A 40,640-nucleotide genomic window follows, 5' to 3' on the forward strand; every position below is an offset into this window, starting at 1 on the left:
GGTTATGCCTTGTATGCCGGCATCATGTTGATGGCCCGAATTCTCAAAGTACCGGGAGGTCCGATCCATTGGTTCCGATTGGCCAAACAGGTTCTGCGATAGCAAAGGCTTACTTAATTTAACGGTACCAGCCGTGCAGGCGGGCCTACATACTTCAAAGGGATATGGGCAAGCTAACATCTGTGGCTCAGAGCTTAATATCAACACACTAGGAGGAATCAACATGGCAGAGCATCCGATTCAAGGCTTAATGCAGACTGCGATGGAAAACATCAAAGGCATGGTTGATGTCAACACAATCGTAGGCGACCCTGTAGAAACTCCTGACGGCAGCGTCATCCTTCCGATCAGTAAGGTGGGCTTTGGCTTTGCTGCAGGGGGAAGTGATTTTAACGCGGATGATATCAGTAAAAGCGTGAGCGCGGCTCCCGGACATGAATCAAAGTCCTTGCCGTTTGGCGGGGGCAGCGGCGGCGGAGTTTCGATTCGTCCGATCGCATTTCTCGTTGTCGGCAAAGCAGGCGTGAATATCGTTCCGCTCGATAATCAAACGCATTTATTCGAGAAATTAATTGATTCCGCACCGTCCATGGTGGATAAAATCACGTCGATGTTCCAAACGAATACGCAAACGGGTGCTGGTGCAGTCAATCCAGCCCAAACGACGACTTCGGAGATCAATCCTTCATTGTTTTAAGCCTGTGCCAATCCCTTCCGTCAGCCGGGAGGGATTTTTTGTGAAGAAACGATTTCTGAAAAAGGGCATCGATTTTTTCTGGTTTACACGTTTGGCATACCTGAGTTAGGCCAAGCATATACTTGTACAAGATTTTCCGAACCGAAAGGAAAGATAACATGTGGATCAAGCATAAACGAATATGGAGCTGGATTGCGGTCATCACGCTCATCGCCAGCGGCTTTGCCGGTACAAGCCGGGCATCGGCCGCGAAAAATTTACCCGCTCTCGGTACCCACGCTCAGGCCGCAGCCTTGATCGATGTCACTTCAGGCAGGCTGCTGTATTCCAGCCACGGGGACGATGAGCTCCGGATCGCCAGCCTGACGAAAATCATGACCGCCATCGTAGCGATTGAGCATGGCAAGCTGGACAGCGAAGTGAAGGTCAGCAAAAACGCCTTTGGCAAAGAAGGGTCTTCCATTTATCTCAAGCTGGGGGAAGAAATGACCCTGGAAAATATGCTGTACGGGCTGATGCTGCGTTCAGGCAATGACGCGGCCACGGCGATTGCCGAGCACGTCGGCGGTTCTGTGGAGGGGTTTGTATATTTGATGAACGAGAAAGCCCGTATGCTGGGCCTTTCCCATTCGCATTTTATGAATCCGCACGGACTGGACGAGGAAGGCCATTATTCATCGGCCAACGATTTGGCCAAGCTGACGGCATATGCCCTGCATAATCCGGTTTTTAAGGAAATCGTGAAGACGCCGACGAAGAAGGTTCCGAATCCGAATGAATCCTGGGACTACAAATGGGATAACAAAAATAAAATGCTCCGCCTTTATGAAGGAGCGGACGGAGTCAAGACCGGCTATACCAAAAAGGCGTTCCGCTGCCTGGTCAGCTCGGCAACCCGCAACGGCCAGCAGCTGGTCGCCGTGACACTGAATGACGGGGACGACTGGAACGACCACGGCAGAATGCTGGATTACGGGTTTGAATACTACCCGCTGAAACAGCTGACCGAAAAAGGGGAGCCGGTACAGGGACAGGACCTGGTCGTCAGCCAAACGTTCCAGTACCCTTTTGCCGATGGTGAGGAAGCTCAGGTCAACAAGAAGCTGGTGCTCTATCCTGAAGCGGAGGAAGGATCGCCGGATTTGAGATTCGGGCTGAGAGGGAAAATCGAGGTGTCGCTGAAAGGGGAAAAGATCGGAGAAATTCCGGTCTACAGAAAAGGAAGCGTGCTGCCGGAACGAACGGCGTCCGGAACAGCTGCTGAGCAGACGATGGCACCCGTTCACCAAAGTAATTGGGGACAATGGTTTAGCGTGGTACTGAAGCGTCTGCTTCAGCCTGGTGCCTGATGTTAACGTAACAACCTGGGGAGAGGGGATACGAAATGATCAATGCGATTTGGCTGGGGCTTATTCTGATTGGATTCGGTTTTGCAGCAGCCCAGGGGAAAATTGAACTGGTCACTTCTGCGGCCTTCGACGGGGCTAAGACCGGGGTGACAGTATGTTTCGGGTTAATTAGCGTGCTGGTCTTCTGGCTCGGTATGATGCGCCTTGCGGAAGATTCGGGCCTGCTGAAAAAAATAGCCCGGCTGCTGAGCCCGATCGTCACCTTTTTATTTCCTGATGTGCCGAAAAACCATCCTGCGATGGGTTACATATTGTCCAATATGAGCGCGAATCTGCTCGGTCTAGGCAACGCAGCTACGCCAATGGGCATCAAGGCGATGCAGGAGCTGCAGACGCTGAATCCCGATAAGACGGCCGCCAGTCCGGCGATGTGCACGCTGCTGGCGCTTAATACGGCCAGCATCACCTTGATTCCGACTACGCTGATCGCGATCCGGATGAACTATCAGTCCGCCAATCCGACCGATATCGTCGGCACCACGCTGATGGCGACCGCCGTGGCAACGTTGGCCGCCATCGTGTTGGACCGCTGGTACCGGCGCAAATTTATGCGCAGCAGGCCGAAGAAGCCGCCGGTGCATGCGGGTCCCGTTTCTTCCTCCCAATCCGAGCTGAAAGGGTGAGCAGGGCGTATGGTGGCGTTCATCAATATGATATCGGCCTGGGCGATCCCGGTACTGATCGCGTTTATTCCCCTTTATGCTTTTACCAAGAAGGTGCCGGTGTACGAGTCCTTCGTCGACGGAGCCAAAGAGGGATTTCAAACGGCCATTCAAATCATTCCTAACCTGGTCGGGATGATGGTAGGGATCAGCATTTTCCGGGCCTCAGGGGCCCTTGATTTTTTTGTGGGCTGGACAGGTCCCTTCCTTCAGCATTTGGGCGTTCCGAGCGAAATATTGCCCCTGGGTCTGCTGCGGCCGCTGACAGGAACAGGGTCCCTCGCATTCGCCACCGATCTGATCTCGGTGTACGGCCCCGATTCCATGATCGGACGGATGGCTTCAACGATTCAAGGGAGTACGGATACGACGCTGTACGTGCTCACTGTTTATTTGGGTGCGGTCGGGATCCGCAACGGGAGGTATGCGCTTAAGGTCGGTCTCTTATCGGATGCGGTAGGATTTGCAGCGGCCATTGCCGTCTGCCTGCTGTTCTTCGGATAACCGGCCAGCCGTGTGGAACGGTTTCATGGACACCTCATATACTGTAACAAGCTCAGGCTAGTTTAAATGAGGTGATCCGCATGACATTCGAAGGCTTTATCATTCATCATTCCGTATGCCCTTCCATCAACGGGAAAGGGTATGACTTTTGGATCGGGGAGGATGCCTCGGTCGTTTCTTCCCCTTACGTCACCGATCCGTCCCATATCCATATTTGCCTCCAGGGTGATTTTAACCGCGAATACACCCTGTTTCGCGCTGCCGAAAAACAGCAGCTGTTCGTGGCCAGCAAACTTATTATGGAGCTGGCACGCCGCTACAACATTTCCCCCCTCTATTTGTATCCTCACTCCGACACCTGCCCAGGAGCGGATTTTCCATGGAACGAACTTGTGATTTATCCTGTTGATGGTTATCATTAGGGTTGAGGTGACCTATTGAACATGGAGAGATTACAGAAAGTGTTAGCGCAGGCCGGTATCGCTTCGCGCCGTAAGTGCGAAGAATTGATTCTGGCCGGCAAAGTGGAAGTTAACGGGGAAACCGTAACCACGCTGGGGACCAAGGCGGACCCGAATCAAGNTATCATCAAGGTGAACGGCAAACCGATCAAGCACGAACAGAAGATTTACATCGTTTTCAACAAGCCAAAAGGGGTAATTACCAGCGCGTCCGACCCGGAAGGACGAAAAATCGTAAACCGATTATACTAGGCGGGTATATCCGGTCGGCCGTCTGGACTACGATACCGAAGGTCTGCTGCTGCTGACCAATGACGGCGAATTTGCCAATCTGCTGACTCACCCGCGGCATCATGTACCCAAAACGTATCTGGCGACGGTGGAGGGGATCCCGCATGGCAGCGATCTGGACAAGCTCAAAGCCGGTATTCAGCTGGAGGATGGTATGACAGCCCCTGCCGAAGTCGAATATAAAGATATCGACACGGGGAAGAACGAAGCCGTAATCAGCATCACGATTCATGAAGGCCGCAACCGGCAGGTCAGACGCATGTTTGATGCGATCAAGCATCCGGTGATCCGGCTGAAACGCATAGCGTTCGGCGACCTGCTGCTGCACAATTTGAAGCGCGGTTTGTACCGCCACCTGACAAAGGATGAAGTACAAAGTTTATTAAATATGGCTAAATCGGGAAATTTAAACAAAAGATAGAACGGAAGGACACATAATTTTCAAATACTCCCGGAGCACCTGTGACATTATTTCGCTATAATTGTTCATAGGTTGTTCAAACTCTGCGCTTAAAATATGTGATTTGTCATGGAAAGGGAGCTTTTGGCATGGGTAAATCTAGAAAAAAGGTTCAAATCATTATCCTGCTGTTGATTGTCATTTTGGGCGGTTACGCCATTACGACACAGGTTTCGGGCTCTAATGGCAAACCGACGGAAGGCAGTAAGGCGCCGAACTTTGACTTGCTCGGGCTGGACGGCAAGGTTCATACGCTTGATGAATATAAAGGCAAGGCGCTTGTTGTCAATTTCTGGGGAACCTGGTGCGAACCATGCGTGAAGGAAATGCCCGCTCTGCAGGCCCAGTATGATAAGTGGAAGGATAAGGATGTCGTCATCGTTGGCATCAACGCCGGCGAGGACAAGATGGCCGTAGAAAATTTTGTGAAGCAGGTCCATGTCAGCTTCCCGGTAATGCTGGATCCTGAGAAGGACGCCATTCAATCCTACGGAATATCCCCGCTGCCTACGACGTTTTTTGTCTCGCCTAACGGGAAGATCAATAAGATCCATCTGGGACAGCTGGATTTGCAAACTCTTGATCAGCAAATTGAAGAGTTGGTGAATTCCTGATGATGAAGGAAGTTATTGCATTCAAGAACACCAAATGCGAGTGCGGGCACCAAAACCCCGTGGGAACGGTGCTCTGCGAGGCTTGCGGAAGGCCATTGGAAGAACAAGACCGCGAGTCCAACGAAGTTCTGGAGATGCGCTATGACGGGATGGCACGACGCTCTCAGCGTGCCAACCCGAATTTCATAGACCGGATCTGGAACTTCTTTTCGTCTGTAAAGATCGCTGTATACATGATTATCCTGACCCTGCTCGGATCGATGCTCGGGACGATTTTCCCCCAGGAAAACACATTTCTGAACATCGATCCCTCAACGTACTACAAGGAAACTTACGGCACGGCCGGATGGATTTATTACAAGCTGGGCCTATCGCATACGTACGAATCCTGGTGGTTTATCCTCCTGCTCGTCATGATCGGCGCGTCGCTGGTCATCTGCAGCCTGGACCGGGTGCTGCCATTGTACAAAGCGCTTACCAAGCAAAGAATTTTGAAGCATAAGCAGTTCCTGACCCGTCAGCGCGTGGTGTATCAGGGACCGGTAGAGCTGGAGTCCAAGGAATGGGTGGAGCAGGCATCCGTCCACATCAAGAAAAGAGGCTACCGTGTACATACCTTGGATAACGCTTTACTCGCAGAAAAGTACCGCTTCAGCCGCTGGGGACCTTATGTCATCCATATCGGGCTGATCATTTTCCTGCTGGCCGTGCTGGCACGCGGCTTGCCCGGTCTGCACATGGATCAGCATGTCGCTTTTCCAGAAGGCGAAATCAAGCACATTCCGAATACGTCGTATTATTTGAAGAACGAGAAGTTTACGGTTGAATATTACTCGGAACAAGATTTGCCAAAGGAGTTTCAGGGCAAAAACAAGGTGCTTCCAAAACTGTTCAAGACGCAGGCGACCCTGTACGAATGTACGGCCAACTGCAATGATCCGTCCAAACAGCCTACGCTGAAGGCCGTTGATCATCACAATATCGAGGTTAACGACCCGATGGATTACAAAGGCCTGAAGGCCTATCAGTTTGACTACGATTTGACACCGGTCCTCCGTTCGGTCAAGCCTTCCCTGGTGGACAAGAAGACCGGCAAAGATTACGGAACGTTCCAGCTGAGGATCAAGGATCCTGAGCGGAACTACAAGGTGGGGCCATATTCGCTTGAGTTGAAGGAGAAGTACAACGATTTTGGGCTGGACGAGAACGGTCAGCCTGTCACGAAAACTCCGAATCCAAACGCGCCGGCTTTTCTCTTCCTGATTAAAGGGCCGAATTTGCCAGCCGTAGGCGTACATTATTTCTATTTCCCGAAACAAATCGACAAGGAGCGCTTCCAGCAGGATGCCATCAACGCCAAAATGAACGGCGGCAGCGTTCCGCTTGAGCTGGATGTCAAAGGAATGGGAAATGTGGACTTATCGATGTCGACCACCTATTTGAACATCCGGGTGGACAAAGCGATGCCTTTTGTCTGGGTAGGCGCAGCCATCGTCATGCTTGGACTTGTACTCGGCTTCTATTGGCAGCACCGCCGGATCTGGCTGCGGATTGACGACGGGAACCTGACCCTCGGTGCGCATACCAGCAAGAACTGGTTCGGCATCCGCCGGGAGATTGCGGCAATACTTCGCAAAATGAATCTGGAAGTGGACGAGAAGTCCTTGGATAACGGAGGGAATCACTCATGAGTGGATTGTTAAATTTCAGCAGCAACATGTTCGTCGTCGCATTCTTCCTGTACTGCGCGGCGTTCATCCTGTTCGCGGTCGCCATTATGGGCCGCCGGTGGAGCAACAGGGATCCGGAGTCGCACCGCAGGAAGTGGGGGAATATCGCGTTCGGGGTATCCTCCCTCGGCCTGGTGCTGGAGCTAACGTACTTCTTTACCCGGTGGGCGGGCGGCGGACATATTCCCGTCAGCAACATGTACGAATTCATGTCATTCCTTTCGATGATGGTCATGGTGGCGTTTACGGTGGTATATCTCATTTACCGCAAAACGATACTCGGCTTGTTCGCCGTTCCGATCACGATCATCATCATGGCATACGCCGCGGTATTTCCGCAGGAGGTGCAGCCGCTGATTCCGTCGCTGCAGTCCTATTGGCTGAAAATCCACGTCACGATGGCGGCGGCCGGAGAGTCGTTCTTCGCGATCGCATTTGCAGCAGGCTTTATGTACCTGCTTCGTACGGTGAATTTCAGCAGCACGGATAAAAAGGACAGACGCCAGCAGCGCTGGGTCGAAATCGTATTTTTCTCGATCATTCTGGTTATCTCATTTATCATTACGGTATTTGCCTTCCGTGCAGCCGGTTATGAATCCGTGTTCACCCAGACGAAGGCTTCCGGAACGGCCGGGCAAACGACGAGCGTTACGCAGACCGTCGAATACAAGCTGCCGCCGATTGTTGCGCCGTACCACAGCAAGATCGAAAGCTATCAGCCGTTCCTCGGCATGACGAAGCCGCTGTTCAGCGCTCCATCCTGGATGAACGGGATCAACGCGGGACGCAAGTTCAACACGATTATTTGGACGGTGATCTCCGGCATTATCCTGTACGGAATCCTCCGGTTGATCGCGCGCAAGCCGCTTGGACGTGCAGCCTCTCCGTTTCTGGACGGGATCGACCCTGATGATTTGGATGAGATCAGCTACCGTGCGATCGCCATCGGGTTTCCGATCTTTACGCTCGGCGCCTTGATCTTTGCAATGATTTGGGCTCAGGTGGCCTGGGGACGTTTCTGGGGATGGGATCCGAAAGAAGTGTGGGCGCTCATCTGCTGGCTGTTCTACAGTGCCTACCTGCATCTCAGATTGTCCCGCGGCTGGCAGGGGCGCCAGTCGTCATGGCTGTCGGTTCTCGGCTTCCTGGTGGTTATGTTTACCCTCGTCGGCGTGAACCTGGTCATTGCGGGACTTCACTCCTATGCGGGTACAAACTGATTCGAATATGACAATTTATATGGATTGAACTAGAGCACATTCTTACTTTAGTTCAATCCATTTAGCACTGAATAATCCGTTTCACATTGCTCGCTTGGATGTTGAAACGGATTTTTGTTAAGATTAGCATGGAGTTATGACAAGTTCTTCACAGAAACATAGAAGGGGTTGAGGTTGTCTTATGTCAGAACATACAAACCGGATCCTGGTGGTGGACGACGAGGAACGGATCCGCCGCTTGCTGAAAATGTATTTGGAGAAGGAAGGCTATGAAGTCGAGGAGGCCGAGGACGGCGAAACCGCGCTCCGTAAAGCTTCCAATCAGGATTATGGCCTTATCATGCTGGACTTGATGCTGCCCGGCATGGACGGCATCGAGGTGTGCAACCGGCTGCGCCAGCTCAAATCGACGCCGGTGCTGATGCTGACCGCCAAAGGCGAGGAGATCAACCGGGTTCAAGGCTTTGAAGTCGGCGCGGACGATTATGTCGTGAAGCCATTCAGCCCGAGGGAAGTCATTTACCGGGTAAAAGCGATTTTGCGGCGCTCTTCGGCAACGGCGTATCTGTCGAAGGAAACGAATTCGAGCAACAACATCGTGTTTCCGCATCTTGTGATTGAGCACGATGCCCATCGGGTGACTGCGAACGGACAAGAGGTCAGCTTGACGCCTAAGGAATACGAGCTGCTGCATTACCTGGCGGTCTCGCCGGACAAGGTTTTTTCCCGGGAAGAATTGCTGAAGGATGTATGGAACTATGAATTTTTCGGTGACCTGCGGACGGTCGACACGCACGTGAAGCGCCTGCGGGAGAAGCTGAACAAGGTCTCACCTGAGTCGGCGGCGATGATCACCACCGTCTGGGGCGTAGGCTACAAGCTCGAGGTACCGAAATAACATGAATTTCTGGACCTCTCTTGTCGGGAAGCTCTGGGCGACCATCATCTGCCTGGTAGCATGCATCCTGATTATTCTCGGATTATTTCTGCTTCCATACATCGATATGAATTATTCGAACTCCGGGGACATCAAGCGGCTGTTTACGTACACGGCGATCATCGGGTTTTCGATGACGACTTTCTTTGCGCTGTTTCTGCTGACGAAGATTACGCAGCCGATGCAGCAGATGATTCAGGCTACCGAAGCGATCCGTAAAGGCGAGTACAACACGCGCCTGTCGATCAATACGAGCGACGAGATCGGGAAGCTGGCGAACACGTTCAATCATATGGCGGCTGAACTGGAAGACAACATCCGCAACTTGAACCAGGAAAAGGAGCATTTGGCGAGCGTCCTTCGAAGTATGAGCGACGGCGTTATTACGTTCGATACTTCAGGCAAGGTGATCTTGACGAATCCACCGGGACAGAAGCTGATCACCCAATGGAAGGATATCCACTGGAACTTGGACCAGGAGGACGCCGAAGGGGAGGAAGAACAGCAGGTACCCGAGCCTTTGCTGGACCTGTTCGACAATATGCTGGAGGGCAGCGGCGACACGAGCACGAATCTTCACGTCAAGCAGGGCGTCTGGTCGGTTCATATGGCGCCACTGTATTCGGATAACGATATCCGCGGGGCGGTTGCGGTGCTCCGCAACGTTACCGAGGAAGTGCAGCTGGAGAAAATGCGCCAGGACTTCGTTGCCAACGTGTCGCATGAGATCCGTACACCGCTGTCCATGATGCAGGGATATAGCGAAGCGCTGCTGGATGGCATGGCGGCGTCGCCGGAGGAGAGCCAGGAACTGATTCAGGTCATTCATGACGAATCCCTTCGCATGGGGCGACTGGTTAAGGATCTGCTTGACATGGCGCGGATGGAAGCGGGGCATGTCGACATGGCCAAAAAGCAGCTTGACCTCAACGAGCTGCTCGAGCGCGTATACCGCAAGTTTACGGTACGGGCCAAGGAGCGGAATATCGAGCTCCTTTATGACCGCAAGACGGAGGATATGGTGCTTGAGGAGGCCGACGAAGACCGTTTGGAGCAGGTGATGACCAACCTGCTGGACAATGCGTTCAGGCACACACCTGAAGAGAAGAAGATCAGCATCCTTGCCGACCGTGTCCTGTCGGACAACAAGCCGATGATCCGAATCGTGGTGAAGGACGAGGGCGTAGGCATTCCGCCGGAGGATTTGCCGTTCGTGTTTGAACGGTTTTACAAGGCGGACAAGGCGCGGGTACGCGGGGAATCGGTAGGAACGGGTCTTGGGCTAGCCATTGTTAAGAACATCGTAGAATCGCACCAGGGCAGCATTCAGGTGGACAGCATCCTGGGCGAAGGAACGGCCTTTACGATGCTGCTGCCTGTCGAAAGCCGTAAATAATGGAAAAAGAACAGGAAACACCTCTGACGGGGTGTTTTTTTGTTGAAGAAAAAAGATTAATCTTGTTCAACGTGGAACATCAGCTTGTTTACCCACCAACAAAAAACAGCGTAAGCCAGGCTCACTTGAACCTGCTTACGCTGTTCTTAATAAAGTATGGACCGACTAGGAAAGGACGATTTCGACGGCACTGTTGAGTTCCGGAATCGTCGTCAGCTCATTCAGCACTTCTTTCTGCACGCCTTTGTCGACGGTCAAAATCATGATGGCTTCGCCGCCGATAATTTTCCGGCCGACCTGCATCGAAGCGATGTTAACGTCGTTCTTGCCGAGCAGCGTTCCGACTTGGCCGATAATACCCGGTTTGTCGTTATGGGAAATCAGGATTTGATGACCCTCCGGAGCGATATCGACTGGGAACTTGTTCAGCTGCACGATCCGCTCGCCATAGCCGTTAAGCAGGGTGCCCGCTACCAGACGCTCTTCGTTTTCGGAGGTTTTGAGGGTAACGGTAAGCAGGTTCGTAAAGCCTTTGGATTTAGGAGCCGTGGATACGGCCACGTTGACTTCACGGTTTTTGGCGAGATGCATGCAGTTGACGATATTGACTTCGCTGCCAAGGTGGTGGGCAAGCACGCCTTTGACAATATAGCGAGTCAGCGGAAGGGTGTCGATGTCGGACAAATCTCCCGCATAGTCCACATGAATTTCATGGATCGCCTGGTTTTTCGTAATTTGGGCGGCAAAGCTGCCCAGTTTTTCCCCGAGCGAGAAGTAAGGCTGCAGACGGCTCATGATGCTCGGTGCCACCGGCGGCATGTTGACGGCGTTCTTGAACGGCTCGTCGCGCAGAATATGCAGCACTTCTTCGGAAACGTCAATGGCTACGTTCTCCTGGGCTTCGATGGTGGAAGCGCCGAGGTGAGGCGTAACGATAATCTTCGGATGGTTCAGGAACGGATGGTCCTGCTGCGGCGGCTCCGATTCAAACACGTCGAATGCGGCGCCGGCAACGATGCCTTCGTCGATCGCTTCAACCAGGGCCATCTCGTCAATGACGCCACCGCGGGCGCAGTTGATGATGCGCATACCCTTTTTCATCACTTCAAATTGCGGACGGGAAATCATATGGCGGGTCTCCGGCGTAAGCGGTGTGTGCACTGTCATAAAATCGGCGTTCCGGATAATATCGTCCACCGTTGCCAGCTTCACTTCGAGCTTCTCGGCGCGTTCCTGGGTCAGGAACGGGTCGAATGCCAGAATGTTCATGCCGAACGCTTTGGCACGTTTGGCCACCTCGCTGCCGATCCGTCCCATACCTAGTACGCCGAGCGTTTTGTTGCGAAGCTCGACGCCGAGGAACGATTTGCGGTCCCAGGTTCCGCCGATCGTTTTGGCATAAGCTTGTGGGATGTGACGGGCCAGTGCCATCATCATCGCAAAGGTATGCTCGCAGGTGGTTATCGTATTGCCGTCAGGGGCATTAATAACGATGATGCCGCGTTGGGTTGCCGCTTCGAGGTCGATGTTGTCCACGCCGACGCCGGCGCGGCCGACGACTTTCAGGCGGGTTCCCGCGGCCATAATTTTTTCGGTAACACGCGTTTGGCTGCGAACGAGAAGGGCGTCATAATCCCCGATGATCGCCGCAAGCTCGTCTTCGGAGAGCCCTGTATTTTTCTCTACCGTGACATCAGGTGCATCGACTAACTGCTGGATTCCGAGATCGCTGATCGGATCCGATACTAACACTTTAAACATTGGTTTCCATCCTCCTTAAATATCTAGAACGCTTATATATAAGGACATGTCCGATAGGAACATATCCGTGAAGCCGAAAGTGGAGCCGCTGAGCCTATGGGAGGCAATCAGGCGGACGCCTAAGTTCATTCCGTAAAGCAACGCGGTACTGTGCCAAAGGATGAACGTGCAGCTGACCGCATTTTTTCTCATTATTCTTTAGTTGAACAACAAAAAAACTCCCGATCCGCATACTACTTCCGTAGTAAGGGACGAGAGTTATCGTGGTGCCACCCTAATTCACCGCCGTCATCGCGAACGGCAGCCTCAAGGTCTTCCGATTGAAGACCTGATTGATAACGGAATCATCCGACTGCACCTACTGAGTAGTTCAATGCAATTGCTCTGGAACGCTAAAGATGACTTCTCTGTCACCGGTTTGCACCAACCACCGGCTCTCTGGAGACGATAAAGCCTCTTCTTTCCTTCATCGTGTTTCGCTCAATTAATTTTTCCATAATGTATCACGGGCCTATCAGGCGTGTCAATAGGTAAAAGTGCTTCCCTTGAATGTTCTGCTCTTAATCTGCTATGATTCTAATGCTGGGAGGACTTTTTTAACAAAGTTAAATCGTATATTTCGGGGGTCCCGCAGAACACAAACAGATGTTGGAGTATAACCTTCACGTTGTGGGATGTTTGCAACCACTCTAGTAACAGAAACTTAATAGACAGGCAGGCCTCATCATGAAAAAAAGGAAATGGAAATTACCCAAAATTCAGCAGGCTAAGCCTGAACAGCTGAATGACCGTCTACTTCTGATCAATCTGTATATCACCCAGGGCCTAACCTTATTGATCGGTCTCGTATGGATTCTGCTGCAGCGAAGAAATCCGCTTGCCTTGTTTCAGCTTCAGCATCCCGGACAAGTTGCAGCATGGGGGCTTGGGCTGGCCGCCGTTATGTTTGCCGTCGATTTCCTCGTCTCCCGGATTACACCGGAGGAAGTGATGGATGACGGCGGAATCAACAACATGCTGTTCCAGCGCCGTCCCGTATGGCATATTATAGTCATCTCCGCGGTCGTGGCGGTATGCGAGGAGCTGCTGTTCCGTGGAGCCGTACAGCATGCGTTCGGTCCGTATTGGACCAGTATATTATTTGCGGTCATTCACGTCCGGTATTTGAAGCACTGGATTCCAACCGGCTGGGTTTTTTTGAGCAGTTACGGCCTCGGATATATCTACATACATTCCGGAACACTGCTTGCCCCGGTCTTATGCCATTTTATGATTGATTGTGTATCCGGGCTAGTGATTCGATTTCGGAGGGAAGCATGAACAGCGAATTGAGCAGAGTTGAAACGTACAGAAAAAATCGGAAGAAGACACCGGTAAAAAAGGCGCCTTCAGCCGGTGCCGGTAAACGGACTCCGCCCAAGTCCAAGGCAGCAGAGACGTCTTCAACACGGGCGGCCGGAACGCTGAGACGCGGAAAAACGGCAGGAAATGCAGGGAAGCGGCCGGCGGCCGCCAGAACTGCTGCAGTCGCTTCCGGCTCGGCGGCAGCCCCGCAGTCCCGTCGGAGTAACCGGACTGCCGGAAAAAGAGAGACGGAAGGCGAATCCGCCGTTCCGGCAAGAGCGGACACTTACGGTTCTCGACGCATCAAGATCAGTAAATATTTTACGAACTCTTTAATCTTTTTATTTATCGGTTTAACGGCATTTCTTGTTTATTGGGGAATTAAAGGCGCCCCCCCGCTGGAGGATCTATGGTAGCCCCCTGGCTCGTCTGGGCGGGGGCAGGCGTCGTGGCTGCGGCTGCAGCGCTTTACGCCAGGATGTCGTATGAGGCGAGGCTGGAGCTGGTTCAGCAGGCCGACGTGAGGCTGGAGAGGCTGCCAAAACCCTTTGACGGCTGCAAGCTCCTGTTCATATCGGATCTGCATAGCAGAAGGCTGACGGGGAAGACGATTCGGCAGCTGGCTGGAACGGTTGATTGGGTGATCCTTGGTGGGGATATTATGGAACGGAATGTACCGCTGAGCCAGGTAGAGCACAACTTAAGGCTGCTCGCCGAAATCGCCCCGGTGTATGCCGTATACGGCAACCATGATTATAAGGCCGATCCCGAAGGTTTGGAAAAGCTGATGAACGCATGCGGAGTCACTTTGCTGCGGGATGAAAACGTTCCTCTGCTGCGAAACGGCGCGCGCATCTGGTTAACCGGTGTTGATTATCCGCGGTACAAACGAAACGATTATCCTCCGGTTCCACAGCTGCCTGTCCGTGATGCCGGTGCGGAATGCCGCATCCTAGCCGTTCATGACCCGGCCTGGCTGCAGAAGCAGAAGACGATCCAGGCGGACCTTGTGCTTGCCGGCCATACCCATGGCGGACAAATTACGCTGCCTTGGCTCGGACCGGTCCGGCTGAATCAATTTTACCGCAAGTATGCTTCGGGATGGTTTGAATGGGAGCAGCCGGAAGCGGAGGTCCGCCGGCCGCGCATGCTGATCAGCCGCGGTTTCGGCACAAGACGCGTTCCGCTCCGCCTGTGCTGCCCTGCAGAAATGCATGTCCTTACGCTAAGGACAGAACCCATAGAAAAACACAGATAAACGAGTAAAAGCAGCCGAAATGCCGGCTGCTTTTTTGTGCATTGCATGATTCCTTACTTGATTTGAGTATCGATGCTTTCGGGATCTACAAAGGTGTAGCCTTTGCTTTCCAGTTTGGTAAGGAGCGTATCCAGCGCTTCGACGGTCCACGGAAGCTCATGCATTAAAATGTTGCTGCCGCTGTGCAGCTGGTCCAGCACGTTCGAGACAACCTTGTCGGCATTGCTGCTGCTTTTGGAGCTCATCGTCCAATCGAGCGAGCCGTTGGACCAGGTCATGTACAGGAGACCGTTCTCCTTGGCGATTTTCTTGCCGGTATCACCGCCAGCCCCATTGGGGGGACGGAAAAATACAGGCGCTTTGCCAACGGTTGCCTTGACAATCTGCTGCGTATCCTCGATTTGCCTGCGTACTTCCGCTTCGGGCTTATTTTTGAGGATGATGTGATCCCAGCTGTGGTTGCCGATGGTCTGCCCGCGTTCCGCTATTAATTTCAACAGCTCGGGATGCTGCTTGACGCGGTATCCATTGACGAAAAATATCGCCTTGGCGTGATGCTTGTCCAGCGTATCGATCAACCCGTTGATCATTTCTGCCTTTTTAGGGCCGTCGTCGAAGGTTAGCAGTACGACTTTTTTCGGAATCCCTTCAACACTCGGAACGATATCGTAGGCTTTATTCATGCGATACTGCACCGTTACCGCTTTTGTAGAGGGCTGCTGATCCTTGGAATCCGGCTTGGATGCGCTGCCTTGATTCGTTTGATCGTTATTCGTTTGATACTTGTTCGTTTCCGGAGAATTTTCCGATCCCGATCCGTCGGTTTGAGTGCCGGTCGTCCCGTTTGTTGTGGTACCGCTTGAATTATTTTTATGTACTTCGCTTGTTTGAGCCGGAGGGACCGCCTTTTGGTCTTTTTGTCCCTCGTTTCCGCAGGCGCTAAGGATGAGCAGTGAGCATAGAGCCAGCGCCGCCGTAATTTTAACCATGATTTCATCTCGCTTTCCTTAATTTATGCCGCATGAGCAGGACCGTATTCGCTCAAAATATATTCGACTTCATCCCATAAGGAGGTTGTACCTAAATGAACACTTCTGCTTTTATTGGCGGTATTTTGATTGGTGCTGCTGCAACGACGCTGTTGTCCAGAAACCGGGGACGCATGATTACGTCCGTCATGGGCGGCAATGCCAAGGACAAAATGATGGACATGGCGAACATCGGCATGGGCTCGTCCCATCGTCACGATGCTCATGGTTCTCACAACGATTCGTATTCCAAGGGATCGAGTGTCACCCAGATTAAAGATTTTATCCGCACCAATCCGGATGTCAAGCGGGAAGTGGACATGATTCTGAAAGAGACAAATACGGTGATACCTGGATTGTAAACGCGTCAAACCCATTAGAATCATTTAAAGGGCGGTTATCCGCTCCAAATGATTCTTTTTTTGTCCATTTTACAGCGTGCATTTATGGTTATATAATGATAACATACTTACATAGAACTATTTTCAGCACATATTATGGGAGACATCATAATTTGTTATAACAATGCTTACAAGGAGGATCCTGTCATGAAAATAGAACGCTTAAGCTCAGATAAGATACGGATTTTCCTTACGTTTGACGACCTGAGTGAACGGGGCATCCAGAAGGAGGACATGTGGCAAGAAATCCCGAAGGTGCACGAGCTGTTTACCGAAATGATGGATCAGGCCTATAACGAACTGGGCTTTGATGCAACGGGACCGCTCGCCGTGGAAGTGTTTGCCCTTCCTGCTCAAGGAATGGTCGTCATCGTGACCCGGGGGAAATACGATCATCATCAGTACAGTCAACTGGGTGAAGATGAACTCCCTGAAGAAGTTTACGAAATGGAAGTCACGCTTGAACAAAGCGACTCCATCGTGTATGCTTTTAACGACTTCGAAGTGCTGATCGAAGCTGCACACGTACTTCAACGACATATCACCGAAGCCGGGCGGCTTTATCATTATAGAGATAAATGGGTTCTGTACATGGACCCAGAAGAAATCGACGCTAATCAGCTTCCTTCGCTGATCGCGGTTCTTGCCGAGTTCGGAGAAGCTGCATCCTATACGGAAGCCGTACTTGAGGAATACGGCAAAGTCGTCATTGCCGAGAACGCGGTTGACGTCATTTGCACACATTTCAAGCGCCAGGATTAACACCGTTATCCTGATTGAGACATCCCATGAGGATTCATCTTCATGGGATGAACTTTGCTTTGAAGCTGGAGTTACATTCGACAGGGCCGCTAAGGTCACTGCCAGGAAGTGGAGGGATTAAGAACGGTGCTTTTGTTTTCGGTTATTGCGTCGGCATTGGCGCCGGGTCTTGCCCTACTGACCTATTTTTATTTAAAGGACAGATACGATCAGGAACCGCTGCTTATGGTGATCAAGGTGTTTCTGCTTGGTTTATGATCGTGGTTCCGGTCATGATCATCCAGCGGGGCCTTACAACGGGGCTCGGCGGCAATCCGTATCTGGATTCTTTTGTCATATCGGCGTTTGTTGAGGAATTTTTGAAATGGTTCGTGCTGTTTCACATGATATACAACCATACGGAGTTTGACGAGCCGTACGACGGGATCGTGTATGCCGTAGCGATTTCGCTTGGTTTCGCGACTGTGGAGAATGTGATGTATGCCTGGTACAGCCACGCATCCTTCGGGGCGATGTTCCTGCGGGCGCTGCTTCCGGTATCGGGGCATGCCATGTTCGGGGTAATGATGGGTTATTACCTCGGCAGAGCGAGGTTTTCGACCGGAGCCAAGGCCAAGCGTTTTCTGGTCTATTCGATGATCATCCCGTGGTTCTGGCACGGGGTCTACGACTTTATTCTAAGCACGATGACGCATTATTGGATCTGGTTTATCGTCCCGCTGATGGCTTTTCTATGGTACGGAGGCATGGGCAAGGTATACCGGGCCAACAACCGCTCCCCGTTCCGTTTCCTGAAGCGGGAGGAAGAGGTTAATACGTAATTAAATTGGGCACACTTTATCCTAAGAAGTTACAATCCGCATTCGGATACAATCTTTTTAGGATGGAGGTGTCCTTTTTTGCGTGTCAAGTAAAAATCGTCTGCAGGCAATGCGGGGAACGCTACGTGCTGCGCGGCAAAAAGAACGCGGGAAGATCGAAACCGGCTTCAAGCAGTGCCTGTGCAACAACCAAAGCCAGTTCGATATCGAAGAAGACCCGTTTTGAACCGATACCTGGGAAACGATGCATAAGACTCCTTTCTTCTAGTCAAACTAACACCAGCTTTAAGTTGATGAAAGGAGACTTCACATGTACAAGCGATTAAGCGCTGTTTTATTTCCCATAGTCACCCTGTTTATGATCGGAGCGTTTGTGTGGGGGTACCAAGAGAACCAGGAGAAGAACGCCGTGCTGATCAAGGCGGAAAACCAGTATCAGCGGGCTTTTCATGACCTGTCCTATCATATGGACCGCCTGCACAGCGAGCTTGGCAATACGCTGGCCGTAAGCTCGGCTTCCAATGCGATGCACCGGAAAGGGCTGGTCAACGTGTGGCGGCTGACAAGCGAAGCGCAGAACGAAATCAACCAGCTGCCGCTCACCATGCTGCCGTTTAACAAAACCGAAGAGTTTCTGTCCAAAATATCGAAGTTTTCCTACCAGACCTCCATGCGGAATTTGGAGAAAGAGCCGCTGTCAAATGAGGAGATCAAAAACCTGAAGGCGCTCTATGCCAACTCCGGACAAATCACCAAGGATCTCCAGGACGTGCAGTCCAAGGTGATCAGCAACCGGCTGCGCTGGATGGACGTGGAAAGCGCGATGGCCACGGAAGACAAGAAGCTGGACAACACCATTATCGACGGCTTCAAAACGGTAGACAAAAGGGTCGGCGAATACCCGGAATTGAACTGGGGTCCGTCGGTATCCAGCATCTATGACAAGCGGTCGGTGAAAAAGCTGTCGGCACAGCCGGTATCTCCCGACGATATTAAGCGCAAAGCAGCCGAGTTTGCCGGCGCGAGAGGTAGCCAGTCCAACGTTCAAGTAACCGAAAACGGCAAAGGAACCGAATGGGCGTCGTACACCGCCACCGTCAGCTCCAACAACCGGCCTGCTCCGCTGTCGCTGAACTTCACCCGTCAAGGCGGCCACTTGATTTCCTTTTCCGATAACCGGGAGGTCGGACCGAAGGCGGTTACGATGGAAGAAGCCCGCAAGAAGGCCGATCAGTTTCTGCAAAGTAAAGGCTATAAGGATATGACGGCCGTTACAGCAGACCAGTATGATAATATGGGCAACTTCACATATGTGCGCAAGCAGGACGGCGTACTGGTGTACCCGGAAAAAATGACGGTTCGGGTCGGGCTCGATAACGGCGAGGTGACCGGGTTCCAGGCCAGCGATCTCGTTTACGAGCAATCCCAGGCGCGTAAAATTCCAAAACCGAAGCTTACCTTGAGCCAGGCGCGGAAAAAGCTGAATCCCGAGTTTAAGGAAAACTACAACCGGCTGGCGCTGATCAAGGACGATTCAGGCCAGGAAGCTCTCTGCTACGAATTCGGAGGCAACATTAACGGCTCCAGATACCGGATATACTTGGATGCCAATGATGGCTCTGAACGGGTCGTAGAGGAGCTCAAGGATTCGGATAAAAAAGCGGTGAAATAGGCAAAAAGTTGCAAGGATCAAGTGATGAGCAAAGCCTCTCGGATCAGCCGAGGGGCTTTTTTTATTGCGCAAAAACACTGCTTACCTATGAACAAAGACATGGTATAATCAGGATAGAATGCTATTTTACAGGCTGGCGGTGAGTTTGTTGTTTCCTAAAATCAGCGATCAATTGTTTATCTCCGTGGATTCCGGAGACCAGAAAGAAGCGGGGATGGAGTACAAGTCCCGCATCACGGATTTGGATGACGAGTCCATTCTGATGGAGGTGCCCATCCAGGAAAAGACCGGGCAGCTGAAGCGGCTGCACATGGGTGACGAGCTTTCGGTGTATTTTTTGACCGACGGCGGCGTTAAAAATTTTTTCAATACTTACGTGCTGGGCTTCAAGGAAGACGTCGTCCGCATGGTGCGGATCCGCAGGCCTGAGCCCGAGTCGATCGGCAAAGTCCAGCGACGAAGTTTTTTGCGCGTCAATGCCGGATTGGAGGTGGCGGTTCAGACCGAACACAATATCCGCTTCGTCACGCGTACAGAAGATGTCGGCGGGGGCGGCATTTCTTTTTATAGCGACGCCGACAAGGCGATCCGTGAAGGGGACATGCTGTCCTGCTGGGTGCTCGTACCGTATAAGAACGGAAACCTGGAGCACGTTCCGTTTAAGGGCAGCGTCGTTCGGATCCAGCAGCTCGAAAACGGTCGGAAAATCGTGATGCTGAAGTTTGAAGCGATTACGGATATGGAACGGCAAAAGCTGATCCGGTACTGCTTCGAGCGCCAGTTTGATTTTCGGAACCGCTGAGAGATCGGGTGAGGGAATATTTTGTTTTGCCAAGGATACACTAGTAGGAAAATTCAGGGAGTGTATCTGATGGATGAACAGGATCGCGTTCGGCAGTATCTCCGGCTGTTCGGGGAATGCTTTGACGTTTTGTCCAAATGGGTGAAAAGGGCTTTGATTGTGCTAGTCGTTATGCTGATCCTCATACAGGGGGCGCTTCATATCAAGCCGGTCAGACCTTACTTGTCCCCGGTGTACAAGCTTGACGGTATCCCTGTCAAAGAGCGGGATGTCAGGGATTGGAAAGAGTAAAATGGGTGGACGTTTTTGCATCGGAATAGGTTGTGTGGTATAATTTTCTCGACGCAGGCAATGCCTGCTTTTTTCTTGAGGCTTATGTTTGAGGAGGAATGCCCCTTTGGTTAGGCAGGGGACAGAGGATAACTTGAAAATCAACATTGCGATCGATGGACCTGCCGGAGCCGGCAAAAGCACGATTGCCCGCCTGGTGGCGAGAGCCCTCTCGTACATATACGTGGACACCGGAGCCATGTATCGGGCCGTAACGTGGTTTATGATGGAGCAAGGAATTGGACCGGAATTTCCTGAAAAAGTGCTTCAACTCACCCAAAAGATGGTGATTGAATTAATACCCGGGGAAGACGGGCAGAAAGTTCTGGTCAACGGCGAAGATGTGACCCCTTACATCCGTTCTTTGCAGGTGAACGGGATGGTATCCCAATACTCGCGAATTGAAGGAGTAAGACGCCACCTCGTTGCGCTGCAGCAGCAGATGGCTCTGCACAAAGGCATAGTGATGGATGGACGAGATATCGGAACGACCGTGCTTCCCGATGCCGAAGTGAAGATTTTCATGACGGCAAGCGTCAAAGAGCGTGCTCTCCGCCGGTACAAGGAAATGAACGATGCGGAAGGATTGACACTTGAACAGCTTGAGAAGGATATCGAAAGACGTGACCGTCTGGACGCAGAGCGCGAAATTTCGCCGCTTCGCTGCGCCGATGACGCCATTGTCCTGGATACGACTCACATGGATATACCTCAGGTTGTCGACACCATCGTTGATTACTGCAAAACGTACAGGGGTGGGGAGAAGAATTGAAGATTTACGTTTTTTGCCGGGATATCCTTAGGGCAATATTCACCTTGTTGTACCGCTTTGAAGCGGTCGGCACGGAGAATATCCCCAAAGAAGGCGGGGTGCTGCTCTGCTCCAATCACAAAAGTCTGCTCGATCCGATATCCGTAGGGATCAAGGTGAAGCGGCAGGTCAAGTTCATGGCCAAGGAAGAATTGTTCAAAGTTCCCGTACTGGGATGGCTGATCACCCAGTTTGGAGCGTTTCCCGTCAAGCGGGGGGGAGTCAGCAAAGAGTCCTTCAAGACCTCCATCTCCATTTTGCGCGGCGGTGAAATCATGGGCATCTTTCCGGTAGGCACGCGCTTCTCCGATACTGGCGCCGCCAAGAAAGGGGCTGCCATGTTTGCGCTTCGCGGCAATGCCGCCGTCGTGCCGGCCGCGATTATCGGCGATTACAAGATTTTCAGAAAAAATGAAAATCGTGTAGTGGACAACCTATCGTCCTGGATGACCTGAAAAGCGGCGAGGTGGATGGCGATCCGCTCGAGCTGGTGACAGAACGCATCATGGACCGGATCCATGAAATGGAGAAGACCGGAAGACCTTCGGGGAATTAGCCGGGCGTGCATGAACACAAGCACTTATTGGAAACATATGATTCGTACTGCTTTATGATGTTTTGAACTCTGCGTCAGCAGGTTTGAATAAATGGGTTTTTTTGAATTGAGGAGGGTATTGACATGTCGGAAGAAACGAAAAATCAAGAAACTGCAGAAGCGGTAAACCAAGAGGAATTGGATCAATTCGTATCCTTGAAAAAAGGGGACACCGTGAAAGGCACGATCGTCAAACTGGAGGACAACCAAGCTTATGTAAGCATTGGATATAAATATGACGGCGTCATTCCGGTCCGCGAACTGTCTTCCGTACACCTTGACAACGCATCCGAAGCGGTGCAGGTTGGTCAGGAAGTGGAATGCAAGGTTGTCAGCATCGACGACGAGAAGGAAAGACTCGTTCTTTCCAAGCGCGCGATCGACAGCGAAAATGCTTGGGATGAGCTTGAGAAGCATTTCGAAGCTCAGGACGCTTTCGAAGTTACCGTAGCTGACGTGGTGAAAGGCGGTCTCGTCGCAGACGTAGGCGCACGCGGATTTATCCCGGCTTCCATGGTAGAGCGTCATTTCGTTGAAGACTTCAGCGACTATAAAGGCCGCACGCTACGCGTGAAGGTAAAAGAGCTTGACCGTGAGAACAACAAAGTGATCCTGTCGCAAAAAGACGTTCTCGAAGAAGAGTTCGAAGCCAACAAGCTAAAAGTGATGGGTGAACTCCAAGAAGGACAAGAAATCGAAGGTACAGTGCAGCGTCTGACTCAATTCGGCGCCTTTGTTGACGTGGGCGGCGTTGACGGACTGGTTCACGTGTCCGAAATGGCTTGGCATCATGTTGACAAACCTTCCGATGTCGTGTCCGAAGGCGACCAAGTGAAGGTAAAAGTGCTCAAAGTTGATCCGGAAAAAGGCAAAATCAGCCTGAGCATCAAGGCTGCCCAGCCAGGACCATGGGAATCCGCAGCCGACAAGTTCCATACCGGCGATGTAGTTACAGGCGAAGTGAAGCGTCTTGTCACTTTCGGTGCTTTCGTTGAGCTGGCGCCAGGTGTCGAAGGACTTGTTCATATTTCGCAAATTTCCCATAAGCACATCGGCACACCGCATGAAGTGCTCAAAGAAGGCCAAGAAGTTCAAGTCAAAATCTTGGACATCAACACGGCTGAAAAGCGCGTAAGCCTGAGCATCAAGGAAACCGAGGAAGCTCCTGCGGCAGCTCCAAGACCGGAAAGAGCACCGAAGAGCAGCGCGCACAAGGATGATCTGAAAGACAACCCGAACGTATCGCTCAGCAACCAAGGCCTCAGCATTACACTCGGTGAACGTTTTGGAGACAAACTCAGCAAATTTAAATGATTTGGGCCTCCAAAATTGAAATCGGTGAACCCTTACACGGGTTTACCGATTTTTTTTTAGATCAGCAAGTATGCTGACTTGGGCCAAATTGGTTCAAAATGTTCGATCTTTAAAGCCAAAGAATCGGCCATGCATGGTTCTGTGTATGCTTAGGAAAAATACAATTAACATTCGGCTATTCCTATGAAAGGTTAGCCAAAAGAAACGTTTTTTGCTATGATGATTATCGTAAGAATTGACAGGAGGAGTGACTATGGCAAGACCCGTAGTGGCAATCGTGGGCAGGCCTAATGTGGGGAAATCCACCATTTTTAACCGTTTGGTCGGGGACAGGCTGGCCATTGTAGAAGATAAGCCGGGCGTGACGCGTGACCGGATTTACAGCGTTGCCGAATGGAACGGCAAACCTTTCAGTGTCATTGACACGGGAGGTATTGAAATTGACGGTGACGATGTAATATTGAAATCGATCCGTATGCAGGCTGAGCTTGCTATCGAAGAAGCCGACGTCATCGTCTTTATGTGCGATGCCAAGAGCGGCGTAACCCAATCTGATGAAGAAGTAGCCCAGATGCTTTTCCGGTCCGGAAAACCGATCGTGCTGGCCGTAAACAAAGTGGACAATTTGCAGCGCAATGACGACATTTACGAGTTTTACAGCCTCGGTTTTGGGGACCCGATCGCGATATCCGGCAGTCACGGAACCGGGATCGGCGATCTTCTGGACGCTATTGTAGATATTTTGCCAGACCTGACGGATGACGAGTACGATGAGGACGTGATTCGGGTTGCACTGATCGGACGGCCGAATGTCGGCAAATCGTCGCTCGTTAATGCGATCCTTGGCGAAGAACGCGTCATTGTCAGCGATATTGCGGGAACGACCCGGGATGCCATTGACACTCCGTTTGAGCGGGACGGGCAGCGTTACGTGCTGATCGATACCGCCGGTATGCGCAAACGCGGAAAAGTATACGAAACGACCGAGAAGTACAGCGTTATGCGGGCGATGCGCGCTATCGAAAGAGCGGATGTGGTGCTTGTCGTCATTAACGGCGAAGAAGGGATCATCGACCAGGATAAGCATATTGCTGGTTACGCTTACGAGGCCGGCAAAGCTTCTCTTTTTGTCGTCAATAAATGGGACGCCGTCGAGAAGGATGACAAGACGATGCACCAGTTTGAGAAAAAGATCCGCGATCACTTCCTGTTTATGACCTATGCGCCAGTTCTGTTTCTGTCCGCCAAAACGAAGCAGCGGCTCCACAAGCTTCTGCCGGTCGTTCAGCACGTCGCCGAGCAGCATTCGCTGCGGGTGCAGACGCATCTCTTGAATGACGTCGTATCCGACGCCGTGGCGATTAATCCGCCTCCGACGGACAAGGGGCGCCGCCTGCGTATCAACTATGCGACGCAGGTTGCGGTCAAGCCGCCGACGATGGTCATTTTCGTGAACGATCCGGAACTGATGCACTTCTCTTACGAGCGTTATTTGGAGAACAAGATCCGGTCTGCTTTTGATTTTGAAGGAACGCCTATACGCATCTTTACTCGGCGCAAATCGGATGAAAGTTAGGGGAGAATAGCTTGGTTCTACAGATCATCGCCATTATACTGAGTTACTTGCTCGGCTCCATCAGCTTCAGCGTTGTCCTTGCCAAGCTGCTGAAAGGGATCGACATCCGCCAGCACGGCAGCGGTAATGCGGGAGCGACGAATACGCTGCGCATACTGGGGAAGGGACCGGCCGTTCTAGTTCTGGCGCTCGACGTTCTCAAAGGAATCGCGGCGGTCTGGATCGGCGTGTGGTTGGGCGGAGGCGAGGCATGGGTTCCCGCATTATGCGGCATCGGTGCGATCGTCGGGCATAACTGGCCGGTGTATTTTCATTTCCGTGGGGGTAAAGGCATTGCGACGACTATTGGCGTCATGGCGACACTGAGCTTTCTGCCAGCACTGTATGCCGGCATTATCGCCATTCTGCTGATCGTGGTTACACGGTACGTGTCGCTGGGATCGCTGGTGTTCGTGGCGCTTACGCCTGTATTTTTGCTCATTTTGGGTTATGCCTGGCCGATTTTTTGGACCAGTCTCATTATTTGTTTATTTGCCTTCTGGAGACATCGGAGCAATATTGTGAAAATTCTTCAGGGCCGGGAAAACAAAATCGGATCCGGAGGGCCCAAAGGGGGTAAAGGGATTGTCAAATAAAGTGGCTGTATTGGTCGCAGGCAGCTGGGGAACGGCTTTGGCCAGCGTGCTGGCTGCAAACCATCCGGAGGTGGTGCTGTGGAGCCGAAATCCGGATCAGGTCAAGGAAATCAATGAGCAGCATACCAACAACCGCTATCTGCCGGACGCTCAGCTGCCGGTCAATCTGAAAGCGACAAGCGACATGGGGGAAGCGGTGTCGGGGGCGAAGGCCGTAGTTATCGTTGCCCCATCCAAAGCGATGCGGCAGGTGGCGCGGGACTTAAGCGCTCATTGGCAGAAGGAAATGCTCGTGATCCATGCGACGAAAGGTTTTGAGACCGAAACGTTGAAGCGGATGTCTACGGTCATCGCTGAAGAGCTGGGCTGCGAAGAGGGAAGAATCGTAGTCATGTCCGGTCCAAGCCATGCGGAGGAAGTCGTCAAGCGGTGCCCGACCACCGTTGTGGTCGCTTCACTGACCGAGAGCGAGGCGGTCGCCGCGCAGGACTTGTTTATGAATTCCGACTTCCGCGTATACACCAACCGGGATATGGTCGGGGTCGAGCTCGCGGGAGCGCTGAAGAATATCATTGCCCTCGGCGCGGGCATGTCGGATGGACTTGGCTTCGGGGACAACGCAAAAGCGGCGCTGCTGACGCGAGGTTTGGCTGAAATCACCCGGATCGGCGTCGAAATGGGAGCGAACCCGCTCACGTTCTCCGGCCTCGCGGGCGTAGGGGACCTGGTGGCCACGGCAACGAGCAGGCACAGCCGGAACTGGCGCGCAGGCTCCATGCTCGGTCAAGGCAAAAACCTCGATGAGGTGCTGGATTCGATGGGCATGGTGGTGGAAGGTGTCCGGACGACCCAAGCGGCGCATGACATCTCAAAAAAATACGGCGTACAGATGCCGATAGCCGATCAGCTGTACCATGTGCTCTTTTTGAACCGGAATCCGCGCATTGCCGTCGAGGCGCTCATGGGCCGGGACCCGAAGACCGAAATGGAGACGATGAAGCTGGAAACGTGGGAGCAGTGGCACCGTTAATGCTTATTCACCTTTTTCCGCACTTCCTCATATATTAGGGTTGAGGAATGCCGGAGGAGGGGAGAAGACATTGAGCAAAAACATTTCTAGGGATGCGCTGAAGGCGATCAATAAGAAAACGGGTAAAAACATCTCTGAAAGTGCCGTCAAAAAACTGGCCAGCACGGTTAAGCCGTCGACCATGCAAAACGAGGCCCAGCTCCGTCAGCTGATTAAACAAGTATCCGCGATGGCTAACGTTCCCGTCAGCGAGGAAACCATCAAGGATATCATCAGCGCCGTGAAGAAAAGCGGGATGAATCCTGAAAACATGGAAGCGTTGATGAAAATGATGATGAAGAAATAATCATATAGGTCAGACGAAAAAAGAGCATGAAGTCTTTGGAGCCGGAGGCTGCAGGGCTTTTCGCTCTTTTTTTATATGTGTCAAATCGTCTGTGCCGTTCCGATGAGAGGAAGAAGTACGGGGACTGCTGACCGAGCCTTACTTTGTGGGCGCATTTTGCGAAATTGGACAAGTTTCGTGTTATAATACGGTTAATGATGGAACAGATTGGAGAGTTTTAGCGTATGGATCCAATGACAAAAATGTGGGTATCCCTGATCGCCATCTTGATTATGGGGCTATCCGTCTTTCTCATTACCTTCGCCCGAACCAAAACAAAGGGGGTTCTTCGGGGAGCCCTCTCTTTGGTCGCATTTGTCATTATGGTGGTCGGATTTTTGGGCGGAATGGCAGCATTAATGTAGCAAAGGAACGGTGGATAACGAACATGGAAGCAGCATTACAGCTAATTGGAAGAACAATCGAGAAAACCGTCGTGCCTGAACCGGGCAAAAGCATCCTTCAGCATGCGAAGGACAACAAAGTGGACTGGCAGCACCTCTGCACCCGCGGTACCTGTGCCCGCTGCCGCTGTCTGATTTCCGAGGGGGCAGAGCACCTGGAGGAACCGACGAAAGCGGAACATCTTCGCCTCGACCCGGAAGAGTTTGACGAGGGCTATCGTCTAGGGTGCCAAGCCGTGGTCAAGACGGCGGGTAAAATCGTTGCCCGAAACAAAACGTATTTTTAAATGGACCGGAAGATTGGAGTGTGTGCCGTGCAGATCCCAGCCGAATTACAGCAAGCGCTGCATGACGCCTCTCATGCGCTGTCGCAAACCTCATCCTGCTGGTTAATTGGCGGAAGCTGCGGGCTTTTGCTGCAGGACGTGCATTTGGATAAACCGCCACGCGATATTGACATCTACGCCGATTCGGCCTCCGTATCGGAGCTTCATCATGCCCTCGCAGGGCGGGCGGTGGATCAGCCGGTCCTGAGCGTTACGGATCAATACAGGTCCGTGTTAAGCCATTATAAGTTGAGCCGGTACACGCTGGAACTGGTGGGAGGGTTCGAAGTTCAGGCGGAGGGTTCGCATTATAAGGTTGAAATTAACCGGAGGCTGGCCCCTGCGGGCGTCCATGCGAAACTAAACACAATACGGATTCCGCTGATGCCGCTCAGCCATGAGCTGCTGTTTAATGTGCTTCGGAAGCGGGAGGACCGGTACACGGCGATTGCCGCTGCCATGCGGGCAGATTTGCAGGCCCATTTACCGCTTCTTGAAGATCTACTCATGGATAATGCGTTCCAATCCGAGCACATTCAGATCATTTCCCAACTGCTCCATACCGAGTCGTTAGTACGATTTGCGGTAAACGGGCGGGATTTAGGCCATGCCGGGCGGGAACGCCAATGAACCATAAAGTTACGTTCCAGCCGTCAGGCAAAAGCGTTCTCGTCCGTGAAGGCATATCGCTGCTCCATGCGGCCAGGGATGCAGGTGTATACATACCCACACGATGCGGGGGCAAAATGGGTTGTTTGATGTGCAAAGTTCAGGTTGACGCCGCCAGCGCCGGACAGCTTACCCCTCCCGCCGAGGCGGAGAAGCGCAAGCTCGGCTCCCTGATCCGCAGCGGCACCAGGCTCTCTTGTCAAGCCAGAGTGCGCGGGGCTGTGACTGTGACAGTCCCGGAAGACAAACTGAAGGCGGCGGTCCGCAAGCAGCTGGAAGCAGCAAGGAACCGTGACAGGGAGGAAGACCTGTGGTAGCGGCGGGCAGGACAAACACGTTACAGGCTGCTTGATGTATCAATCGGCTTTACTATATGCAAAGGGTGATATTTGTTGATGACATCGGCTTTGACCAACAAGATGATGAAGGGAGCCCGGAAGGCGGCGACGGCTGTCATGGTGCTGCTGTTGATCATGACCGCCACAGCCTGCATGTATCCGGATCAGAAGAGCGGTGAGACGAGGGTATCCTACCGTGAAAGCGTGAAGCGCATCCAGTCCGCGATGGACGATTTTCAAAAGGATCAGGGGATCCTGCCGATCATCAATGCGGATGAAACGACGCCGCGCTTTGAGAAGTTCCGCATCGACCTGGACCAGCTCCAAAAACGGGGCTACTTGGACGATATCCCGACGACCGCCTTTGAGAAAGGCGGAAGCGCATACTTCCTGGTACAGAACGAAGAGACCGACCCGACCGTTAAGGTCATGGATCTCGTCACGGTGCAAAAGGTCAACGACGTGCAGCGGGCTGTCGATTTGTATAAGTCCAAGCATGATGGGCAGCTGCCGGCCGGCGAAGAAATTTATCCCGGGATCCATACTGTTGACCCGGATCTGGCCGGCACAAACAATGTTGAGCTGAAGAGCGTATATTCGGGTCAGGACATGAGCTTTATCATGGATGCCCAGGGCGTGGTTTATGCGGATTATGCGTTTGATATTATGCAGCTGATTGACAAGGAAGGCGTGAAGCCTTCCAAAGACGAGGATTTACGAGATTACCTGATCAAGTCTTCCGATTATGTGCCGGTAAAGTCGCTGCCGTACGAGTGGTCAGGGGATGCGCCAGTCGCCAAATCGGAGACAGGGGCGTGAAGCTGATCGTACAGATTGGAAGAGAAAGGCCTGCTGGAAACAGCGGGTCTTTTTTTATGCGTATTGCTATGTTTTTCGGGATTCCCGCTAGCAAAACAGCATCAACAAGCGGATGAGCGGCTGTGTGGCTGTGCACAAGTAGTTATGTTGTGCTGCATGCTTCATATACATATTTATTTCTGCCCCGGCATATATCTGAGAGGGATGACGAGGGGCATGCGAACGACGCAGGATTATATGAATTTTATTCCGAATACCCGTCATATTGTTTTTAATAGGTACATACTATGATACTAGTCCAAATGCCTACGGAGTAACGCCGCTTTGCCGTTTCCCATCCTACCTGACTACCGGCGGCGGACTACTGACGACATTGTAAGGCTCCAATCCGTTGCAATGGCTCGAGGCTCCAGATGGAACACGAAGCGGATGCTCTTAAAGCATTTTTCCTTCGGAGTAAATGAGGAGGGGATCTCTTTTGGAAAAAGTGGACATTTTTAAAGACATTGCCGAACGAACTGGCGGGGACATTTACCTGGGTGTCGTCGGCGCCGTCCGCACAGGAAAGTCAACATTTATTAAACGGTTTATGGAAACAATCGTACTGCCGAACATTGCAAGCGAAGCAGACCGCGCCAGAGCGGTCGATGAGCTCCCGCAGAGCGCTGCCGGGAAGACGATTATGACCACTGAGCCGAAGTTTGTACCGAACAATGCGGTGCAGCTGAAGGTCACCGAAGGTCTGGAAGTGAACGTCCGCCTTGTGGACTGCGTAGGTTACGCGGTGGAAGGCGCCAAAGGCTATGAGGATGAAAACGGTCCGCGCATGATATCGACGCCATGGTTCGAGGAGCCGATCCCGTTCCAGGAGGCAGCCGAAATCGGGACGCGGAAAGTGATTCAGGAGCACTCCACGCTGGGCGTCGTAGTGACCACGGACGGCACGATTGCCGAAATTCCGCGCCACTCCTATGTGGAAGCCGAAGAACGCGTCGTCGCCGAGCTGAAGGAAGTCGGCAAGCCGTTTGTGCTGGTCATCAACTCCACGAAGCCGCGGAGTGAAGAAACGCTGCAGCTGCGCAATGAGCTCGCCGAGAAATACGACATTCCGGTCATGGCGCTCAGTGCGGCGACAATGACGGAGGATGACGTCACCGGCGTCCTGCGCGAAGTGCTGTACGAATTCCCGGTGCACGAAGTCAACGTCAACCTGCCTAGCTGGGTTATGGTGCTGAACGAGAAGCACTGGCTGCGCAGCAACTATGAAAATTCCGTACGCGATACGGTCAAGGATATCCGCCGTTTGCGCGACGTGGACCGGGTGGTTACCCAGTTCATGGACTACGACTTCATCAACCGCGCGGCGCTCAGCGGCATGAATATGGGCCAAGGGGTAGCCGAGATCGACCTGTTCGCTCCGGATGAACTGTACGATCAAATCCTGATGGAAGTGGTCGGCGTGGAAATCCGCGGCAAGGACCACCTGCTGCAGCTGATGCAGGAATTCTCGCATGCCAAGCGGGAGTACGACCGGTTCGCCGAGGCGCTGGAGATGGTCAAGACGACCGGTTACGGCATCGCCGCTCCGTCGCTTGCAGAAATGTCGCTCGATGAGCCGGAGCTGATCCGCCAAGGATCTCGTTTCGGGGTTCGCTTGAAGGCGACGGCGCCTTCGATCCATATGATCCGCGTCGATGTCGAGTCGGAATTCTCGCCGATCATCGGTACGGAGAAACAGTCCGAGGAACTCGTGCGCTACCTCATCCAGGACTTCGAAAACGATCCGATCAAGATCTGGGATTCAGACATTTTCGGCAGATCGCTGCACTCTATCGTACGGGAAGGCATTCAAGGCAAGATCGCCATGATGCCGGATAATGCGAGATATAAACTGCAGGAGACGCTCGGACGCATTATCAATGAAGGCTCTGGCGGATTGATCGCGATTATTTTGTAACCCATCAGCGTTAAGTGAAAACCGTAGGCAGGCGCCCGCTTGCTTGCGGTTTTTTTGGCTTGAATGCAGCAATGGATACCTGTCGATAGCAATTCCTGTTTTATACATAAAAATAAGCATATGGATGCTCAGAGCCGAGTTAAAGGACCGTTATAACAGGTTTTTTATGAAAAAAAGAAAGTATTTATACAAACTCTTAAAAACCTATTTACATACTTGGATATAGGCTTTATATTAGTGTATAACATTTTAACATAGTGAAGCTTTTAAGGGGGAAGAGAGAAATGCGTTTAAGAGGTAAAAAAAGGGGTTTCGTGTTGGTATCCGTCCTGCTGGTGCTGTCGATGGTGATGAGTGCCTGCGGTCATAACGCGCCGCCGGCATCGGACTCGGGGAGTGCATCCGGTGCAAACGCGGACAAGCCTCTGGCGGGCAAACGAGTTGCGCTTATCATGGAGTTTAACACAGGAACGTTTTCCCAGCAATACGTTCAAGGGGTAACCGAGGAAGTGGAGAAATTCGGCGGAAAGCTGACGAAGTTCGTGGCCGCCAACGATAAAGCAAAAATGGCGTCTCTGCTGGATTCGGCCATCACGCAGCATTTTGACTTGATTCTGACCGACCACGGTGATTCGCTCCTCGAACCGGGCCTTCGCAAGGCGGTGGAGCAGAAGATCCCTGTCGTCGTCTTCGACGCTGACGTGAATGTTCCCGGCGCAACCGTGCTCTCTCAGGACGACCAGAAGATGGCCGACTTGACGCTGCAGCAGATGAAGGAGGACATCGGAGGCAAGGGCAACATTGTTAAAGTATGGGTGGCCGGATTCGCACCGATGGAACGGCGCCAAACCTCTTACGCGAAATTTATGAAAGAGAATCCGGATATTAAGGAAATCGCTACGTTCGGCACGGCGAATAACCCGGCACTGGACACGCAGACCCAGATGGAAGCGATTCTGAAGCAGTATCCGAAGGGCCAGATTTCGGCCGTATGGGCTGCATGGGACGAGTTCGCCAAAGGGGCGGCGCGCGCCATCCAGCAGGCCGGACGCGATGAAATCAAGGTGTACGGTATCGATATGAGTGACGAGGACCTGCAAATGATCCAGGATCCTAGCAACCCGTGGGTCGCTTCCGCCGCTGTCGATCCAAAGGATATCGGACGCATCCAGGTCCGCTATGGCTACCAGAAGCTGCACGGGGATCAAACCGAGGACAAAGTCGTTCTGAATCCGGTGTACGTATCCCGCGACGCGCTTCCTAAGGAGCAAATTTCCACCACCGAGCTGTCCCAATACGTAGACGGCTGGGGTGCCAGCAAGCAAGGGCTTCAGGACTGGATGAACGAGTACAGCAAGTAAAAAAGATCCGGTCAAACGGGCAAATGCAAGTCTTGGGGTGGTGCTGAGGCGCTGCCCTTTTTCAGGAACAGGGGTTTAGCTTCACCCCACTTTGTGGGGCTTGTTATTTTGGGGCTCCCCGCAAAGTACCTGAATAATATTCGAAGCTTCACCCCACTTTGTGGGGTTACTTTTTGAAGGAGGAATGCCGTGTGGCTTCATCATTTCAGCTGGAAATGAGCGGAATCGGCAAACAATTTGGCGGCGTTCCTGCGCTGCATGCGGTGGATTTTACGGTTCACGGCGGCCAGATTCATGCGCTGCTTGGTGCCAATGGCGCCGGAAAGAGCACGTTGATGAAGATTCTGTCGGGCGCTTATCAGCCGGACAGCGGGCGCATTGCGGCTGACGGCACGGAGCTGCACATTACCTCTCCAGCCGCGGCCAAGCAGCACGGCATTCACTGCGTGTATCAGGAGGTCGATTCGGCCCTCGTCCCGCAGCTGAGCGTCGCCGAAAACGTCATGCTGGATGCCTTGTCTTCAGGCCGGGGAAGCATGTGGGTCAATTACCGGTCTATGGACAAACAGGTCAAGGCGATTTTATCCAGGCTGGATGACAGTATAGACATTCATAAAAAGGTGTACGAGCTGTCGCTTGCGCAAAAACAGATTGTCCTGCTGGCCCGCATTTTGTCCCAGGACGCCAAGGTGATTATATTCGACGAGCCGACTGCTCCGCTGAGCGACAGCGAATGCGAGGCTTTTTTCCGGATGATGCACTCGCTGAAAGACTCTGGTGTGGCGTGTATCTTTATTACACACCGCCTGCCGGAAGTGCTGCAGCACAGCGATATGGTGACCGTGATGCGTGACGGAAGGAAGGTTTACACCGGCCAGACACAGGAGATCACCGGGGAAGGCATTATCGGGCACATGCTCGGCAAAACGTTTGAAGAAGAGTTTCCGAAAAAGGATACTGTGATCGGGGACGTGCTCCTTCAGGCCGAAGGCGTCAAGCGCGGACACAAGGTGCGGGGCGCGGATCTTGAGGTCCGCCGCGGTGAAATTGTAGCTGTAGTCGGCCTGGTGGGCGCCGGTAAAACCGAACTGGCCCGGATCCTGAGCGGTGCGGATCAGCCGGACGAGGGAAGCATCCATCTGAAAGGGAGGAAGCTGTCGCTTAAGCAACCGGCGGACGCGGTATCCGCGGGAATCGTCTCCATCCCGGAGGAGCGCCGGAAAGAGGGAATCTTTATCCACGAATCGGTAGATTTGAACCTGTCCATACCGGTGTTGAATCAAGTCAGCAGGCTGGGGTTCATCTCGCGGAAGAAGGAGAAGGCTTTATCCGCCAAAATGATCGGGGCCCTCGGGGTCAAGGCTGCCTCCGGCAGCCAGCTGGTGAAGTTCCTGAGCGGCGGTAACCAGCAGAAGCTGGCGATCGGCAAATGGCTGGACAGCGGGGCAGAAGTTTTTATTTTGACGAACCGACCAAAGGGGTCGATATCGGCGCGAAAAGCGATATATTCCGCATCATCGGAGATTTGGCGGATGCCGGCAAGGGCATTTTGTATTTTACCTGCGAATTGGCAGAAGGACTGGGAATCGGCGACCGGATCGCCGTCATGAGCGGCGGAACCATCAGCAAAGTATTTGCTCGGGGAGAAGCGACGCAAGCCCAGCTCCTATATTATGCGAGCGGAGGCTTGGAGGAAGACCATGAAGGATAAACTGTTAAACTTGGCGTTCCGGTACGGGGCGGTTGTCGTTATCATCGGGGTTATTGCATTTTTTTCGTTCAGACTGCCTTATTTCTTCACGTACGGGAACCTGACCGACATTCTGGGCTCGATCACGATCGTGACCTTTGTGGCGATTGGGGTGACCTTGTCGCTGGTCGTGGACGGCTTTGACCTGTCGGTAGGCTCAACCGTGTCGCTGACCACCGTAGGCGCCGCGTCGCTGATGATATGGTATGAGCAGCCGCTGTGGGTCGTCATCATCGTGCCGCTCATCCTGGGTGCCGTCATCGGGCTCGTTAACGCATTCCTGATCGTCAAGCTGCGGATTCCGGATCTTCTGGCGACCCTTGCCGTGATGTACATTGTCGGCGGGATTCACAAAACGTATGCCGCGGGCTACACGATTTACAACCATATGGAATTCCCGGACGGCACCAAAGCCCCCGGCGAGATGAGCGCCGCCTTCCTGCAGCTTGGACAGGGCAAATGGTTCGGCATTCCGATTTCGGCCGTCCTCCTCATTATCGCTGTGGCGCTTGTGCATATTTTTCTGACGCGGACCAAATACGGCCGCCAAATGTACGTCACGGGCGGTAATGAGGAAGCGGCGCGCCTGTCCGGGATCAAGGTGAAAAGGGTGCGTACGCTGGCGTACGTCGCTTCCGGCGTGTTCGCCGCGATTGGCGGGATTATTTACGCCTCCCGGGTCGGATCCGGTCAAATTGACGCGGGATCGCCGCTCTTGATGGAATCCGTGGCGGCCGTGTTCGTCGGTTTTTCGGTCTTTGGCGCCGGCAAGCCCAACGTCATAGGCACGTTTATCGGGTCGGTATTGATCGGGGTACTGGTCAACGGACTGACCATGATGAATTTGCAGTATTTTACACATGATATCGTCAAAGGGATCGTTCTTGTCCTCGCTCTCGCCGTCACTTTTTACGTTTTGAACCGCTCGCGAACGTAAAACTCTTGAAATTCTGCGGTTGCTGTATTACTATAAGTTTGTTCCGCGCCTGCGGCTGAATACGGTCTATATGGCGATTCTATCTGTAAATCTCACAGATGAACGTATATTTTACGGCAAAACGGAAAGATTGATAACATCGATTTATTATTTTGGGAGGTGAAATGATAGTGAACAAGTCCGAACTGATTTCCCAAGTAGCTGAAACGACAGAACTGTCCAAGAAGGATGCGACGAAAGCGGTTGACGCTGTATTCGAATCCATCGCACAAGCTCTGCAAAACGGGGACAAAGTCCAACTCGTTGGATTTGGTAACTTTGAAGTGCGCGAGCGTTCCGCACGTAAAGGTCGCAACCCGCAAACCGGTGAAGAAATCGAAATCCCTTCGAGCAAAATTCCGGCATTCAAGCCTGGTAAAGCGCTCAAAGACGGAATTAAATAAGATTTCTACATATTCCATACGCAAGAAGAGGACCGTGACGCTCGTTCACGGCCTTTTCTTTTCTGTGGGGCTGACATGTCCTTCGAGAGGATTGCCGTTGTCGTCCTTTTCCGAATAGGCGATCAGGATGACGGGAGAACCCGTCAGCTGGCTCAGCTGCTGCTCGTATTCGCGAAGCTTGGAAATTTGCCCTTCCCGCAGGGGCGCCGGTTCATATTGCATGTTCTCAACTCCTTGGACTTTATTACATTGGGTAGTATAGCCACAGGATTTTAAAATAATTATACGCTGTGTGTAAGGCTCGCTGAAGAAAGGAGGATACACTCATGGAAAATAAAGGGAATACGGGGAATAGCGATTTTATCGTGATCAAGGCGAAGGATCAAGGGGTGCAGGTCATTGGACTAACCCGAGGCCAGGATACCCGGTTTCATCACACGGAGAAGCTGGACAAAGGCGAAGTGCTGATCGCCCAGTTTACGGACCATACCTCCGCCATTAAAATTCGCGGCAAAGCCGAAGTGTGGACGAAACACGGAAGTCTCGAAAGCGACAGCTAATAGCAAGGAGCTCAAAAAAACAGCTCTTGAATGCAAATGAGCTGCTGGTCAGGGAATGGCAACTTACCTTAAGCGCAATCTGTACAAACGCAGGCATAGCCTGCTTTTTTCGTTGTAGAATGAGGTATGGACAGCACGTGTCCGGACGAAACTAAGGGATACTATGACGATGGGAGGGCTGTACTTGAAACGATTTCTCATTCCTGGCCTGGTGCTAGCTGTTACGCTGGGCTCGGTCCTCATCCTGCCTGCGCTGTATCATGCGGAGCATACATTTGCCCGGGAAAGCCGGGCTTTGGCCGCGTTTCATCCCCAATCGGGCTGGACGCTCGACAATGCGAATATCGTGGATGCGCTGGACAGCCTTCCCCTGACGCTGCCGATCCGCAAGGTAGAGTGGGAATCCCGCGTGCTGACGGTCGACCTGAAGGTGGCCACGCCGGAGGTGTCCGTGTCTGAAATCTATTCGAATATCGCCGAGATCCTCTCATTTAGCTTTGACGGCACTTCCAATGTCGACCAGATTCTCCTTCGGCTCGTCGCAGAGGATAAATGGCTCGGCACGCGGCATCTGCTGCTGGCTGCCGATGTCCGGCGGACGGAGTGGAGTCCGGAGCTGAAACAGGCGCTTGGCGAAGCGGGAGAAGGCCCGCTTGCGGACGACATCAAAGCCCGATTCCACCTCACCGAAACGAAACTGTGGAGAGACCGGTTCGATCTGCAGGAAAACGGGTAAAAAGAAGTAAGCATACTGTGCGTGGTCTGACAAGTTGTGCTATAATAAAAAAGATTGTGAACAAAAGTTCTTGCTCGCAACAGACGACATAGAAGTGAGAAAGTTATAGGCTCGGAGGCTGACGATGAAACCGTACCGCATACCCCAACTAGCAAAGAAATATGTCGATTACGACATGATCCAAACTCATACGGAGCTGCCGCCCTATCCGGATGCCCGTGTTCATCTTCTATATATTTTTCTGAACCAGGGAAGCCGCAAGCCTTCCGTGCATACAGAGCTGCTGGCGCTTGTCACGTCGCTCGTTCAGATGGGTATTGACACGCATGAAACGATCGACACCATCCAGGGCAAACAGAACGAGGGAGAAATGCGTTCCCGTCAGCTTAAAGTGCTCGCGGGAGACTATTTCAGCAGCCGGTTCTATCAGCTTCTGTCCCAGAAGGGGCAAATCGAGGCCGTATCCATGCTGAGCGCGGCCATTTGCGATGTGAATATTTTGAAAATGAATCTGTACGGCAAAATGAAAAGCCTTCTCCTGTCAGCGGAGGAATACTTACGGCAACGGGTACAGCTGAATATGCAGCTGTTTCTTTCTTTTACCCCTTTTCTGGATGACTCGTTAAAGGAACTGTGGAAATCGCTTCTCCGCGGCTTCAGCGAATGCGAAACGGTCGTTCGGGAAATGCATCTGAGCTCAGGCTCGGAGCCGTTCTTGTACAGCTATTCGTTCTGGCACATCCTGGATGTGGCTTCGGATGAAGACAAGCTGGCCTTGAAGGAAAACCGGGTTGAGCCGAAAGACTGGAAGAAGATGCTGCTTAAGTACAAGGCCGGAGAACATTTGGCGGATAAGCTGCAGCAGGCGGTGAACAGCGTGCAGTCCATCCTGAAAATGGTTAAGGGAGACGGAATGTTCCGGGAGATCGGACAGGTGCTTGACCCGTTCCTTCGTCAGCTTAACACACCGGGATCCGCTGTAGGGGAGGGATTGGCGAGAGGATGAATACCAGCATGAGTGAACGGGACACGAAGACGGAAAACAAATACTCACATGTCCAATCCGTTTTTGAAAGCATTGCACCGAAGTACGATGTGATGAACGATATTATAAGCTTTCGCAGGCACAAGGCCTGGCGGAAGTTCACGATGAAGAAAATGGCGATGAAACCCGGAGATACGGCGGTTGACCTATGCTGCGGGACTTGCGACTGGACGTTGAGCATGGCGGAAGCCAGCGGCACGGGGCAGATGGTCGGCCTCGATTTCAGCCCGAACATGCTGAAGGTCGGCATGGACAAAATCAAGGCGAGACACCTCGAGGATCAGATTACGCTGGTTCAGGGGGATGCCATGAATTTGCCGTTTGAGGATAACCGTTTTGACTACGCCACCATCGGCTTTGGTCTGCGGAACGTGCCTGACCTGGTGCAGGTGCTGAAAGAAATGCAGAGGGTGGTCAAGCCTGGAGGCATGGTTGTATGCCTGGAGGTATCCAAGCCGACGTGGCAGCCTTTTAAAGGAATTTATTATTCTTATTTCAAGTATATACTGCCTGGACTCGGAAAGGTGTTGGCCAAAAGATATGAGCAGTACAAATGGCTGCCGGAATCGTTGGCTCTTTTCCCGGGAAGAGAGGAACTGGCAAGCATATTCCGCAGCATCGGTCTTCAGAATGTCGAAGCCTATCCCCTAACTGGCGGCGTCGCAGCATTACATATTGGGATCAAGGAGAATCGGCATGTTTAAGAAAATCGGCATTTTTCTAGAAATGATCAAAATTGAGCACACATTATTTGCGTTACCTTTTGCGTTTATGGGCGCGATCCTCGGATCGGTCGTCGTAAACGGTCACCTTCCATCATGGGCCCAGATCGGCTGGGTCCTGTTAGCCATGTTCGGGGCCAGAAGTGCAGCCTTCGGCCTGAACCGGATGATTGACCAGGTGATCGACAAGAAAAATCCGCGGACGGCAAACCGGGCCATTCCGGCAGGGCTGCTGAAAAGTGCGGAAGTGATCCTGTTTACAGTTGTTTGCTTCCTGCTTCTGCTGTGGGCGGCCTATGAGCTGTCTCCGCTGGCACTCAAGCTGCTTCCGATCGCCGTGTTTCTTCTCGTTATTTATTCCTATACGAAGCGGTTTACCTGGCTCTGCCATCTCGTACTCGGTCTGACGATCGCCCTGGCTCCGCTTGGCGGCTGGGTGGCCGTGACCAACGAAATCGACTGGCCGTCGATCGTTCTGTACGTATCGGTTGCCTTCTGGACTGCCGGCTTTGATATCATTTATGCGATCCAGGATATCGATTTTGACCAGAAGGAAGGCTTGTACTCCATTCCGGCGCGCTTCGGCGTCCGCAAGTCGCTGCTCATCGCACGGTATTTTCATTTCATTACCGCGATCGGATTCGTTATCCTGTTCTTTACGACCGAGCTGAGCTGGTGGTATTTTGCCGGGATGCTGATCGCCTATATTATTCTCTTTTACGAGCATTTTATTTTGTCCCCGAATGACATGAGCAAGCTGCAGGTCGCCTTCTTTACGATGAACAGCGTCCTCAGCATTCTCGTATTCGTATTCACCCTGATTGATTTGGTGGTGCAGTACTCGTGACGCAGACGGAGAACAAGAGAAGAAGCTGGGTCGTCGGGATTACCGGCGCCAGCGGTTCGGTGTATGGGGTTCGGTTAACGGAGGTTCTGCTGAAGCAGGGCTATGACGTGCACATCGTCGTCTCGAATGCAGGCTGGCGGGTGCTCGGCGAAGAGCTCGGCTGGAAAACAGCTCAAAGGGAGCTTGTGCTAAGCGAGAAATTTGGCGGCCATCCGGGCAGCGTCTATTACCATCCGGTGGCGGATATCGGAGCAACGATTGCCAGCGGCTCCTATCAGGTGGAGGGCATGGTGATTGCGCCGTGCTCGATGGGGACACTGTCCGCTGTAGCTAACGGATCGTCCGACAATTTGATGACCCGCGCTGCAGACGTCATGCTGAAAGAAGGAAGGCCGCTGATTTTGGTGCCTCGTGAGACGCCGCTTCATGCCATTCACCTGGAAAATATGCTGAAGCTCGCCAGGCTCGGAGTGAAGATGATTCCGGCGATGCCGGCTTTTTACTTTCACCCCCGGACGATCGAAGATTTGATCGACTTCCAGGTGGGGAAGGTGCTTGATATGATGCGGATCGAGCATGAGCTGTTCAGGCGTTGGGACGGCGGGCTGGCCGGACAGGCCAAAGCTGCAGAGTCCGGTACCAAACAATAGACAGTCCTCCAAACCCATTCGTGCAGCACGAATTGTATGCTATGATTTAAATAAGATGAAAATGAATGGAAGAACGCCAGTGCTCTTTGTTTCTGCTATGCGGGCCATGCTCAAGCCGATGATTTGAACATGAACGGACAGGGAAATGCGGAGTAACATTACGCTGATAC

Annotated in this window: 43 protein-coding genes, 4 pseudogenes and 1 other annotated feature; of the genes and pseudogenes, 44 read left to right on the forward strand and 3 right to left on the reverse strand. The window is 52.5% G+C overall.

The annotated features are described in order from the left end of the window. Window positions 1-223 precede the first annotated feature (223 nt). The 11 genes and pseudogenes from ytfJ (at window position 224) to CPT76_RS23955 (ending at window position 10,381) form a co-directional block, all read left to right on the forward strand. The gene (gene ytfJ, locus CPT76_RS23905) at window positions 224-697 is read left to right on the forward strand and encodes a GerW family sporulation protein (protein ID WP_105444660.1); all 474 of its coding nucleotides are present in this window, start codon (window positions 224-226) and stop codon (window positions 695-697) included. A 158-nt stretch (window positions 698-855) separates the two neighbouring features. Further along, window positions 856-2,046: a D-alanyl-D-alanine carboxypeptidase family protein gene (locus tag CPT76_RS23910; RefSeq protein ID WP_105444661.1), complete on the forward strand. Its 1,191-nt coding sequence runs from the start codon at window positions 856-858 to the stop codon at window positions 2,044-2,046. Window positions 2,047-2,081: 35 nt separating this feature from the next. Then, the gene (locus tag CPT76_RS23915; RefSeq protein ID WP_105444662.1) at window positions 2,082-2,729 is read left to right on the forward strand and encodes a nucleoside recognition domain-containing protein; all 648 of its coding nucleotides are present in this window, start codon (window positions 2,082-2,084) and stop codon (window positions 2,727-2,729) included. Between the two features lie 9 nt (window positions 2,730-2,738). Beyond that, entirely contained in the window at window positions 2,739-3,272 is a 534-nt protein-coding gene (locus tag CPT76_RS23920) for a spore maturation protein (RefSeq protein WP_105444663.1), read from the forward strand. Window positions 3,273-3,352: 80 nt separating this feature from the next. Further along, complete coding sequence (locus CPT76_RS23925; RefSeq protein ID WP_076170062.1) at window positions 3,353-3,694, forward strand: peptidoglycan recognition protein family protein; 342 nt, start codon at window positions 3,353-3,355, stop codon at window positions 3,692-3,694. A gap of 21 nt (window positions 3,695-3,715) precedes the next feature. Continuing rightward, a pseudogene (locus CPT76_RS23930) lies at window positions 3,716-4,445 on the forward strand (pseudouridine synthase). 128 nt (window positions 4,446-4,573) lie between these two features. After that, the gene (gene resA, locus CPT76_RS23935; RefSeq protein WP_076170064.1) at window positions 4,574-5,098 is read left to right on the forward strand and encodes a thiol-disulfide oxidoreductase ResA; all 525 of its coding nucleotides are present in this window, start codon (window positions 4,574-4,576) and stop codon (window positions 5,096-5,098) included. Further along, complete coding sequence (resB, locus tag CPT76_RS23940) at window positions 5,098-6,789, forward strand: cytochrome c biogenesis protein ResB (protein WP_258168754.1); 1,692 nt, start codon at window positions 5,098-5,100, stop codon at window positions 6,787-6,789. Before resA ends, resB begins: the two co-directional genes overlap by 1 nt. Continuing rightward, complete coding sequence (gene ccsA / locus CPT76_RS23945; RefSeq protein WP_105444664.1) at window positions 6,786-8,048, forward strand: cytochrome c biogenesis protein CcsA; 1,263 nt, start codon at window positions 6,786-6,788, stop codon at window positions 8,046-8,048. The genes resB and ccsA overlap by 4 nt, the downstream gene beginning before the upstream one ends. A gap of 181 nt (window positions 8,049-8,229) precedes the next feature. Further along, on the forward strand, window positions 8,230-8,946 hold the full coding sequence (locus tag CPT76_RS23950) for a response regulator transcription factor (RefSeq protein ID WP_076170066.1): 717 nt from the start codon (window positions 8,230-8,232) through the stop codon (window positions 8,944-8,946). Window position 8,947: 1 nt separating this feature from the next. After that, entirely contained in the window at window positions 8,948-10,381 is a 1,434-nt protein-coding gene (locus tag CPT76_RS23955; RefSeq protein ID WP_105444665.1) for an ATP-binding protein, read from the forward strand. 165 nt (window positions 10,382-10,546) lie between these two features. Here the strand turns inward: CPT76_RS23955 and serA are convergent, their stop codons facing one another. Beyond that, window positions 10,547-12,142 carry a phosphoglycerate dehydrogenase gene (serA, locus tag CPT76_RS23960; RefSeq protein WP_076170068.1) on the reverse strand — a complete coding sequence of 532 codons (1,596 nt, stop codon included), beginning with the start codon at window positions 12,140-12,142 and terminating at the stop codon, window positions 10,547-10,549. Between the two features lie 244 nt (window positions 12,143-12,386). Further along, window positions 12,387-12,621 (reverse strand) — a binding site (T-box leader). A gap of 247 nt (window positions 12,622-12,868) precedes the next feature. Between serA and CPT76_RS23965 the strand changes: the two genes are divergently transcribed. From CPT76_RS23965 to CPT76_RS23975, 3 genes are read left to right on the forward strand one after another with little or no spacing between them, the layout of a single operon-like run. Continuing rightward, window positions 12,869-13,462, forward strand: coding sequence for a CPBP family intramembrane glutamic endopeptidase (locus tag CPT76_RS23965; protein WP_076170069.1), 594 nt, complete (start codon window positions 12,869-12,871; stop codon window positions 13,460-13,462). Further along, window positions 13,459-13,902, forward strand: a complete 444-nt coding sequence (locus tag CPT76_RS23970; protein WP_105444666.1) for a hypothetical protein — start codon at window positions 13,459-13,461, stop codon at window positions 13,900-13,902. The genes CPT76_RS23965 and CPT76_RS23970 overlap by 4 nt, the downstream gene beginning before the upstream one ends. Continuing rightward, the gene (locus CPT76_RS23975) at window positions 13,896-14,744 is read left to right on the forward strand and encodes a metallophosphoesterase (protein WP_105444667.1); all 849 of its coding nucleotides are present in this window, start codon (window positions 13,896-13,898) and stop codon (window positions 14,742-14,744) included. Before CPT76_RS23970 ends, CPT76_RS23975 begins: the two co-directional genes overlap by 7 nt. Before the next feature lie 53 nt (window positions 14,745-14,797). Here the strand turns inward: CPT76_RS23975 and CPT76_RS23980 are convergent, their stop codons facing one another. Then, window positions 14,798-15,733: a polysaccharide deacetylase family protein gene (locus CPT76_RS23980; protein ID WP_105444668.1), complete on the reverse strand. Its 936-nt coding sequence runs from the start codon at window positions 15,731-15,733 to the stop codon at window positions 14,798-14,800. Window positions 15,734-15,828: 95 nt separating this feature from the next. Between CPT76_RS23980 and CPT76_RS23985 the strand changes: the two genes are divergently transcribed. From CPT76_RS23985 to CPT76_RS24095, 24 genes and pseudogenes are all read left to right on the forward strand, one after another. Further along, window positions 15,829-16,134, forward strand: coding sequence for a hypothetical protein (locus CPT76_RS23985; RefSeq protein ID WP_105444669.1), 306 nt, complete (start codon window positions 15,829-15,831; stop codon window positions 16,132-16,134). 186 nt (window positions 16,135-16,320) lie between these two features. Further along, a complete protein-coding gene (locus tag CPT76_RS23990; protein ID WP_076170074.1) occupies window positions 16,321-16,935 on the forward strand; it encodes a genetic competence negative regulator in 615 nt (204 codons plus the stop codon). A 126-nt stretch (window positions 16,936-17,061) separates the two neighbouring features. Beyond that, window positions 17,062-17,756 (forward strand): annotated as a pseudogene (gene prsW / locus CPT76_RS23995) (glutamic-type intramembrane protease PrsW). Between the two features lie 82 nt (window positions 17,757-17,838). Further along, window positions 17,839-17,982, forward strand: a complete 144-nt coding sequence (locus CPT76_RS37735; protein WP_181153021.1) for a hypothetical protein — start codon at window positions 17,839-17,841, stop codon at window positions 17,980-17,982. Between the two features lie 84 nt (window positions 17,983-18,066). Further along, the gene (ypeB, locus tag CPT76_RS24000; protein WP_105444670.1) at window positions 18,067-19,428 is read left to right on the forward strand and encodes a germination protein YpeB; all 1,362 of its coding nucleotides are present in this window, start codon (window positions 18,067-18,069) and stop codon (window positions 19,426-19,428) included. A gap of 148 nt (window positions 19,429-19,576) precedes the next feature. Further along, window positions 19,577-20,230: a flagellar brake protein gene (locus CPT76_RS24005; RefSeq protein WP_181153011.1), complete on the forward strand. Its 654-nt coding sequence runs from the start codon at window positions 19,577-19,579 to the stop codon at window positions 20,228-20,230. 69 nt (window positions 20,231-20,299) lie between these two features. After that, complete coding sequence (locus CPT76_RS24010; protein ID WP_145131968.1) at window positions 20,300-20,521, forward strand: hypothetical protein; 222 nt, start codon at window positions 20,300-20,302, stop codon at window positions 20,519-20,521. 106 nt (window positions 20,522-20,627) lie between these two features. Beyond that, entirely contained in the window at window positions 20,628-21,332 is a 705-nt protein-coding gene (gene cmk / locus CPT76_RS24015) for a (d)CMP kinase (protein ID WP_105444672.1), read from the forward strand. A 2-nt stretch (window positions 21,333-21,334) separates the two neighbouring features. After that, a pseudogene (locus CPT76_RS24020) lies at window positions 21,335-21,927 on the forward strand (lysophospholipid acyltransferase family protein). A gap of 123 nt (window positions 21,928-22,050) precedes the next feature. Continuing rightward, window positions 22,051-23,280, forward strand: coding sequence for a 30S ribosomal protein S1 (gene rpsA, locus CPT76_RS24025; RefSeq protein ID WP_105444673.1), 1,230 nt, complete (start codon window positions 22,051-22,053; stop codon window positions 23,278-23,280). A gap of 253 nt (window positions 23,281-23,533) precedes the next feature. Next, window positions 23,534-24,856, forward strand: a complete 1,323-nt coding sequence (gene der / locus CPT76_RS24030) for a ribosome biogenesis GTPase Der (RefSeq protein WP_105444674.1) — start codon at window positions 23,534-23,536, stop codon at window positions 24,854-24,856. Window positions 24,857-24,867: 11 nt separating this feature from the next. After that, window positions 24,868-25,491 carry a glycerol-3-phosphate 1-O-acyltransferase PlsY gene (gene plsY / locus CPT76_RS24035; RefSeq protein WP_105444675.1) on the forward strand — a complete coding sequence of 208 codons (624 nt, stop codon included), beginning with the start codon at window positions 24,868-24,870 and terminating at the stop codon, window positions 25,489-25,491. Next, window positions 25,481-26,521 (forward strand): NAD(P)H-dependent glycerol-3-phosphate dehydrogenase, encoded by a 1,041-nt coding sequence (locus tag CPT76_RS24040; RefSeq protein ID WP_105444676.1) that lies wholly within the window; start codon window positions 25,481-25,483, stop codon window positions 26,519-26,521. Before plsY ends, CPT76_RS24040 begins: the two co-directional genes overlap by 11 nt. A 70-nt stretch (window positions 26,522-26,591) precedes the next feature. Further along, complete coding sequence (locus CPT76_RS24045; RefSeq protein WP_076170083.1) at window positions 26,592-26,867, forward strand: stage VI sporulation protein F; 276 nt, start codon at window positions 26,592-26,594, stop codon at window positions 26,865-26,867. Between the two features lie 224 nt (window positions 26,868-27,091). Next, a complete protein-coding gene (locus CPT76_RS24050) occupies window positions 27,092-27,271 on the forward strand; it encodes a DUF2768 family protein (RefSeq protein WP_076170084.1) in 180 nt (59 codons plus the stop codon). A 23-nt stretch (window positions 27,272-27,294) separates the two neighbouring features. Then, window positions 27,295-27,597 carry a 2Fe-2S iron-sulfur cluster-binding protein gene (locus CPT76_RS24055; RefSeq protein WP_089548059.1) on the forward strand — a complete coding sequence of 101 codons (303 nt, stop codon included), beginning with the start codon at window positions 27,295-27,297 and terminating at the stop codon, window positions 27,595-27,597. 27 nt (window positions 27,598-27,624) lie between these two features. Further along, complete coding sequence (locus CPT76_RS24060) at window positions 27,625-28,266, forward strand: nucleotidyltransferase family protein (RefSeq protein WP_105444677.1); 642 nt, start codon at window positions 27,625-27,627, stop codon at window positions 28,264-28,266. Next, window positions 28,263-28,622 (forward strand): 2Fe-2S iron-sulfur cluster-binding protein, encoded by a 360-nt coding sequence (locus CPT76_RS24065; RefSeq protein WP_105444678.1) that lies wholly within the window; start codon window positions 28,263-28,265, stop codon window positions 28,620-28,622. The genes CPT76_RS24060 and CPT76_RS24065 overlap by 4 nt, the downstream gene beginning before the upstream one ends. A gap of 78 nt (window positions 28,623-28,700) precedes the next feature. Beyond that, window positions 28,701-29,462 carry a DUF3939 domain-containing protein gene (locus CPT76_RS24070; RefSeq protein WP_258168755.1) on the forward strand — a complete coding sequence of 254 codons (762 nt, stop codon included), beginning with the start codon at window positions 28,701-28,703 and terminating at the stop codon, window positions 29,460-29,462. Between the two features lie 478 nt (window positions 29,463-29,940). Then, the gene (gene spoIVA / locus CPT76_RS24075) at window positions 29,941-31,419 is read left to right on the forward strand and encodes a stage IV sporulation protein A (RefSeq protein ID WP_076170087.1); all 1,479 of its coding nucleotides are present in this window, start codon (window positions 29,941-29,943) and stop codon (window positions 31,417-31,419) included. A gap of 284 nt (window positions 31,420-31,703) precedes the next feature. Next, window positions 31,704-32,780: a sugar ABC transporter substrate-binding protein gene (locus CPT76_RS24080; protein WP_105444679.1), complete on the forward strand. Its 1,077-nt coding sequence runs from the start codon at window positions 31,704-31,706 to the stop codon at window positions 32,778-32,780. Window positions 32,781-32,995: 215 nt separating this feature from the next. Further along, window positions 32,996-34,491 (forward strand): annotated as a pseudogene (locus CPT76_RS24085) (sugar ABC transporter ATP-binding protein). Then, complete coding sequence (locus CPT76_RS24090) at window positions 34,481-35,467, forward strand: ABC transporter permease (protein ID WP_105444680.1); 987 nt, start codon at window positions 34,481-34,483, stop codon at window positions 35,465-35,467. The pseudogene CPT76_RS24085 and the gene CPT76_RS24090 overlap by 11 nt, the downstream one beginning before the upstream one ends. 170 nt (window positions 35,468-35,637) lie before the next feature. Beyond that, window positions 35,638-35,910, forward strand: a complete 273-nt coding sequence (locus tag CPT76_RS24095) for an HU family DNA-binding protein (RefSeq protein WP_076170090.1) — start codon at window positions 35,638-35,640, stop codon at window positions 35,908-35,910. A gap of 45 nt (window positions 35,911-35,955) precedes the next feature. Here the strand turns inward: CPT76_RS24095 and CPT76_RS37740 are convergent, their stop codons facing one another. Then, window positions 35,956-36,132: a hypothetical protein gene (locus tag CPT76_RS37740; RefSeq protein WP_167372869.1), complete on the reverse strand. Its 177-nt coding sequence runs from the start codon at window positions 36,130-36,132 to the stop codon at window positions 35,956-35,958. 104 nt (window positions 36,133-36,236) lie between these two features. On the opposite strand from CPT76_RS37740, the gene mtrB reads away from it, so the two are divergent. The 6 genes from mtrB (at window position 36,237) to CPT76_RS24125 (ending at window position 40,470) form a co-directional block, all read left to right on the forward strand. Beyond that, window positions 36,237-36,470, forward strand: coding sequence for a trp RNA-binding attenuation protein MtrB (gene mtrB / locus CPT76_RS24100; RefSeq protein WP_076170091.1), 234 nt, complete (start codon window positions 36,237-36,239; stop codon window positions 36,468-36,470). 184 nt (window positions 36,471-36,654) lie between these two features. After that, a complete protein-coding gene (locus CPT76_RS24105) occupies window positions 36,655-37,206 on the forward strand; it encodes a hypothetical protein (RefSeq protein ID WP_105444681.1) in 552 nt (183 codons plus the stop codon). 124 nt (window positions 37,207-37,330) lie between these two features. After that, entirely contained in the window at window positions 37,331-38,212 is an 882-nt protein-coding gene (locus CPT76_RS24110; RefSeq protein ID WP_105444682.1) for a heptaprenyl diphosphate synthase component 1, read from the forward strand. 8 nt (window positions 38,213-38,220) lie between these two features. Then, window positions 38,221-38,955 (forward strand): demethylmenaquinone methyltransferase, encoded by a 735-nt coding sequence (locus CPT76_RS24115; protein WP_076170190.1) that lies wholly within the window; start codon window positions 38,221-38,223, stop codon window positions 38,953-38,955. Continuing rightward, entirely contained in the window at window positions 38,948-39,820 is an 873-nt protein-coding gene (locus CPT76_RS24120; protein ID WP_105444683.1) for a UbiA-like polyprenyltransferase, read from the forward strand. Before CPT76_RS24115 ends, CPT76_RS24120 begins: the two co-directional genes overlap by 8 nt. After that, the gene (locus CPT76_RS24125; protein ID WP_105444684.1) at window positions 39,817-40,470 is read left to right on the forward strand and encodes a UbiX family flavin prenyltransferase; all 654 of its coding nucleotides are present in this window, start codon (window positions 39,817-39,819) and stop codon (window positions 40,468-40,470) included. Before CPT76_RS24120 ends, CPT76_RS24125 begins: the two co-directional genes overlap by 4 nt. Window positions 40,471-40,640: the final 170 nt, after the last annotated feature.

The organism is Paenibacillus sp. AR247 (assembly GCF_002968895.1).
Lineage (GTDB): Bacteria > Bacillota > Bacilli > Paenibacillales > Paenibacillaceae > Paenibacillus_AQ > Paenibacillus_AQ favisporus.

Excerpts from the sequence above, each read along its gene's own strand:
- serA (WP_076170068.1), bottom strand. The coding sequence starts at position 12,142 with ATGTTTAAAGTGTTAGTATCGGATCCGATCAGCGATCTCGGAATCCAG.
- CPT76_RS24065 (WP_105444678.1), top strand. The coding sequence starts at position 28,263 with ATGAACCATAAAGTTACGTTCCAGCCGTCAGGCAAAAGCGTTCTCGTC.
- CPT76_RS23965 (WP_076170069.1), top strand. The coding sequence starts at position 12,869 with ATGAAAAAAAGGAAATGGAAATTACCCAAAATTCAGCAGGCTAAGCCT.
- CPT76_RS23985 (WP_105444669.1), top strand. The coding sequence starts at position 15,829 with ATGAACACTTCTGCTTTTATTGGCGGTATTTTGATTGGTGCTGCTGCA.
- CPT76_RS24115 (WP_076170190.1), top strand. The coding sequence starts at position 38,221 with ATGAGTGAACGGGACACGAAGACGGAAAACAAATACTCACATGTCCAA.
- ytfJ (WP_105444660.1), top strand. The coding sequence starts at position 224 with ATGGCAGAGCATCCGATTCAAGGCTTAATGCAGACTGCGATGGAAAAC.
- rpsA (WP_105444673.1), top strand. The coding sequence starts at position 22,051 with ATGTCGGAAGAAACGAAAAATCAAGAAACTGCAGAAGCGGTAAACCAA.
- CPT76_RS24070 (WP_258168755.1), top strand. The coding sequence starts at position 28,701 with ATGACATCGGCTTTGACCAACAAGATGATGAAGGGAGCCCGGAAGGCG.
- CPT76_RS24055 (WP_089548059.1), top strand. The coding sequence starts at position 27,295 with ATGGAAGCAGCATTACAGCTAATTGGAAGAACAATCGAGAAAACCGTC.
- CPT76_RS24110 (WP_105444682.1), top strand. The coding sequence starts at position 37,331 with ATGAAACCGTACCGCATACCCCAACTAGCAAAGAAATATGTCGATTAC.
- CPT76_RS23910 (WP_105444661.1), top strand. The coding sequence starts at position 856 with ATGTGGATCAAGCATAAACGAATATGGAGCTGGATTGCGGTCATCACG.
- CPT76_RS23955 (WP_105444665.1), top strand. The coding sequence starts at position 8,948 with ATGAATTTCTGGACCTCTCTTGTCGGGAAGCTCTGGGCGACCATCATC.
- ypeB (WP_105444670.1), top strand. The coding sequence starts at position 18,067 with ATGTACAAGCGATTAAGCGCTGTTTTATTTCCCATAGTCACCCTGTTT.
- CPT76_RS24090 (WP_105444680.1), top strand. The coding sequence starts at position 34,481 with ATGAAGGATAAACTGTTAAACTTGGCGTTCCGGTACGGGGCGGTTGTC.
- CPT76_RS23920 (WP_105444663.1), top strand. The coding sequence starts at position 2,739 with ATGGTGGCGTTCATCAATATGATATCGGCCTGGGCGATCCCGGTACTG.
- CPT76_RS23990 (WP_076170074.1), top strand. The coding sequence starts at position 16,321 with ATGAAAATAGAACGCTTAAGCTCAGATAAGATACGGATTTTCCTTACG.
- CPT76_RS23975 (WP_105444667.1), top strand. The coding sequence starts at position 13,896 with ATGGTAGCCCCCTGGCTCGTCTGGGCGGGGGCAGGCGTCGTGGCTGCG.
- CPT76_RS23915 (WP_105444662.1), top strand. The coding sequence starts at position 2,082 with ATGATCAATGCGATTTGGCTGGGGCTTATTCTGATTGGATTCGGTTTT.
- resB (WP_258168754.1), top strand. The coding sequence starts at position 5,098 with ATGATGAAGGAAGTTATTGCATTCAAGAACACCAAATGCGAGTGCGGG.
- ccsA (WP_105444664.1), top strand. The coding sequence starts at position 6,786 with ATGAGTGGATTGTTAAATTTCAGCAGCAACATGTTCGTCGTCGCATTC.
- CPT76_RS23980 (WP_105444668.1), bottom strand. The coding sequence starts at position 15,733 with ATGGTTAAAATTACGGCGGCGCTGGCTCTATGCTCACTGCTCATCCTT.
- CPT76_RS24080 (WP_105444679.1), top strand. The coding sequence starts at position 31,704 with ATGCGTTTAAGAGGTAAAAAAAGGGGTTTCGTGTTGGTATCCGTCCTG.
- resA (WP_076170064.1), top strand. The coding sequence starts at position 4,574 with ATGGGTAAATCTAGAAAAAAGGTTCAAATCATTATCCTGCTGTTGATT.
- CPT76_RS24010 (WP_145131968.1), top strand. The coding sequence starts at position 20,300 with ATGGATGAACAGGATCGCGTTCGGCAGTATCTCCGGCTGTTCGGGGAA.
- CPT76_RS23970 (WP_105444666.1), top strand. The coding sequence starts at position 13,459 with ATGAACAGCGAATTGAGCAGAGTTGAAACGTACAGAAAAAATCGGAAG.
- CPT76_RS23925 (WP_076170062.1), top strand. The coding sequence starts at position 3,353 with ATGACATTCGAAGGCTTTATCATTCATCATTCCGTATGCCCTTCCATC.
- mtrB (WP_076170091.1), top strand. The coding sequence starts at position 36,237 with ATGGAAAATAAAGGGAATACGGGGAATAGCGATTTTATCGTGATCAAG.
- CPT76_RS23950 (WP_076170066.1), top strand. The coding sequence starts at position 8,230 with ATGTCAGAACATACAAACCGGATCCTGGTGGTGGACGACGAGGAACGG.
- CPT76_RS24120 (WP_105444683.1), top strand. The coding sequence starts at position 38,948 with ATGTTTAAGAAAATCGGCATTTTTCTAGAAATGATCAAAATTGAGCAC.
- der (WP_105444674.1), top strand. The coding sequence starts at position 23,534 with ATGGCAAGACCCGTAGTGGCAATCGTGGGCAGGCCTAATGTGGGGAAA.
- CPT76_RS37740 (WP_167372869.1), bottom strand. The coding sequence starts at position 36,132 with ATGCAATATGAACCGGCGCCCCTGCGGGAAGGGCAAATTTCCAAGCTT.
- CPT76_RS24050 (WP_076170084.1), top strand. The coding sequence starts at position 27,092 with ATGGATCCAATGACAAAAATGTGGGTATCCCTGATCGCCATCTTGATT.